Raw genomic sequence first — 57,671 nt, 5'->3', positions numbered from 1 at the left:
CACAGCCGGGACCTGCACCGTTTTTACACAACTCATCGTTAAGTACGATGTACCAAATCTTTTCAATGGAGAAAATAGCTGAGTTTTCCGATGAACAGGCAGAAATTATTAGAAAGTATTCAACTGCGCCGATTACGCATAACAGTTCTGTTTTCTTTAGTGTAGACAATGAAAGACTGTTCAAAAACCTAGACTTTGCTTCATTTGACACCTATGCAACCATTGATTACGTCGAAAATTATTTAATTAACAACGATTTGTGGAGAAACTTCAAAAAAGGCAGAAATTACTGGGTTATGGAGACGAGTCCATCTTATGCAGCATCTTTAGAAAGCTATGCAAGTCCACATCCAAATGGGTATTTGAAAGCAGAAGCAGCAGCTGCATACGCATTAGGTGCCGAAGCGTTTTGTTACTGGTTATGGCGACAGCAGCGTGCGGGCTGTGAACAGCCTCATGGCTCCGTTATAAGTGCATGGGGAAAACCTACAGTGGGATTCGCGAATGTGTTAGAAGTAGAAGAAATGAGAATAGAAATAGAAGAGATTATCACATCGACTAAACCTTCCCAAGCAGAATTGGCGATTACCTATTCAGATCGTGGAAAGGCATTTTTAAAAACGGAACCCCATCGAGAGTTAAATCATCGCACATTAATTACCGATTTTTATAAACAGATACTATCAATGGGAATTCATCGTGATGTCATACCAGAAGGAGCAAGTTTAGACGGGTATAAGCTATTGTTTACGCCGTTTATTCAATATCTCTCTTCTGATTATATCGCACGTGCAAAACAGTTTGTGGAAAATGGAGGCATCTGGATTGCCGGACCATTAACAGGCGGCCGGACCGAAAATCATACCGTGCATACGGACAGAGCGTTAGGTGAGTTGGAGGAACTGGCGGGTGTAGAAGTACTTTACACCTACCCGATGGATGCTACAGGAACCATTGGGCGTGCTTTTGATATTTCTGCTCCATTAGGAATGTGGAGCTCCGTCTTTGAAGCGGATTCCAATAGTGCAGTTGGAATTATTGAAGAGGGTCTTTCTAAAGGAAAAGCCTTTTTGACTGAGAATAAGCTAGGGGCAGGAAAAATTGTTATGCTAGGTTCATTGCCAGTGGGAGACGCGGGAGATTTATTGTTGCAAAAACTAGTCGACCACTATTCACAAGAAGCAAGTCTTACAATGAGAACGGATGTAACAAAAGGTACCATTGTTGCTCCTAGACAGGGTAATGGGTATACCGTCTGGTTCATTATCAACATGGATGGAAATGGCGGTTCAGTCACCATCCCGCAAACAGGTATAGATTTAAAGACCAATAGAGAAGTAGAGCCAGGTAAACTAGAACTTGGCAGATTTGAATATAAAATGATTAAATTTAAGGACGTGTTATGATGATCCGTAAAGCATCTATTATGAAATTGTTTCCTGGATATCAGGAAGAATATAAAAAACGTCATGACGAGCTTTGGCCGGAAATGGAAACAGAACTAAAGAATCACGGCGCCCATCATTATTCTATTTTCCTAGACGAAAAGACCAATAACCTTTTCGCCTATGTAGAAATCGAGAGTGAAGAAATGTGGAATAAGATGGCTGAAACGGAGATCTGCCAAAAATGGTGGGCTTATATGAAAGATATTATGGAATCAAATCCAGATAACAGCCCGGTAACCACTGAATTAAAGCAAGTGTTTTATCTAGATTAATAGGTGAATGAATGACCACCAAATTTTGGTGGTTTTTTTAAGAAAAGTACTTGTCTTTATTGCATAACTATTAGAGTTAAAAAATAAGATTGTTTTATGTTTCAAAGGAGGCGAGGGTTATGCAGAGTTTGCGTTGGGCATGGAGTTATATACGGAACCACAAAATAAGGCTATATAGTGGTTTGCTGTTGGCATTAGTAGTTTCCGCACTTAATATGGTAAATCCTTATCTGGCAGGAAAAATCGTCGATGATGTCATGTTTGGCGGGAATACCGGTTTGTTATGGCCATTGTTAGCGACCATGATTGGAATAACAGTGGTAAGGACTTCCGTCCGCTATGGATATCAGATTATGTTTGAAAAAATATCCCAAAGCGTCATTTTTAATATGAGGGAAAACCTCTATAATCGCCTTCTTCAATTGGATTTTTCTTTTTATAACCGCACCAAAACGGGTGATATTATGGCCCGTATGACAGGTGACATGGAAGCGATTCGGCATTTTACGGCTTGGACGATTTATATGATTTTTGAAAATGCAACGATCTTAATTTTCGCTATCATTTTTATGTTTACGATTCATCCGCCATTAACGTTAGCCATTCTAACCATCGCACCGATTATTGGATTTTTTGCCTTCCGATTATCCAGAGACGTTAAGCCGACGTTCACAGAAATCAGAAACCAGTTTGCCCGGCTTAACTCAGTGGTGCAGGAAAATATCAGCGGGAATCGGGTCGTAAAAGCATTTGCGAAGGAAAGCTATGAAATTGAAAAATTTTCAATCGAAAACGAGGCTTTCAAGGATCGAAATCTGCAATCGGCAAAAGTGTGGGAGAAAAATTTACCTGTTTTAGATTCGCTTGCAGGAGTCTTAACGGTAGTGATGATTTTGGTCGGGGGTACCATGGTGATTTCGGGGTCACTTACCATTGGGGAACTTGTCGTATTTAATTCCCTAATTTGGGCGCTGAATAACCCCATGCGGCTGGCCGGCTGGCTGATTAATGATGTTCAAAGATTTATTGCGTCTGCGGAAAAAGTGGAAGATCTGCTTGAAACCAAATCACAAATTATCAATGGAGATGAACAAAATACCCAAGCAAGTGTGGGAACGGTGGAGTTTAACAAAGTTTATTTTAGCTATGGAGATGGCATGGTGTTAGAAGACATTAGCTTTGGCGCAAGTCCTGGGCAGACAGTGGGAATCATTGGGCCAACAGGTTCAGGAAAATCGACATTGGTTAATTTACTCAGCCGATTTTACGATAGTACCAGCGGTGATATTACTGTAGGTGGAAGGAATGTCAAAGAGTGGGATATTCACAAACTAAGGTCCTCAATGGGAATGGTGATGCAGGATATTTTTCTTTTTTCCGATACGATTGAAGGGAACATTGCCTATGGACATCCAACTGCCACCTTGGAAGAGGTTTATGAAGCGGCCAGAAAAGCGGAGGCTCACGATTTTATTACTTCGATGCCTGAGGGCTATGACACGATTGTTGGTGAGAGGGGCGTAGGTCTGTCCGGAGGTCAGAAACAGCGGATTGCTCTTGCCAGGGCACTTCTTAAAAATCCAAACATACTTATTTTGGACGATACAACCTCAAGCGTGGACATGGAGACAGAAGAACGAATTCAAAAAACATTAAACTCCATCCAGCAAAACAAAACGTGTTTTATCATTGCACACCGCATTTCCTCTGTAAAGGATGCAGATTTAATTCTGGTCATGGATGATGGAAAAATCATTGAAAGAGGCACGCATGAAGAATTACTTTTGAAAAGGGGTTACTATTACAACGTCTTTCAGAATCAGTACGGGAACTTTGATATTCACCTAATAGCAAGGAAGTGATAAACGATGGCACGCAATAAATTTAATGTAGATGAAGAGCTGGAAACGCCATTTAGTATCGTTCATCTTAAAAGATTACTTACCTATTTAAATCCTTATAAAACAAAAATTTTTGTGACGGTTCTCATTATGCTGGCTGCGAGTGGGGCAAATTTAATTGGACCGTACCTCATCAAACAGGCCATTGACGAAGAAATTCCTAGTAAAGATATTCAGGGTCTGGTCATACTAGGGGTCATTTATTTAGGTGCCTTAATCATTACCGGAATCTGTATGAAATACAGAATCAGAATGATGTCAGAGATTGGGCACAGTGTAATCAAAAATATCCGTAAAGATTTATTTACCCACTTACAAAAGCTATCTTTTTCATTTTTCGACAGCCGTCCGCATGGGAAAATTTTAGTCAGGGTTGTGAATTATGTTAATTCATTGAGTGACCTGCTCTCTAACGGGTTAATTAATTTGATTACTGATTTATTCAGCTTATTTGTCATCATCGGATTTATGCTCGCGATTGATGTGAAGCTAACGATGTATGCGATGGCTGGTTTCCCGGTCCTTGCTGGGATTATTTTTATCATAAAAAATGCGCAGCGCAAGGCATGGCAAAATTTAAGCAATAAGCAGTCGAATATGAATGCGTATATTCATGAAAGTATCAATGGAATTAAAGTCACACAGGCATTCGTACGTGAGGAAGAAAATAAAAAAATCTTTTATGGGGTATCCAATGGGTACCGGGGTGCGTGGCTAAGAGCAGTCAAAATTCAGTTCCTGCTTTGGCCAGCCATTGAGAACATTTCTGTACTAACTGTTTCACTTGTTTACGTCATTGGGATCAGCATGATTGGAAGTGGTGGAATCACGGTCGGAGCATTAGTTGCTTTTATCGGATATATTTGGATGTTTTGGATGCCTCTGGCAAACATCGGGAATTTCTACAATGCGATTATCAATGCTTCCGCCTATCTGGAGCGTATTTTTGAAATGATGGATGAAAAGCCAACCATCTCAAGTAAACCTGGTGCAAATGAACTTCCGCTTATAAAAGGAAAAGTAGATTTCGAGAATGTGGTTTTTGGCTATGAAGAGAATGAAAGGAACCTAGATTCTATCAATTTTAAGGTCAACCCGGGTGAATCGATTGCCATTGTCGGGCCAACGGGATCTGGAAAAACCACGATTGTAAGCTTAATTAGTCGTTTTTACGATATTAATAGCGGACAAATAAAAATCGATGATGTTGATATCAAGACAGTAACCATCTCTTCCCTTCGAAAACAAATGGGAGTTATGCTCCAGGATCCGTTCATTTTTTCTGGAACGATCATGGATAATATCCGCTATGGCAGGCTGGATGCAACGGACGAAGAAGTGATCGAAGCAGCAAAAGCAGTGCAAGCACATCAATTTATTTGCCAGTTGAGGGATGGTTATAATACGGAGGTTAATGAGAGAGGCTCAGTGCTTTCTAACGGGCAAAGGCAGTTGATCTCATTTGCCCGGGCATTACTCGCCGATCCAAAAATACTTATTTTGGATGAGGCGACTTCTTCAATTGATACCGAGACAGAAATTGCCTTACAAAAGGGCCTAGAGGCGCTGCTTGCAGGAAGAACTTCTTTTATCATCGCCCACCGTCTTTCAACCATTCAAAATGCCACAAAGATCTTATTTATTGAGAAAGGTAAAATCATAGAAGAAGGAACACATGAAGAATTGATTCAACAGAGAGGTTATTATTGGAGGTTATACACCTCACACTATTCCTCCCTGGACGCTGGATAAACACAGAGAAGCCCTCAATATTAGAGGGCTTTTTTGCAATTAGATGAATCGTAACCTTGTATGACGTTAACAAATAGCACTATGAAAAAAACGAAGTAAATGTTAAAATCTAATTAATTTTACAGAAAATTTTTAGTAAAAAGAAAATACTTTTTACTGCTCACTAATGACTGCGCTTACACCTAGGATTACTATTAAAAATGGAGAAATAACCTAAATGAAGAAGATACTTGATAGATTAAAGATAGAGTACAATAATTTACAAATTAAATACAAACTTTTTCTACTAGTATCCTGGATTATGGTGATTTCGTTTTCTTTTACTTTTTTCGGATTACAGTACGCTTTTCATATTTACGATGAACAGATTTATAGTAAGTCTTCACAGGTTTTAAGTACATCCTCTAATAGTATTGAGAGTGAATTGAAAAATTTAGAGGAGCTTTCCTACAATATTTTGACCGATTCCCAAATCCAGCAATACCTATCATCGATCAGTGAAGATAGTACCGAATATGATAAATTCCGTATCCGTACGAACATGCTGGACAAGCTTTTAAGCTATGCAAACAAGGAAGAATATATCCAATCTATTAATTTAGTAGATGTAAATGGAGAAGAGTATGTAGTCGGACCTAGGACAGTAAAACTTACTCCATCGCAAAAAGCAGAGATTACCAGGATGGCCATCCATGCAAATGGCAGTAATGTTTGGTTGAATCCAGAGAAGAATGATTTGTTTTTTGCAACAGCACGAGAAATCAGACAGTTCCGCAACTTAAGCTTTGACAATCTTGGTACCATCGTCATCTATATCAATATGGACAAACTGGTTGCGAATATTTTAGAAGGTTCTAGAAAAATGGATGGTGAATTCTTAATTGTGAGAGATCATAATATTATCTTTCCTAAAGAAACGAATTCATTATTTAAAGAAGCAGCAGAATCTTTAGATTCTCAAAAATTAGCCTCAGGTTATCAAATAAAAAAAATCGATAATAAAAATTATTTCCTTGTTCACATTAAATCGAATTACTTTAATTGGGGTTACTTAAACGTGATTCCTTTTAATCAAATCTTTGAGAATATCAATATGGTAAAGACGTTTTTGGTCGTTATATTTATCCTGATGTTTGTTGTTGTAACGATATTTGGAATTCGATTTGCTAAGAACATAACGAGTCCTTTAGAGAATCTTGTAGCTGGCATGCAATATGTAAAAGTGGGAGATTTTAAGGAAGCAAGCAGGAAAGCACTTAAAACGCGGCTCATGCAGAATGATGAAGTTGGTAAACTACAGCAAAATTTCCAGACGATGATCCAGCAAATTGATGAACTCATTAATGAAAATTATTCTAAACAGCTTACAATTAAGGAGACAGAGTTTAAGGCGCTGCAGGCTCAGATTAATCCTCATTTTTTATACAACACGTTAGAATCAATCAATTGGCTGGCAAAAGGCAATGGGCAGACGCAAATTTCTAGAATGGTAGAAGCCCTTGGGTTTTTACTGCGTAATTCTATCAGCTTAAAACAACCATTGATTACGATTGAAGAAGAGCTTAATGTCGTGAGTAATTATGTGATAATTCAAAAATATAGATTTGAGGAAAGATTAGATTTCCACATGGAGGTAGATTCTGATATTAGCGGGTTCTATATTCCGAAGCTAACGTTGCAGCCCCTAGTGGAAAATGCCATTCATTATGCACTAGAGCCCAAGATTGATCCTTGTAAAATTAGTGTTTATTCAATAGTAGAAAAAGATAGTATTAAACTGATTGTTGAAGATGATGGACCCGGAATGGAGTCAGCCTTTATAGAAAAGTTAAAAAGAGGAGAAGTACAAACCAGAGGACAAGGGGTAGGTTTGTTGAATATTAATGACAGAATTCAATTGGCCTATGGGGAGAAATATGGAGTAAAGATTGAAAGCGAACCTAATAAAGGAACGAAAGTGATCATTGTTTTACCTTTCGATAAGGGGGAGAACCATGTATAAGGTATTGCTAGTTGATGATGAACGAATCATTACAGAAGGGATGTCAAAGGTAATCAATTGGGAATCAATTGGGACAAATTTAATTGGGACCGCCAGAAATGGGATTGAGGCGTTTGGTATCATTGAACAGCAACAGCCAGACATCGTGATTAGTGATATTAAAATGCCTGGAATGAATGGACTCGAGCTTGTTGCAAAGGTGCATAGCGAATATCCTGAAATACGATTTATTTTGTTATCAGGTTTCAGTGAATTTGATTTCGCCAAACAGGCGATGCAATACGGGGTCAAGCATTATCTATTAAAACCCTGTAATGAGAATTCAATCATGGAGGCTGTAACCGAAATTTGTGAAGATTTGAAACAAAAGCAAATACGAGAACAATTTATTCAAAATATGAAAGGAACACTAGACAGTGTTCTGCCCTATGCAAAAGAACAGCTGATGAAAGAATTTATTACCAATCATTATGAAAACAAAGATTTAGAGTATTATCAAAAGCTTTTTAATATAGATTTACATACGCCCGACGTGAGGCTGGTTTTATTTCAACTAGAAGGGAATTTTGAATTTGAGCATATGTTTGCCATCAAAAATATAGCTGAACATATCTTTGATTCCTATATTCTTAGTTGTATGGCAGGGGAAACGATCTTATTTCTCATCGAGGATTATTGCAGTTACCCAATACTTCTCACTCAAATCGAAAAAATTAAAAAAACATTCTATCAATATTACCAACTAGATTCTACGGTCGCCATTAGTGATACAGGGAAAATCAGTACAGCGAATAAGTTATATAGTGAAACACTCGACTGTCTAGCTTATCGTTTTTATTTAGGAGAAGGCGGTGTCATTACAAAAAAAGACATTGCCTATCAAAACCCAAAAGAGGAATTAGCGTTCTATTATGATGACCAGACCTTCTGCCGATTGGTGAAATCCGGTTCCTGGAGTGATGTTAATTCAGAAATAGAGACATTTTTTAATCAGTTAATAGAGTTAAGGCTTGATATCAATATCACCAAGTCCTATGTCATTCAATTATTTAATGCGATGATCCGTTTATGTGAACCTAAAGAGATGAATATGTATTTAACCAAATTAAATCTACTCTTAGCAATCGACACCATTCAAAATTTGAAAACCTTTTTTGAAAGCGTTGCCCAAGAAATCACCCTTTTCTTTTTTAATCAAAATAATAATAAACATTCAACGATTATTAAGAAGGTCATCGAGACAATTGATAAGTACATTGGGAATGAAAATCTATCATTGCATTGGGTTGCAAACGAGATGTTATATATGAATGCCGATTATCTTGGCAAACTTTTCAAGAAAGAAACAGGGGAAAAGTTTTCAAATTATATTACGAGATTAAGAATTGAATTAGCCATAAGCATGATAGAGAAGGAAAATGATGTAAAGGTATTCGAGATTGCTGAAAAAATTGGGTATGGCGAAAACCCTCAATATTTCAGCCAGGTATTCAAAAAACATACAGGTTTTACTCCATCAGAATACAAAAGAGAATCGTTACAAGGTTTGTGATAAATGTTAAAGGGGGAAAAAAATGAAAAAACTCTTGTTTTCTACTTTATCCCTGGTAATGGTATTTTTCGCTGGTGGGTGTGGAGATTTAGATATAGCAGATTCTGCTGAGAGTAAAGGAAAAGAGAAAATAACCATAAAAATTGCCTGGTGGGGAGAAAAACCCCGTCATGACTATACCTTGGAAGTAATCGAATTGTTTGAGGAGAAATATCCAACTATTAATGTAGAGCCATTATATTCTAATTGGGATGATTATTGGAAACGCTTAGCTCCAATGGCAGCGGGTAATCAACTTCCTGACATTATCCAAATGGATATGCTTTATCTTAAAACATACAGTGAAAATTACTTGCTTGAAGATTTAACACCATATGTTGATCAAGAAATAATTAAGACAGAATCAATCAGCGAGACAATCCTTTCAGGCGGGAAAATTGATAAACAGTTGTATGGCTTTCCTTTAGGATTAAATGCACCAGCCATCATCGTTGACCCCGATTTACTTTCTTCAGGGGCGGGTAATGAGCCAAATCCGAATTGGACATGGAGCGATTTTGAGAAAATAGCTTTACAAGTTCACAAAGACAAAGGTATTTATGGTACAAACGGTATGAAGTCACCGGATGTGTTCTTCTCGTATTACCTACGTACCAAAAGCATGAATTTATATAATAAAACAGGAACTGGATTAGGGTATGATGATGATCAATTGTTTATTGATTATTTCAACATGCAAGTAAGACTTCTCGAAAAAGGTGCATTTCCAAGAGTGGATGTTACAGAACAGATAAAAGGGATCGAAGATGAGTTATTAGTAAACGAGCAGTCCGCGATGCAATGGGTATATTCAAACCAATATATCGGCTTTTTGCAAGCAGCAAACCGAAAGCTTGAGCTTTTTCCTCCTCCAGGACCAGGGCAGGAATTGGGACTAAGTGTAAAGCCTAGTATGCTTTTTTCGATGTCAAAAAGTTCAAAGCATAAAGAGGCAGCTGCTCAATTTATTAATTTCTTTATTAATGATATTCAAGCAAATAAAGTCATCAAAGGTGAAAGAGGAGTTCCTATTTCAACGAAGGTAGTAGAGAAGATAGAAAAAGATTTATCTCCTACTCAGAAAAAGGTATTTGATTACGTAAATAAAGTAAAAAATACAAATAAAAGAGTTGATAAAGCTGATCCTCTTGGCAGTAATGAGGTTGTGAAATTATTACAAGATGTCTCTGAACAAATATTGTTTAAAAAAATTACACCAACTGAGGGAGCACAACTTTTTAGAACGCAAGCAAACAAAATTCTCTCAAACAATAACTAATCCATATACCAAAAGAAAGCTCTCTTGGAACAAGCACGCAGCTGCTTGTTTCAAGGGAGTTTTTTTTAATGTCTGATTTTTAAACAAACAAAGCGGAAAATTAGATTCAGACTATTTTGATTTCATTGCATAATTAAGGATGTAAACACTTACATAAAAGTGTGAAAAAAAGAAGGGGGAAATAAAGAATGAAGAAATTTTTAGTGCTATTGTTTTCTTTTGTTTTAGTTTTTACATTAGCAGCATGTAACAGCAGCAGTTCAACGAGCAGTGAAGAAACTAAACCTAAAGAAGACAAAAAAGATGAACCCGTAACTCTTCGTATTGCTTGGTGGGGATCTCAGCCACGACATGATTACACACTTAAAATTATCGAAATGTATGAAGAAAAAAATCCAAATGTAAAAATCGAAGCAGAATATGCAGCGTGGGATGACTATTGGAAAAAGCTAGCTCCACAAGCAGCAGCCAATGAGCTTCCTGATATTATCCAAATGGATTTATCTTACTTTTCACAGTATGCGCAAAATAACCAAATTGCTGATTTAACTCCATATTTAGATAAGCAAATTAACACAAAAGATATTGCTGAAAATATCATCAATGGCGGTAAACTTGGCGACAAGCTATATGGTATTAATGCAGGTGTAAACGTTGTTGGTTTCCATCATGATCCAGCAGTACTTGCAAAAGCTGGTGTAGATTCTATCCCTGAAAATTGGACTTGGGACGATTACAAAGAAATTGCAGCGAAAGCAAAAGCTGCTGGCGTATTTATGGATACAGGAATGAAAGCCGATGTTTTCTTCAACTATTTCTTAAGAACTCAAGGAAAGTCACTTTATAGCAAAGATGGTGCATCCCTAGGGTATAAAGATGACAAGCTGTTCGAAGAATTCTTCAACATGACAGCTGGTTTGGTAAAGGATAAAGCAGTTCCTACACCTGACTTCTTAGCACAGTTAAAAGGGATTGAAGATGATCCTGTCGTTACTCAAAACGCAATTGGTATCTGGCAATGGTCTAACCAGTTTGTAGGGCTTCAACAAGTGGCTAATAGAGAACTTGCTATCGCTCCAATGCCAGGTCCTGACAGCGGCAAAGGTTTATATTTAAAACCGAGTATGTTCTGGTCTGTCGGAAATAATTCAGAACATAAAGAAGAAGCTGCAAAGTTTATCGATTTCATGATCAATGATATCGAAGCGAACAAATTAAATCTTGGCGATCGTGGTGTCCCTGGTTCTTCGGTTGTAAAAGAAGCATTAAAGCCACTGCTTTCACCAGCACAAGTCCAAGTATTTGATTACGTTGATTGGGCAGAAGGAAATAGCTCAGAATTCGATGGTCCAGACCCAGTTGGTGCTGGGCAAGTGATTGAAACACTTGATAGTTTAGGTGAACAAATGGCTTATGGAAATATATCAGTGAAAGATGCTGCAAAACAGTTTAGACAACAAGCTGAAAGTGTCTTAGCACAAAACAAAAAATAATTTCCACTTCGATAGCTGATCACGTAATAGATCAGCTATCGTCCTTTCATCTTAGGGAAAGAGTCCAAAGAATAAGGAGATGAATAAATGAATACACGTGTGATGAAGGAAAATATACAAGCAGATGTCACGCTCCGCCCTATCAGCAAGCGTTCCCGTATCATTAAGGAAAACCTTACAGGCTATGCATTTATCAGTCCGTTTATAATCGGATTTCTAGCTTTTACATTCATTCCTATACTGGCATCTTTATATCTATCATTTACAAATTATAATCTATTTGCAAGCCCAACATGGATAGGCTTAGATAACTACATACAAATGTTTACAGCCGATCCCCGCTATTGGCAATCATTAAAAGTTACACTTATCTATGTGTTAGCTGGAGTTCCTTTAAGACTCGCATTCGCCTTATTAATTGCTTTAATGTTAAATACCGCATCAAGGGCTGTCGGACTGTACCGCTCATTGTTCTATTTACCTTCTCTTATAGGGGGCAGCGTTGCGGTTGCGATTATGTGGCGTAATGTCTTTGGTGATGTAGGAATTGTTAATATTCTTCTTGATTTACTAGGACTTTCAGCTGTTAGATGGTTTGGTAACCCGACTGCAGCATTGTGGATGCTGATTTTCTTATCCGTATGGCAATTTGGTTCTTCGATGCTGATCTTCTTAGCTGGATTAAAAGGTATTCCAAAAAGTTATTACGAAGCCGCTAGTGTCGACGGTGCAAACGGGTTTCAAAAATTCTTCAAAATTACGCTGCCAATGTTAAGCCCTGTTATTCTATTCAATACAGTTATGCAAACCATTGCAGCTTTTATGACATTCGTACCAGCCTTTATTATTTCAAAGGGTACAGGCGGTCCGTTGGATGGAACTCTACTTTATTCATTATATCTATTCATTCAAGGTTTTGAGTTCTTCAATATGGGTTATGCTTCTGCAATGGCATGGATTATGCTTATTATTGTAGGAATTTTAACAGCGATTATTTTTACAACTTCAAAATACTGGGTTCACTATGAATCGGAAGGAGGCAGATAACAATGGCATTAAAATTAAAATCACCAAGATGGTGGATCTATCATATACTTGTCGGCGGCTTTGCGATTTTAATGCTCTACCCTGTTATTTGGCTCCTAATGAGTTCATTTAAACCGAGTGATACGATTTTTGTCACGGCAAAATCGCTGATACCAGATCCATGGATTTGGACCAACTTTACAGATGGCTGGAAAGGGATTGGCGGTAATTCATTTGGTGTTTTCATTAAAAATACAGCCATTCTCGTTGTTATTACTTTAATTGGACAGGTAATCTCATCAGCCGTTATTGCTTTTGGGTTCGCGCGTCTAGAGTTTAAAGGAAAAGCCTTTTGGTTTGGGATTATGATGGTTACCTTAATGCTTCCGCATGATGTAGTAATGGTGCCGCAATATATCATTTTCTCAAAGCTTGATTGGTTGAACTCGATTAAACCACTGGCGATTCCAGCGTATTTCGGACATCCGTTCTTCATCTTCCTATTAGTCCAATTTATTCGGACCATTCCACGGGAACTCGATGAAGCGGCGATTATTGATGGCTGTGGAACCTTTAAGATTTTCACAAAGATTATTTTGCCATTAATAAGACCAGCATTAGCTACCGCTGCTATTTTCTCTTTCTATTGGACTTGGGAGTCATTACTAGGACCGGTTCTTTATTTAAATAGTCCAACAAAGTACACGGTTTCAATGGCTTTAAATATGTTCTTGAGTAATGAGACAGTATCGAACTGGGGCGCAATGTTTGCGATGTCAGTTGTTACACTGATTCCTGTATTCGTGATCTTCTTCCTCTTCCAACGCCATGTGGTTGAAGGAATCAGTACGAGCGGGTTAAAGGGGTAACATGGTAAGAAAAATCCTATACTTAAAACTTTGCCACTTCGTACTCTAATTGGAAGTGGCAAAGAAACAATAATTAATAACTTAGGGTATAACGGTTTAAGGAGGATTACAAATGGACACTTCAGGATTTTTGGGCAGTTTTAATAAATTCCTTGACTGGATATCAAGACTAGCGTACTTAAATTTATTATGGATTTCATTTTCGCTCCTAGGTCTTATCATCTTTGGATTTTTTCCTGCAACGGTGGCCATGTTCGCAGTTGCTCGTAAATGGATGCTAGGTAACGATGAAATGTCTATTTTTAAGACTTTTTGGACTGCATATAAACGAGAATTTTTAAAGAGTAATATCCTCGGAGTGATTATTGTTTCCATTGGCTTAATCTTATACATTGATTTTCAGTTCGTCCAACATGCTGCGAATAGCTTCTTTTCATTTCTTTATGTCCCATTTTTTATCATCACGCTCATTTTTATATCAATGCTGTTTTATATCATTCCGATTTTTGTCCATTATGATATGAAGCTAAGTCAGGTAATTAAAAACTCGTTTTTTGTGATGATTATGAACCCGCTATCTACCTTTTATATGCTGATTGGCAGCTTTGGCATACTTTTTGTATTATCCTATGCGCCGCCGATTTGTCTATTGTATAGCGGCAACCTATTAGCACTATTTATTATGAAACCGGCAACCAATGCCTTTGAAAAAATCAATCAAAAATCACAGCTGTTAATTCAAGAACAGTAAATAATCATCAAGTTGTTTTTGACTTCTGCAAGTATTTTTCTGCCGCTACGTTTACAACTTCATATTAATTTACCCATGTAAATATGAAAAAATCCGTTTGGTTTCATTACCATACGGTTTTTTTTATGTAAAAAAACACGATTATTTCCATCAATATTTATTGAAAAATAATCAACAATAAGAAGGCAAAAAAATAATTTTTGCAAGGGGGTAATTAGGTTGATAAAAAAGCCATTAGGCTTACTACTATCTGGGGTTTTAACATTCGGTCTTGCTGCGTGTAATAACAATAATGATGCAGCAGACGAAGTGCGTACAAGCAGGGCAGATCGAGACAATACGTTTTTAACGGTTGGGAACAACAGAGATGACGGTATTGACCATAATGGTCCACTTACTGAGGATTACACCAATCGTGATAATAATGATCCGGATTGGGATCGTAACACCAATTATCGGAACAACAATGACCGTTATATTACCAATGTAAATAACGATCGTACGAACAATCGAAACAACGGTACAAGAAATGTAAATAATAATCGCACCAACAATCGAAACAACAATACAACAACAAATGTGAATAACGATCGTACGACTGATCGAGGCATTAACACCAATAATGTCCATTACAATCCTTTAAGTCGTAATAACGACCGTGATTTCATTAATGTAAGGAACAATAAAAACAACAATAACAACAATAACAACAATAACAACAATATGAACGATGCTTTAAATATCTCTGCTGATCGAACAACTTTGGATAGTAAAAGTTACCCTCATACAAAAGCGATATTAATTCAACACGCTCAGTATAGGTATATTCCGTTCGGATCAGTCCAATGGTACCAATTTGGCGGCCAACAAGGAAGGACTCCTGGCCAGCAGCAAGGACCGACAGCACAAGCACCAAACCAACAACAAGGACCAGCTGCACCAACGCCAGCACCAGCAGCGCCAGCACCAGCTCCTGCAGCACCGGCACCGAAACCAGCTCCTGCAGCACCGGCACCGAAACCAGCTGCACCAGCACCGGCACCAGCTGCACCGGCACCGAAACCAGCTGCACCGGCACCGAAACCAGCTGCACCGGCACCGAAACCAGCTGCACCTGCTCCAGCAACTGGTGACGTCAGTGCATACGTTCAACAGGTAATAGATTTAACCAATGCTCAACGCAGTAAAAACGGTCTGCCGGCTTTAAAACACGATACAAAATTAAGTGGAGTGGCACAAAAGAAATCAGTAGACATGGCTCAAAACAATTATTTTTCACATACAAGCCCAACATATGGTTCACCATTTGACATGATGAGGGACTTTGGCGTGACGTATAGATCTGCTGGCGAAAATATCGCCCAGGGACAACGTACACCTCAAGAAGTCGTAAATGCCTGGATGAACAGCGAAGGGCATAGAAAGAACATCTTAAGTGCTAACTTTACCCATATTGGTGTAGGGTACGAAAAGTCTGGTAACCACTGGACACAAATGTTTATTGGCAAATAATAAAAACAATTGAAAGGAATCCGTCTCGGATTCCTTTCTTCTATGTAATCAGACAACTTAGCAGCTATACTCATCATTATTTGGAATTCGGCTTGGAGAATGAGAAGGGTGCAAAACGCGGATTATAATAGAGGGTTGAATTTCAATCCCATGTGTCACAAGACAGTCCTAAAACTGGGGGGAATTACGCATGTATACAAGCCAACATTCAATTACTCATATTCAACAATGCCGTCAGCTAGCACAACAGTTAATTCAACAAACTCAAATGGCAAATCAGCAATATCAACAAATGCTTCAAAATGAGAAGCAAAATGCTCAGGTGCTAGAGCAAATGATTCAAAAAGAGCGGATGGCAGTTCAAACCATTCAACAAAGCCTCCAAGGACATGAAATGGCTATTCAGAGATGTCAAGAAGTCATTGCTCAATGTAATCAGCTGGAACGGGAACTTTCAGGTCAGACAGGTTCAGTTGGATTTCAACATCAAACGTTTGTAAATCCGGCCTTCCAATCACAGCCGATGCAAAGCTTCCAGAATCAGATATTTCGTCAATAGCTTATAAAAGAAGCACGCTCAGGCGTGCTTCTTTTATAAGAGCCTCAATGAGGAATAAGCCTCACTCGATGCCCTTACTTGTTTCTACCTTTGCTTTCGCCCTTGTTCCCTTGGCCATAACGCATATGGCCAGAATCACCTTCACCTTTTTCATTAGACTTTTTTCCGCCTAAACTCGCATTGGGATAGCTTTTTGTATTCTCATCCATTATTTTTCACCTCCAAAACCTTATTCTCTTCAATTTTTTTAGAATTATGTTGTCAGGAGGATTGGAATGGAGCTATTTGAAAAAGCAAAGGAAAATGAAAAGGACCATTAGACATTTGTGCCGTTTGGTCCTTTGGATTTGATGATTGTAACGATATCACTTTGTGCTTTCGCGGAAGGAAGCAGTAGAATTTCTAATCACTAATTCTGGCTCATATACAATGGATGGGGGATGCCCTTTTTTCTCAACTGCAGAAATAATCCATTTAGCGGCTTCGATACCCATATCCATTTTTGGATGGGTTATAGATGTTAGTTTTACTTCTGTGGCCACTGCCAAAGATGAATCATCAAAGCCCACGATTGATATATCCTCAGGTACCCTTAAGCCAAGACGTCTTAGCATATTTAATACATTTATAGCGAGCTGGTCGTTATAACAAACTATTGCAGTAGGCCTAGAATCTGTTTTAAAGAATTTCTCTAATCGCTCCAATAAGTTGATATTCTGATCTTCTGTTGTAAAAGTAATGACCATCTCCGGGAACAAAGGCAGGCTATGTTCTCTAAAAGCGTGAATAAAGCCTTGCATACGGTTTACCCCTTGGAGGTCATCGTTTTTAAATAGACCTAAAATTTTTTCGTGACTCAGCTTTATTAAATGTTCAGCAGCGATAAAACCTCCATGTTCATCATTCATGATAATGTGCGGGGGCATAAGCTGTGAATAGTATTGGTTAATCATTAAATAAGGAATGTTGTTTTGCTCCAATTCCAGATAGTATTTTATATTTGGGTTGTAATGGCTGCTTTTTGTAGGTTCTACGATAAGTCCATCAATATTTCTTTTTAACATTGTCTGTAGACATTGTTTTTCCTTTTCCAGATCGTTATCCGTGCAAGCAAGGGTCAATGAATATCCCTGGGCAGTTAAATGGGATTCAATTCCTTTTATAATGGATGGGAATATATAATCAGATATATAAGTGGTTATAACTCCAATATTTTTCACGGTGTTGTTGGATTTATCATTTAGTGATGGAGTCTGCTCCCTTGTTTGATCTGGTTTGTAGGAGCAAAAGGTTCCCGCTCCTTGTTCTCTGTAAAGTAAACCTTCGTGAACCAAATCTCCAACAGCTTGACGAATAGTATGTCTGCTGACTCCGAACATTTTAACTAGCTCATTTTCAGAATAAATTTTTTCACCAGGTTTCACCTTTCCGCTTGTAATCCATTCTGTGATTTGTTCCTTTACGATATTGTATTTCGTTTTTGCTGACACTGTCTCACCACCTTCAATTTTTAAGCAAAGTTTATAACTCATACGTATGACATTATTAATAATCCTATCCTACCAAATAATTCTCAAGTTGACTATGAGATAAGAATTGTTCAAAAGTGTATGAGCCAATTTCAGAAAATGTTCAACGCTATAATGAAAATGTCAATTAATAAAGTGGTGTATCCTCATAAAGTTCCCGAAACAATAAACTTACTGCCAGCGGTTTTCCTTTAAGTATTTATCATAAATCTTAATTTGGGTTTTGCTATTTTGCAGAGGCTTTTATTTTTTATAATCTACCAATGTAAGGGATAGTATTTTTTCAATTTTACAAAAAAAAGTTGACTGCACAAGAATAAAACGCTATCATTAAAATATCCTCTAGGGAACAACTTGAAGATTATCAAATAATATTCTCCTTTCTTACATAACACACCTCAGTACAACATCAAATCCTAGTTTTGTAGAAACCTAGCTTCACAATAAATTCTTTAAATCCCATTATATTTATCGTATTTTTTTACCGCAACTTGTACGTACCATGATTTCATATTTTTCCTATGTACGTACAGAAAATTCTGATTTTTTTTGTAATCCGTGTACATACACAAAGAATATGAAAAAATGTGTGCGTACACGAGGTAGATGAGAATAATACTGTGTACGTACAAATGAAAATGTCGTTTTATTAAGAATTTCGTGTGCGTACACAAAGTGTAATCTTGTTTATTTATATTTTCGTGTGCGTACACAATTCATTAACTTTATTTAAAATTAGATCATGTACATACGAATTTTTGTTTTTTATGCGGGAATAAAATGTATGCGGTTACACCTGGGTAAATCCTTTACGCATGATTCCTCCGGGTTGAGGAAAAGAGGGTCTTAACAATGGAAGTAGTAGTTTTATGCAAAGCCATAGGTATTGCATATGAACTATTTCAATAAAAATCTATTCATAATGGGGGAAATCAGATGAAAAAGGTACTAAATGGTTTTCTTGCACTCTCTTTATCTGCTACAGTATTGGCAGCGTGTTCAAATGAAAAAGTAGACAAAGAAGAAGCTGCTACTACGAAAGATGGGAAGGCGCAAATAACAGCCCTAATTACAAAACATCCATTAACACAAGATCTTAAGAATATGGAATGGCTGAAAAAGGTAGAAGAAGAAGCAGGGGTTAAAATCAAGTGGGAAGAGGTAACAGCAGACTGGGATCAAAAGAAGGGTGCCATGCTAGCCAGCGGCGATGTTCCTGACTTAATTATTGGACCTAATGCTATTACAGACGCTGATTTTGTACAATACCAAGGCTTATTTGAAGATTTATCTGATGACATGGATAAGCTTCCAAATGTACAAGCGATGTTTGATGCAAAACCTGAAACAGAAGGAATTGCGACACAATTAGATGGAAACATTTATGGGCTGCCTAAATACCAAAGATTTTGGCCTGGAACTGCAACCAGACAATTCATCAATCATCAATGGTTGGAAAATCTTGGGTTAAAAGTTCCGACAAACTGGGACGAATTATACACAGTTTTGAAAGCGTTTAAGGATGAGGACGCTAACGGAAACGGCGACAAAAATGATGAAATTCCAATGGATTTTGCTCCAGTTGGAACAGGAGGATTTGGTTTCTTCCACCCGACTGTTCTTTTGGGAAGCATGGGTATTACTGTAGCAGAAGGCAGTGGACAGGGGTATTTTGTTGAAGACGGAGAAGTGAAAAATTTCCTTACGGATGACCGTTATAAAGAATTCATTGTCTTCTTGAATAAACTCTATAAAGAAGGATTAATCAGTAAAGAAGTATTTACTCAGGATTACACTAAATTCCAATCCGTATCTCGTGGTACTGGCGATGTTGCAAAAGTTGGTTATACGTATGGATGGGAATTAACAGACAGATTCGGAAACACGCTAGCTCCACAATATACACCAATGGCTCCATTAAAGAAATCAGCTGACTCAACTGAAAAGTTATCTTGGGCATATGATTATAACACGTTGAACTATGGTGCCAATATGATAACACTTTCATCCCAATCCAAAAATAAAGATGCAGCGTTAAAATTCATCAATGCAATCTATGATCCGGAAGTAAGTTTGCAAGTGTTATTTGGTTCATTAGACACCAATATTGCTAAAAATGGTGACGGCAGCTACAAAATATTACCGCCTGCAGATAAGCAAATGGACCCGGGTACATGGAAATGGACTTCTACATGGGCTGATAACGGACCAATGTATATTGCTGATGACTTAAAGATTGAGCTTGGTACGGATATGCAATCAGTAGGACAGCAAACTGAACCGCTAAATGCTGTTTTAGATGCTGTAGATGAGGAAAAAGATCTTTACCCTGGTATATTTATTAAATACAGCAAAGAGGACAATTCAAAATTATCCTTAAATAATACAAATCTTATGAGTTTGGCAATGCCGAAATTTTCGCAGTGGATAACAAAAGGCGGTATTGAGAAAGAATGGGATGCCTATGTGAAAAATGCAGAGAAAACCGGCTTACCTGAAAACATTAAGATTATGCAAAAGTATTATGATGAATACATGAGCAAGAATTAATAGAATACTAATTTGGAAGATGCTATACCGTCTTTAGGCGGTATAGCATCTTCGTAAAAAAGGAGGTATATATTTGTGGCAGTAAATAACCCTCTAGCTAAAAAAGTGAATACGAGTATTTCTAACGCGCCAATAGTGAAAAAACCAACAATAGTAAACACTTTTATTCGTGATTATCAATTGTGGATCATGATTTTGCCTGCGATTCTAGTTATCATTATCTTTAATTACATACCTATGTATGGGGTTCAATTAGCTTTCCGAGAGTATGATTTTACTAAGGGAATTACTGGTGGCGAATGGGTAGGATTACACTACTTTAAAGAATTCATCAACAATTATATGTTTGCAGATTTAATGAAAAATACGGTGGTTATTAGTTTAGCGACGATTATATTAGGATTTCCGGCACCGATTATTTTAGCGTTAATAATTAATCAGGTGGTATGGAAAAAATGGAAGAAAACGATCCAAACAACAGTATATCTGCCGCATTTTATCTCAATGGTTGTAATGGTAGGGTTGTTAAATGTCTTATTATCACCGGAAACAGGAATTGTTGGACATATTATGAAGAGCATAGGTTTAGGAGATATAAACCTATTAGCTTCAGAGAATACATTCGTACCTGTATATGTTCTTTCTGATATTTGGCAGCATGCCGGATGGAATAGCATCATTTATTTAGCAGCACTTGCGAGTGTAGACCCACAATTATATGATTCTGCCAAAATTGATGGGGCAAATAGATGGCAAATTATCAAAAATGTAGATTTACCAGCGATTGTACCAACGATGATTATTCTATTTATCTTAAGTATGGGGAATATCTTAAATACAGGCTTCGAAAAAATATTCTTAATGCAAAACCCATTGAATCTTCCAGTTTCTGAGGTGATTGCAACCTATGTATATAAAATAGGTATCATCTCGAACCAGTTTAGTTATTCAGCAGCCATTGGCTTATTTAACACAATGATTAATTTCGTATTCTTAATCGCTATGAATTTCATCGCAAAGAAAACTTCAAATATTAGTTTATGGTAATTAGACAACTCCAAACATCATCGTTGGTTTGGATGACACTCTGCCATGCTAGGAGGGAAGGTCATGGACCTTTTTAATAAAAAAGGTAAAACTACTTCTGATATGATTTTCGATATTTTGATCTTTGTATTTTCTGTCTTCGTCTTTTTAATTGTTGCCTATCCTTTGTACTTTGTCGTTATCGCATCTGTAAGTGACTCAACACTCGTTTCAACAGGTCAAGTGACTTTATATCCAAAAGGATTCAGTCTATTTGGATACACAGAGATTTTTAAAGATACAAGGATTTGGGTGGGGTACAAAAATACGATTATTTACACTGTTTTGGGTACTGCTCTTAACTTATTGTTAACATTACCAGCAGCCTATGTATTATCACGACATGAATTTAAAGCACGAAGGATCTTAATGTTTGTTTTCGTTGTTACCATGTTTTTCAATGGTGGATTAATTCCTACGTATCTATTAATGAAAGAATTAAACTTAACAAACAATATGTGGGTATTTATTATTCCATTCTCAGTAAATGTATTTAACTTAATTATTGTTCGAACGTTTTTTGAAAGTTCCATCCCGAAGGAATTGTTTGAAGCTGCCCAAATGGATGGCTGTTCACATTTTCAATTTTTTGGAAAAGTGGTATTGCCATTATCAAAGGCCGTTATTTCAGTCGTGGGTCTATACTACTTAGTCGGTCACTGGAATGATTTCTTCACAGGTTTAATTTATATTCGAGACTATAGCTTGCAGCCGCTGCAAATTGTATTAAGGGATATACTTCTTTCTAACCAAGTGTTTGCTGAGGGAGCAGGATCCGGTGGGGCTGCAGGCGGATATGCACAAAGATATGCAGACCAAATTAAATACGGTGTTATCATCGTTTCAACTTTGCCAATATTAATTGTTTATCCATTTATTCAAAAGTATTTTGAAAAAGGTGTAATGATTGGATCAGTAAAAGGTTGATTGTTATTCTGGCACGTGGTGCAGAATTAAATAAGGAATAGCTAATGAAGATTAAAGTTGATACTCAATTAAATAGCTATCGATCTAATTCGATAGCTATTTAAACTTATTTACTACTATTAATCCCTACTATACATATAGATTAATTTTTAATAGAAGGAGTGTTCCGAGAATGACAAACGTAAGACTGATAGATGGAATATTTAAAGAATCACAAGATAAGGGAAAGGAATTTTTAATCACACTGGATGTTGACAGGCTGATTGCACCATGCTTTGAAGCTGTATCACAATCACCCAAAAAGCCTCGTTACGGAGGCTGGGAATCTACAGGAATCGCTGGACATTCCATCGGACATTGGCTTTCAGCTGCAGCGACGATGTATGCTGTCGCAGAAGATACAGTACTGCTTCAGAAACTTGAATATGCAGTGGATGAACTTGCCCATGTCCAAAGCTTAGATTCTGATGGGTATGTCAGTGGTTTCCCAAGAACATGCTTTGATAAAGTATTTACAGGAGATTTTGAGGTAGAGAACTTTGGTCTTGCCGGCGGCTGGGTACCTTGGTATAGTATCCACAAAATTTATGCAGGGCTTATTGATGTTTATACGTTAACAGGCAATAAAAAAGCTCTTGAGGTTGTAACGAAACTTGCTGATTGGGCAAAAAAGGGAACAGACAACCTTACGGATGAGCAGTTCCAAAGGATGTTAATTTGTGAGCATGGAGGTATGAATGAAGCGCTTGCCGATTTATACACCATTACAGATAATCAGGATTACTTGGAGCTTGCGATTCGTTTTTGTCATAACTCAATCCTCGATCCTCTTGCAAAAGGAATGGATGAGCTCGAAGGAAAGCATGCCAATACTCAAATACCAAAGGTTATTGGGGCTGCTAAACTATTTGAAATCACGGGAAATGAAGATTATAAAAATATGGCCGTTTTCTTCTGGAATGAAGTGACAAAAAACCGTACCTATATAATTGGCGGTAATAGTATCGGAGAACATTTCGGACCAATTAATAAAGAAACACTAGGAATTACCACGAATGAAACGTGCAATACATACAACATGCTGAAGCTTACTGAGTTCTTATACAAATGGTCTCACCAAGCTCAATATTTTGATTATTATGAACGAGCTCTTTATAATCATATTCTTGCATCACAGGATCCGGATTCTGGAATGAAAACTTATTTTGTTTCAACACAGCCAGGACATTTTAAAGTATATTGTTCACATGACGATTCTTTCTGGTGCTGTACCGGAACAGGAATGGAAAATCCAGCAAGGTACACAAGGAATATTTATTATCGGGAAAATGACCAATTATATGTCAATCTATATATTGCTTCGGAATTAGTGATGGAAGATAAGAAAGTGAAAATCAAACAAATTACCGACTTCCCAAGATCCAGTAAGGTAAAAATTTTAGTCGAAGAGTCAGAAGCAGAATTTCTAAAGGTTCATATCCGTATACCAAATTGGGTATCAGGACAGGTAAAGGCAGTTATCAATGGGAAAGAAACATATGCAGCCTCTGAAGAAGGTTATCTAACCATAGCTAGAAACTGGAATTCAGGAGACACAATCGAATTTGAACTACCGATGTCCCTTCATTCCTATACAGCAAAAGATAATCCAACTAAAGTAGGGATTATGTATGGACCAGTTGTTTTAGCAGGTGCTTTAGGGCGACAAAACTTCCCGGAAAGCGATATTTTAGATGATCATCTAAAATTGAATAATCATCCCTTAATTGATGTTCCTACGCTAGTCGCCGATAAAAACAATCTGGAACAATGGATTAAACCTGTAGAAGGTTCGCCATTGACTTTCGAGACAATAGAAGTAGGACAGCCTGGAAATGTAAAGGTATCCCTGATTCCATTTTATGAGCTGCATCATCAGCGGTACACACTTTACTGGAATTTAATGGAACAAAAGGAATATGAGACATTCGTGGATCAAGAAAAAGAAGATTTCGAAAAAATGAGAGCGGTAACAGTAGATGTTGTTCAACCGGGAGAACAACAGCCAGAAATCGAGCATGGTATAAAATCCAAAAATTCAACTACTGGATACTTTAATGTGGTTCAGAAGCCGTGGCGTGATAGTCGTGGCGAAGGATATTTTAGTTACGATATGGCAGTGGAACCTGATAAACAAATGTATCTATTAGTTACATATTATGGTCGTGATAATACCCTTTACCTTGATGGAAATAAGTGGGAACGTGATTTTGAAATTCTCATTGATAGTAATGTCATCGCACATCAACAGCTGAATGGTAAATTATCAGATTCTCTAATTGATGTATGTTATGAAATTCCGACATCACTGACGAATAAAAAGGAAAAAGTGGAAGTTAAATTTTCTTCTACGGAAGGAAAGGCAGCCGGGGGAGTTTATGGAGTGAGAATCATCAATTCTCCCATTGTGTAAGGGGGGCTTGGAAAAGTTATGGGAGTTACCATAAAAGATATTGCTGATTATTGTGGGGTATCAGCCGGCACAGTAGACAGGGCATTAAATAATCGACCAGGAATTAAGGAAAAAACCAAGAAGGTAGTTTTAGAAGCAGCAACAAAGTTAAATTATCGTCCTGATTTTACGGCCAGGAGCTTGGCAAAAGGGAAGACGATGACACTAGGGATTGTATTATTTGATTTAAATAATCGATCTTTTGCACAATTATTAAATGCAGTTGAATTAAAGGCAAGAGAAAATGGCTACTTTATCTATGTTGCTCTAACTGATAAAAATCCAGAAAATGAAAAACAGTGTATTGAATATTTAGCAAGTCATAAGGTAGATGGGATTATTCTTTTTACTGTCAATCATGGGGAAGCTTTCGAAGAGTATTTACGGGGCTTCTCCATCCCGATTATTACGATTTTTAATTATATCTCTGATAACTGGGAATATGTTGGAATTCAAGAAAGAGCAGCAATGAGAGATGCAGTTTGTCACATAATAAATAAGGGGTATAAGAAATTTATTTATATTTGTCCTCCATTAAAGTATTTAGGAAAAGTAAATATTTATACACAAGAAGAAAGGTTACAAGGCTTCCTAGAAGGTTTGTCATTGGAAGGGATCGAAGACGAACCTTTAATCATTAAGGATAGTCAGTACTTAAATGAGTTAGATAAAATAACCTTTTCTCAAGAAACTAAATCAGCTATCGTCTGTTCTTGTGATTTGTATGCACTAGAAGTAATGAACTTTCTGAAGGAAAAGGGAATCAAAATCCCCGACGATGTTGGGCTCATGGGCTTTGATAATATTGATGTTCTAAAGTATGTGACACCAAAATTAACCACTGTGGAATATCCGGTAGAAACAATTGGGACAATGGCTGTTGAAAGTTTAATTATGAAAATAGAAAAAGGAAACTTTTCAACAAAATCATGCAGATCTCTTGATTATAAAATTATCGAAGGGGAATCAATTTAATTTTAGTAACGGGGTTATCTTTAGTTAATCACACAGCTATTTGCAGCAGCTTAGTTTTCAGACTTGAGTATCTGTAGATAATAATTACCATTATTCTGAAACTATGTGGAGCGTGTATAAAACTTTTCAGAAATGGGTGGTTTAGATGAATTTTTTAGATAGTAGATTTTATGCAATAGTTGATAGATTTTCTAATCTCTTAATACTAAATATTTTTTGGATTGTTTCATGCATACCTATTGTAACGATCGCCCCTGCTACATCTGCTATGTATAGCGTTGTAAGGCAGTGGGGATTGCATCAGGATACCAGTGTGATAAGAAACTATTTCAGATATTTTAAGGAAAATTTTAAAACTAGTTTTATAGTGGGTATCATCTGGACGGTGTTAGCGATACTACTATATTTTAATTACTTTTATCTAAACCAGGATGGAACTGCAATTAGATATATTATAATGATTCCTTTGTTTTTAACTAGTTTATTATTTTTAACCGTTTCTACCTTTCTATTTCCTGTGATTGCTCATTATAATATCGATTGGAAGGAAGTCCTTAAAAATTCCTTTATGGCAACCATAGCCAATTTTCAAACTGCGGTGTTAATACTTATGATCCTGGCGGTTTTCGGATTTGTTTTATATTACTTTCCTGCTGCTTTTTTAATTATTTTTAGTTGTGCCGCATATATTAACTTCTTGTTATGTAACCGGGGTTTTCAAAGAATGGAAGTAGTAAGTGGCCGAGTATCAGGAAAATGAATAATCAGTTTTAAAGAGGTGGATGTTTACACTACAACAAGACAATATTTGATGCATCTATTCTCACGGACGTAAGATTGGCAAAAAAGGATTGTATCTATATGGAGGGAGGGGAATAGTACCATGTTCAAAATCGACGGAAATCGCCTTATTAGGGAGTTTGATTCGGAGAAACTATGGATTGAACCTTGGGGAGAGGATGCCCTGCGCGTCCGTGCATCATACAGCACAATAGAAGATAATAATTGGGCATTATTGCCTGTGCGGGAAATAAAAGCAGAAATTACCGTAAACGAGAGAGCTGCGATTATTGTTAATGGAAAAATAAGAGCGGAAATTAAGCGAAATGGTCAAGTGACTATTTATAATCAGAAAGGTGAAGTTTTATTAAGAGAAACAGAGAACACCTATCAACTTAAGTACGGCGGTAGAGAGTTAATCCCTTATCCAGGAAGTAGTGACTATCGCCTGACACTGCGTCTAGAGTCTGATCCAAAGGAAAAACTTTTTGGGATGGGTCAGTACCAGCAGTCTTTCCTTAACCTGAAGGGATGTATGTTGGAACTAACTCACCGAAATAGCCAGTCAAGTGTTCCTTTCGTTATGTCTAGCTTAGGATATGGATTTCTCTGGCATAATCCTGCAGTTGGACGAGTGAACTTTAATCTTAATGTAACTGAATGGACAGCACCTTCCACCAAGCAACTAGATTACTGGATCACAGCAGGAGATACTCCTGCAGAGATTGAAGAATCTTATGCGTCTGTCACGGGTACTGTCCCGATGATGCCTGACTATGGTATGGGTTTTTGGCAGTGTAAATTAAGATATCAAACGCAAGAAGAGCTGTTAGAGGTTGCGAGGGAGTACAAAAGGAGAGAGCTTCCGATTTCTGTCATAGTCATAGATTTCTTCCATTGGACAAACCAAGGCGATTGGAGGTTTGATCCGGAGTATTGGCCTGATCCTGAAGGTATGGTTCAAGAATTAAAAGAAATGGGTATCGAACTTATGATATCAGTCTGGCCAACTGTTCAAACTGAGAGTGAAAATTATCAGGAAATGATTGAAAAAGGTTATCTCGTCAGATCGGATAGAGGGGTTCGTACCCAATTTCAGTTCTTGGGGCAAAATGCTATATTCGATGCTACTAACCCTGAAGCAAGGGAATACTTATGGAAAAAAATCAAGAAAAATTATTATGACAAAGGTATTAAAGTGTTCTGGCTAGATGAAGCTGAACCGGAATTTACTGTTTACGATCATGATATTTATCGCTATCACCTTGGCTCCAGTTTACAGGTAGGAAATATATATCCAAGCAAATATAGTCAGACATTCTACGAAGGGATGGCTGTGGAAGGCCAAACCAATATTATTAACCTAGTCCGGGCTGCATGGGCTGGTAGTCAGCGTTATGGTGCTCTAGCTTGGTCTGGTGATATTCATTCTAGTTTTGAGGTATTAGGCATTCAAGTACGTGCTGGTCTAAATATGGCCATCGCAGGAATTCCATGGTGGACAACCGATATAGGAGGCTTTCACGGTGGGGATCCGGATGATCCTTCGTTTCGAGAATGTATGATTCGATGGTTTCAGTATGGTGTATTTTGTCCAGTATTCCGACTCCATGGTGACAGATTGCCTGCTCAAAAGCCAATAGGAACCACTGGTGGAGGCCAATGTCATAGCGGAGCTGCGAATGAGGTATGGAGTTACGGAGAGGTGGCATATGAAATTTTTAAGGAGTTTCTACATTTGCGTGAAAGACTCCGTCCTTATATAACTGGAATTATGAAGGAAGCACATGAGAAAGGCACTCCTCCAATGAGGCCGCTATTTTATGACTTTTCAGAAGACGCCAATGCTTGGGATGTAGAGGATCAATACATGTTTGGTCCCGATATCCTAGTTGCTCCTGTTTTGAATGAAGGGGAGAGAAGCCGCAGTTTATATTTGCCGAAGGGGACAGTATGGAAGGATCCTTATTCTGGACTAATTTTTGAAGGGGGAAAACAGATAACCATAGAGGCCCCATTAGAACGAATTCCGTTGTTCCTAAAGAATGGCGTAGATCTTCCAATTGTTTCTTCGTGAATTATAGGCTGAAGTAGATACGAAAGTACAAAATGAGGAAAATCAGATGATTTAATGGAGTACCTATCAATGTTGTGTCTATGTCGAATCGGAAACGATTTATAATAAGTCCGAAAACTACCCAGGTGTTGTCACAACTGACAATCCTGGGTAGTTTTTCTTTTATTGATCCTTCAGTTGACGAAACCGTTATAAATACTAGATGGGTATTGTGAAAAATTTACAAATAACGTGTCAGAATTTTTAACATAAGTGTTTAAAAAATGTTTAAAAAAGGGTATATTCATTTTATCGATTTAACAATATTGTTTATTTTTAAAATATATAGACAGTTTTGTTAAAAGTGTTATAAAATTATGTAAAGATGTTAAATGATAAACAACAGTGTTTATATTGTAAAGGGGGATGGATGGTTTGGAATTACTGATGAGAAATATGTTTCAATCATTAGGGAAAAATACCTCAGCCAATAAACTTGCAAAGAAATACGGATTGCGTTTTGGTGCTGGACGATTTGTCGCAGGAGAAACGATTAAGACAGCTATTAATGCTGTAAGAAAGTTAAATAGTGAAGGCAAAGTTGTAACCTTGGATCATCTTGGGGAATTTGTTTATACCGAAGAAGAGGCGCTTGAGTCAACGGCAATGTGTATTCAAACTCTGGATGCTATTGCGGAAGCCGGGGTAAAGTCAAATCTTTCTCTAAAAATGACCTCACTAGGACTGGATATTAGCCGGGAATTATGTATGAGAAATATGCGTAAAATTCTTGATCGTGCCAAACTTCATCAAAATTTTGTCAGAATCGATATGGAAGATTACGAGCATTGCCAAATCACATTAGATATTTTCAGAGAGTTACGCCAGGAATATGACAATGTGGGTGTGGTCATTCAAGCATACCTTTATAGAACGGAGCAGGACATTGCTGACTTGAATCTTCAAAAAGCCAATCTGCGTCTCGTAAAAGGAGCTTACAAAGAGTCTCCATCTGTTGCATTTCCAGAGAAAAAAGACGTAGATGATAATTTCAAAAAAATCATTAAGCAGCATCTCCTAAACGGGAATTATACAGCCGTTGCAACCCATGATGAAACGATGATTGAATATACGAAATCAGTTGTTAGTGAGTACCAAATCCCAAAAGAACAATTTGAATTCCAGATGTTATACGGTATTTGTGAGGATATACAAGACAAGCTTGTAAAAGAAGGCTTTAAAGTACGTGTTTATGTTCCATACGGAGTCGACTGGTTTGGCTATTTTATGAGACGGTTAGCCGAAAGACCTGCTAATGTCTGGTTTGTGTTAAAAAATCTACTAAAATAACAATCTTACATATAAGGAGAGAAATCATTATGACAACAGCTACACAAATAGCATCTTTCAAAAATGAACCTTTTACTAATTTTTCGAATGAAGAAAATAAGCAATCCATGAATATGGCACTTGCAAAAGTCAAAAAAGAGTTAGGAAAGAAATACCCATTGGTGATTGGCAGTGAAAAACTATTTACTGAGGACCAAACGATTTCCATTAATCCAGGAAATGTAGATGAAGTAGTGGGTTGTGTTAGTAAGGGAAACAAAGAATTAGCTGAAAAAGCAATGCAGGAAGCTTTGAAAACTTTTGAAACTTGGAAAAAGGTTGCACCTGCTGAGCGTGCAGAGTATTTGTTCAAAGCGGCTGATTTAATGAGGCAGCGAAAGCATGAGTTTTCTTCTTACCTAGTGTATGAATCAGGAAAGAACTGGGCAGAAGCAGATGCAGATACAGCAGAGGCCATTGATTTTCTAGAATTTTATGCAAGAGAAATGATTCGCCTTAGTGAAACAAGTGTTCATCAGCCGCTTACAAAAATTGATGGAGAAGACAATCAAATTTCCTATATACCTCTTGGTGTTGGGATTGTGATTTCTCCGTTTAACTTCCCGTTAGCCATTATGGCAGGGACAACAGTAGCAGCGATTGTTTCAGGGAATACGGTTATTTTGAAGCCAGCCGATGCTACACCTGTCATTGCCGCTAAGTTTGTTGAATTAATGGAAGAGGTTGGCCTTCCTTCAGGAGTACTTAACTTTATCCCTGGAGATGGAATCGATGTTGGCGAATATTTAGTGGAACACCCTAAAACTCGTTTTATTTCTTTTACAGGATCACGTGCGGTGGGATGCCGAATTTATGAAAGAGCGTCAAAAGTACAGCCAGGACAATTGTGGTTAAAGCGTGTTATTGCTGAGATGGGCGGTAAAGACGGTGTAGTTGTCGATGAAACAGCTGACTTGGATGCAGCAGCAGCAGCAATTGTTGCTTCCGCTTTCGGCTTCCAAGGGCAAAAATGTTCTGCCGGCTCTAGAGCCATTATCGTCGAATCTGTTTATGACGAAGTGGTTGAAAAAGTGACAGAGTTAACCAAGAACCTAACGGTTGGCATTCCTGAGGAGAACCATGCCATTGGTCCGGTTATCGATCAAAAGTCAGTGGATAAAATCATGAACTATATTGAAATTGGCAAAACAGAAGGCAGATTGCTGACTGGTGGATCGAGAGCAAATGGGAACGGCTTCTATATTGAACCAACTGTATTTGCTGATGTTGAACCGAAAGCACGCATCATGCAGGAGGAAATCTTCGGCCCAGTTCTTGCCCTTGCTAAAGCAGCTGACTGGAAGGTAGCAATTGAGATTTATAATGATACTGATTATGGATTAACAGGTGCCTACCATTCAAAGGATGCGGAACGAATTGACTATGCGCTTGAAAATATGCATTGCGGAAACCTTTATATTAATAAAAAGTGCACAGGTGCTTTAGTTGGAGCTCATCCATTTGGCGGATTTAATATGTCTGGAACAGATTCAAAAGCTGGCGGGTACGACTATTTGCTGTTGTTTACTCAAGCTAAGCTGAAATCTAGAAAATTATAATAAAAAGCAAGCTAGGAGATCCCCTCAGGGGGATTTCCTAGAGTTAAAGTAAAAAAGTATAAATATTGAAAGCGCTTTAGCGGGTGATTACTATTTTTCCGCGCCAAAACAGAACGGGGGATGAGGTTTGAGTACACAAATACTTTTTTCTATTGGTATTTATATGGCTGGTATGTTACTAATTGGATACTTTGCTTACAAGCGTACATCTAATCTATCAGATTATATGATTGGGGGAAGAGGGCTTGGAGCTGCTGTAACAGCACTAAGTGCAGGGGCATCTGATATGAGTGGATGGCTGCTTATGGGTCTTCCAGGTGCAATGTTTTCTCAAGGTCTAAGTGCGTCATGGATTGCCATCGGATTAACCATTGGTGCCTATTTTAACTGGCTGTACGTAGCCCCGAGTTTAAGAACGTATACCGAAACTGCGAACAACTCAATGACCATACCTGCTTTCCTTGAAAATCGCTTCGGGGATCATTCAAATATGCTGCGTTTAACTTCTGGTCTAGTTATTATTGTTTTCTTTACGTTCTATGTCTCTTCCGGTATGGTATCAGGAGGTGTTCTTTTTGAAACTACCTTTAATCTTGATTACAAGGTCGGACTTTGGATTATTGCTTCTGTTGTCATTGCTTATACGCTTTTTGGTGGTTTTTTAGCAGTAAGTTGGACCGATTTTGTCCAAGGTTTGATTATGGTGATTGCACTTATTCTTGTTCCAGTTGTAACCATCATGAAAGTGGGTGGAATAGGACCGGCTTTTAGTGAAATTAAGGGAATTGATCCTAAATTATTTGATATTTTTAAAGGAACCACTTTCTTAGGGATTATTTCCTTAATGGCATGGGGATTAGGCTACTTTGGACAGCCGCATATTATTGTCCGTTTTATGGCTATTTCATCTGTTAAAGAAATAAAAAAAGCAAGGCGGATTGGAATGGGCTGGATGATTTTCTCCGTTGGTGGTGCGATGTTTACAGGATTCATCGGCTTGGCCTATTATTCCAAGCAGGGGCTTAAATTATCTGACCCAGAAACGATTTTTATAGAACTAAGTGAGATATTATTCCATCCTTTAATTACAGGATTTTTGCTCGCGGCCTTACTCGCGGCGGTTATGAGCACCATTTCTTCACAGCTTCTTGTTACGGCAAGCTCATTGACTGAAGATGTTTATAAGACATTTTTTCGCAGATCAGCAACAGATAAAGAACTAATGTTCATTAGCAGAATTTCGGTACTAGTTGTTTCCGTTATATCTGTTATCGTTGCATTTGATAAAAATGGAACTATTTTATCACTGGTTGGTTATGCCTGGGCGGGCTTTGGTGCTGCTTTTGGACCTGTCATTCTACTCAGTCTTTACTGGAAGCGAATGAATCGATGGGGTGCACTTGCCGGCATAATTGGCGGGGCTGTTACCGTCATCATATGGGCAAATGTACCAGTATTAGTAAACACTCTTTATGAGATTATTCCAGGTTTCATTGTCAGTTTAGCCTCTATCTGGATTGTTAGTTTACTGACTCCAGAACCAAATGAAAAATTACAAAGAGAATTTGATCAGTATAAGCAATCTGCGTAAGATTAATGATAAATTACTTTAGATAATGAGTTGAAAAAGCTGATACCTGTATTTTACGGGTTCAGCTTTTTAACTTCTATTGGTAGAAAGAACAGTTAATTTTATGTTAAAGTGAAAAAAAAGGCTTTGAAAGGATTTTAGTATGTTCAAAAGTGGGCAATTTCATCTTGATGACTCCTTCACAATAGTACATGACCATATACCATTAGCAGAAATAAAAAAGAAACTAGATAAGTATAAATTTGTCGTTGTGGCTGGTGAAGCATACTTTATCATTCATAACTATGAGTACCGGCTGATAGAATTGGGCAATGAATCAACTAAAATCATTGATTGGCTTGAATCTCTTAATTGGCTCCCTTCCACAGTAGTTTCAGCAGATACGTGGGACCATTCGCATGTAGATTGGCGCAGACCAGTTCTGGTAAAAAATGAAAGGGAATTCATTGGTGTCCTAACATCTGAACAGCGCATTGAAAAGCTGGAGGAACAGAACCGTCAACTTTTAGCCTATTTTCAAGCATTAGCTGAAACAATCAATGACTCTGTTACAGCGGTAAATGAAGCTGGAGAAGTGTTATACTGGAATTTAACAGCGGAAGAAACATATAAGATTAAGAAAGAGCACATAATAGGAAAGAAAATAGGGGAGCACTTTAGTGATGAATCCATTATCCTTCACAGGATTTTAAATGAAGGACTGCCTGTCAGAGGCCAATATCATCGACCGAATAAGGACACACATGTTTTGATTAATGCTTCACCAATAATGATCGATAATAAAATCATTGGTGGCGTTGCTGCCGAACATAACATTACGAATATTATCCGTCTTAACGAAGAACTTGATTCCAACTCAGCTTTACTTGTTCAAAAGTCAAATCCATTTGCAAAAATGGTAAGTGGAAGCCCTAAATTTCAAGAAGCCTTGAAAATTGCTCAAAAAGTTGCACATGCAGATATACCAGTGCATTTAACAGGAGAACCAGGCTCAGGAAAGGAAATGCTGGCTCAAGCAATCCATTATGGGGGCACAAAAGCGGCTGGACCTTTTATCACCTTAAATTGTTCCGTCATTCCCTCAGGATTACTAGAAATTGAACTTTTTGGTTTTCAAAAGGATATTTATTCAACTGATCAGCAAACATTACAGATCGGCAGAATAGAGCAGGCGTTAAATGGCACATTGTTTATTGAAGATATTGATAAAATGCCGCTTTCGATACAAGGAAAATTATTAGACTACTTAATAGACTATCGCTTCTACCGGGTTGGAGGAGTTGATGACATTATATCTCCTACGAGAATTATTACTTCCACTGCACAATCGATAGATGTTCTCCTGAGAGAAGGAAATTTTAACGAAAAACTATATTATCATTTATCTGTAATCAGTATAGATATCCCACCCCTTCGATTAAGAAAAGAAGATATTGTATCACTAGTGGAGAATTACATTCAGGAATTTAGCTCTAAGTATAAAAAGTCAGCGCCAGACATAGACTCTGAAGTAATTACCCAGTTAGTGAATTACGATTGGCCAGGAAATGTCCGGGAGCTTAGAAACACGATTGAACGGATGATCCTCCTAAATGATAAACCACTTATTATGAGCGAGCATCTGCCGGAGAATATTAGGAGCAAGATAATAGCAAACTCCACCTCCTTAAAAAAAGGCGAAATCAATAGACAAGAGCAAGAATTTAAAAATTCAGAAGCGTTAGAGATTGAGGAAGCATTAAAAAAAACGTACGGAAATAAAAGTGCAGCAGCCAGTTTACTGGGCATCTCAAGAGGCACATTATATAACAAAATAAAAGAATATGGATTAAGTTAAAATTATAATAAAATCTTTGACGGAGCATTAACCATACGCAATCTGTCGAATTATATGATAGTTCATAATATAAAGGGCTCCCAAGAAATGGGAGCCCTTATATTCGTTTTAACAATGTATTCTAGTATCAGGTAAAAATCGAATGACTAAGCCTGTAATTCCAAAGACACAGATTCAGGACGCTCACAGGTACTTTCCATTATATAATGTTTACCGCTGTCTGAGGAATCATGGAAGCCATGCATCGCTTCTAAAACGTGATACGCTAATTCGCTATTTGCGCGATATTTCCCGCCTTCGAGGATGGCTTTGGCCATATCAGCAACGCCAAGCCCTCGATTGTTTTGGGAATATCCATATGCAAGAGGAACCTCTTTAAACTCATTTTCGTCACGTTTTCTTATTTTTACAGGGCCGCCGAACGTATTGGGATCAGGAACGAGTAAAGTTCCTTCACTGCCATAAATTTCAATAGGAGGCAGTGATGTACCGCCAAAGGCATCAAAGCTTGTGGTAATACTTCCAATTACACCCGATGTAAAATCGATCACACCTGAGATATGTGTAGGGGTTACTACCTCAATTTTAGTACCTGCTTTCGGTGTGCTAAGCACCGTTCTTTCTTGATAGCTGATACGAGTTGAACCAGAAATTCGTGTAATCGGTCCTAACAGAGCCACTAAGGCTGTTAAGTAATAAGGTCCCATATCAAACATCGGCCCACCACCAATATCATAATAAAAGGCAGGGTCTGGATGCCAATGTTCGTGCCCGCGACAAATCATGAAGGCAGAGGCACCAATCGGTACACCAATTTCACCTTGTTCAATTAAATTGATAGCAGTTTGAATACCAGCACCTAAGAAGGTGTCAGGTGCGCTCCCAACAAGGAGATTATGTTTTTTGGCTGTTTCTAAAATTTGTTTTCCTTCCTCGCGTGTGACAGCCAGTGGTTTTTCTGTATAAACATGCTTGCCTGCTTCAAGTGCCTGGATGCAAACCGAGGCATGTGCTTTAGGAATGGTTAGATTAATGACGAGTTCAATCGCTGGGTCAGACAGTAACTCTTCTACGGAACAAGCCCTAGGGACACCAAACTTTTCAGCTTGTAATTGTGCTCGCGATACATCTAAGTCCGCACAGGCAATTAGCTCAAGGTGAGGGAACTTCTGACAGTTTTCCATATAAATAGAACTAATATTTCCACAACCAATAATACCGATTTTAAGTTTTCTCATAGGAACCTCCAGTTTATTTTTACGGATTAGCCCGCCTTCAACTTTTCTTACTGACTGTCTCCCATGCCAGTATAGGTTCGTACATTTCCATAAATAGAAGCAGCATCCATTTCTTCTGCTCGTTTCTTTCCTTCAGCAGCCCACAGAAAACCACGGCGCATGATCAGCGAAACTTCAGGCATAGCGACGATATTCGCTTGATGTCCTAACGAACTATAGAACACATTCCCAAGGCCCCAGCGTTTTGTCCAAACAACAGGCATATCCACTGCTTTATTAGCCGCATGCGGTCCGTAAAAAACCGGGAAGCGAGTGGTAGCTAATACTTCAACCGCCGGATCGTAATGGAGGTAGTATTGTTCACTCACCACTTTAAAATCAGAGATACCCTCTAATAATGGACTAGAGGAATGCTTGATATTGACCATGTATTCTATCCCATCATTTCCAGGGTGGGCGACCCAATTACCCCCGGTCATAAATTGCCAGTCCACATTATTACGGAAAGAGTCACACATTCCACCATGGCACCCGGCTAAACCAACACCTGCTGCGACTGCTTCTGAGATATTTAAGACATACTTCCTTTCAATTTCACCCATCGTCCAGTGAGGAACGATTAAGTCCAGGGATTTTAACTTTTCCTTGTCTGCATAAGAGTCTAGTGAATTTGAAACCTCTACTTGGAAGTTTTCTTCCTCAAGGATTCCTTTGAAAATTTCTGCTACCTGCTCAGGTTGATGACCATCCCATCCGCCCCAAACAATCAATGCACTTTTTTTCATCGTATAACACTCCTTAACATTTTTTTATACCTCAGAAATTCGGATCCATTGGCGTCTTTCAATCGATAAATCAACGGCTTCTAAGACTTCCTGGCACTTTACTCCATCACGGAAGTTTGGCACAGGCTGTCGATTTTCCCGGAAAGACTCCATAAGCTCAACCATTTCATGAATAAACGTATGTTCATAACCAATGGTATGTCCTGGCGGCCACCAGTTTTCCGCGTAAGCGTGCGCGGGGTCGGTTGCTAAGACGCGGCGGAAGCCTTGGACATCGTCCCGGTCATCAACGAAATAAACTTGCAGTTCATTCATCCGTTCAAAATCAAAAATAACACTGCCCTTACTGCCATTGATCTCAAATGAATTCGTACAGCGGTGTCCAGCCGCAAAGCGAGTAGCTTCAAAGCTTCCGAGAGCGCCGTTAGCGAAACGAGCCATGAATAGAGTAGCGTCATCCACAGTCACTTCGCCCTTTTCATTACTATCACTGCCTTTTGCGGATAAGCCTGTCATCTGAGAAGGAATGGGACGTTGTTTAATAAACGTTTCGTTCATACCAATGACTTCGGTAATATCGCCAATTAGGTAGTGTGATAGATCAATTAAATGAGCCCCGAGGTCTCCGTGAGAGCCTGAACCCGCAATTTCTTTCTGTAGTCTCCAAGCAAGCGGGAAGTTTGGATCCACGAGCCAATCCTGTAAAAACCAGGCACGGAAATGATAGATATCGCCAAGTCTTCCTTCGTCAATAAGATTTTTAGCCAGCATTACAGCTGGGGCAAAGCGATAGTTAAATCCAACCATATGTTTAACTCCAGCAGCCTCAACGACATCCAGCATTTCTCTAGAGTCCTTCAATGTAAGCGCTAACGGTTTTTCGCAAAAAACATGTTTACCAGCTTGAGCAGCAGCAATGGTTATTTCTTTATGTACATCACTAGGTGCATTAATATCGATTAAATCGATGTCTTCTCTTACTAAGAGGCTTTTCCAGTCCGTTGTATATTCCTCCCAGCCGAACTGCTTGGAAGCAGTAGCCACACCGTTTAGGTCACGGCCGCAAATAACCTTCATTTCAGGATGAACCGTGTTCGGGAAAAAGAGTGGAAGATCCCGGTAAGCATGACTGTGTGCTTTACCCATAAATTTATAACCGACCATTCCGATTCTAATTTTTTCCATAGCGTATCTCCTTTGTGTGTCATCAAGATAACTCTAATATCGATAAATCTATCATTTACAGGTTTGACACAACAAGTAAAAACTTATATAATCCTAGACAAAATTTACTCTTTGAGGATGTTCTTAGTATGTTAATATATGAAGCTCACCATTTTGATTACATATCAAACTATCATACATTGGATTTAAATTTTCCAAGCCATCTTCATCGTGGTTTTGAATTATTATTCCTCGTTGATGGGGAAATGGAAGTCATTATTAGTCAAAAAAGTTACCATTTGAAAACTGGACAATTCTTACTCATATTGCCGTATGAAATTCACTCGTTTATTACCAGGACACATTCTCGCGCTAATATTTGTATTTTTTCGCCAGACTATGTTCCGACATTTCAAAGGATGATAGAAAATAGTTCACTTGAAAATCCAGTTTTCAATCTATCTTTGGAAGCGAATACACTCATTTCTAGGACACTTTTCAAAGATAACCCAAATCTTCTAGAACAAAAGGCCAGTCTCTATTTATTATTATCAGAGCTAATGCGACAAACCAGCTTAATTAAAAGCGAAAAACAAAATCCAGAGCTGCTTCATAAATTGTTAACCTATATTCAGGACCATTTTACAGAATCGATTTCTTTGAAAAGTATTGCTGGTACTTTAGGTTACAGTTATAACTATTTATCGAAGTATTTTAATACTAATATTAGTATGTCTTTTGTCGATTTTTTAAATGAAACAAGAGTTAACTATGCTTGTTATCTATTAATCTATACAGAAAAAAATATTACAGAAATTGCTTTCCTTTGTGGTTATGAAAGCATACGGTCATTTAATCGCAATTTTATAAAGATAAAATTATGTACACCAAAGGAATACCGAGAAAAGCAGCCCCAGTCGTTTATGGATCTGTACCCTTTGGAGACTGGAATTTATCAGGAATTAAAATAATAAATATGAGTGTGTTAAAAAGCGAATCACAAAAAAACTAATCGGAGAAAATGCCGATTAGTTCTTTTGTGAGAACATCAAAAATTTAAAGAGTAATTAAGACTATTAATCAGACTAATATTAAATGTTTAAACCCGAACTATTTAACTATTTTTCAAATAGTTAAAAATATTAAACATTTATCTAAAAATTTTATATTCTCAAAAAAATACTAAGCTAGAGGTTTCTAGTTCTTTTTTATTTATAAAAAATATTTGAAAATTTAAATAATATTATATAACCATATTGTATAATAAAAATATTATTTGCTTGAGGGATAACCAGGAGGATCATCAATGCGAACAATCAAGCCTATTTTAAATTCACTTGTGTTTAAGCTTTTTCTATGTATTACATTGATCATCGGCCCGTTAATGGTAGTTCATATTATATATACCCATTATGCCGTTGAAGTCATTCGAAACCAGGTAGCTCAATCAAACCAAAATATGCTTAATATATATATGAACCAAATTGACCAGAGTCTTGAAGGTGTTTCAAACTATATATTTAATCTTTCTCAAAACAATACAGACTTATACTATATGCAATACAACGAAAACTTTGAATTGAATGATTATGAAGAAGCAAAAATACGTTTATTTCATTCTATCGCCAATCAATCTAATTTTTATACAGCAATCGATTCCATCTTTATTTATTCCTCTGCCTACAAAGATTTCATTAATACTCAGAAATTCGCAGATACATTTTTGGAACGCGATTCTGCACGGGAGGAAATTCGGCAGCTAATTGCGGATCCACCGGAGCAAGTAATGGAAGGAAGTTGGAATATCTGGAAAGGAGCTAAGAATTATTACTTGCTTCAATACTTTAACGTTAACGGTGTATATATCGGTGCATGGGTAAATATGGAAAGGCTTATAAAGCCCTTTAAATATATTGATTTTGGAGAAACGGGACAAGCATTATTGACTACTACAGAGTTAATTCCAATTACCAATCAAAAATTTATTGAAGAGAAACAAATAAATTTAACTCCAAAAACTAAAGAGAACCATGTGATTTCAGGAAATAATGACCGCTTTGTTTTGATGAGAGAAAAATCGGAATCGGGGGATTTTTATCTTGCTGCTTTAATACCAGAAAGTGAAATCCTTGAAAGGCTTCCGTATTTACAGCGAATATCGTCTATTATTACACTAGCGGCAATTTTGTTCTTTTTATTCTTTATTTTCATAATGAGAAAAATCTTTCTAGAACCGATTAATCGTATTGTATCGGCCATGAAAAAACTCAGGAAAGGTGATTTGGATGAACGTCTGCCCACTTATCGAAATTCTACTGAATTTGAGGTCATGAACACAAGCTTTAATCATATGATTTCCGAGATTAAAGATTTAAAAATCAATGTATATGAAGAAAAATTAAATCTTCAAAGAGCGGAACTAAAGCACCTTCAGCTGCAAATTAATCCGCATTTTTTCCTTAATTCCTTAAATATTATTTATAATTTAGCTACTGTTAAGGAGTTTAGTCTTATCCAAGAGATGTCTAAATGTTTAGCCAATTATTTTCGGTTTATGTTTCGCAGTAATTCGTATTTTGTTAGTTTAGAAGATGAAATCAAACATACAGAGAATTATTTAAGGATTCAACAACTTCGATTCCCAGAAACCTTTCTTTATTTCGTTGAGGTACCAGATGAGCTAAAGAAATGTAATATTCCGCCGCTTATTATTCAAACCATTGCAGAGAATTCCATTAAACATGCATTTAATTTTGATGAACAGCTAGAGATTTATATCAAAGTAAAGCAAGATGAGGATCCAGGCTTCATTCATATCAAGATAAAGGATACTGGTGATGGGTTCCCAGAGGATGTGTTGAATAGTTTAAAAAAGAATGAATCTCTTACGAATAGTGAAGGGGAGAGAATCGGAATTTGGAATGTAAAAAAAAGATTATCATTGTTATATGGAGAAAGTTCCAAAATACACTTTTCAAACGAGCAGGGAAAAGGTGCAACGGTACAAATTTGGATACCTAAAGACTTGATTTAACATACACAGGGAGGTATATGTAGATGAGGCATTTTCATGTTCTGATTGTTGATGATGAAATTCATTCCATCAGGGGAGTTCAGGCTGGAGTAAACTGGGAAAAGTACAATATCTCAACGGTGCATACAGCCCACAATTTAAAACAAGCACAGGAAGTGTTTTTAAAGAATCAGGTCGACATATTATTATGTGACATTGAAATGCCTAAGGGATCAGGACTTGATTTATTAAAATGGGTGAGGGAGCACTACCCCAGTACGGAAGCTGTTTTTCTAACCTGCCATTCCGATTTCTACTATGCAAAACAAGCATTGCAGCTGAGAAGCCTTAACTATTTACTTAAGCCAGTTGATTACCAAGAGCTTGAAGAGGTCATTCAAGAGGCGCTAGAAAAAATAAAAAAGGAACATGAAGCAAAAATGGTAGAGGAATCTTATCAGCAATTAAAAGAAACTCACTTTTCAGTGCTGAAAGAGCGGTTTTGGTTAGACTTGATTCAACAAGTAGTTCCATCAAATGCTGATAAGATAGAAGAACATATGAAACATCATCACGTATCCTATCCAGAATCGACAACCTTTTTACCCGTTTTATTCCATGTGCAGCGCTGGAGAAAGGGGTTATCGGTCCATGAAGAAAAGGTAAGGGAAAACACCCTTCAGAAAGCGGTTTTAGAAGTAATTACCGAACACGAAATGGATGCACATGTGGTAAATATTGAAACTGGCTATGTGCTTGTTATTTTACCTAAATCTAGTACGGTAAATATGGAGGAACTATCACACAATATTAATCTATTGATTTCTCAATTCTCGCAATATTTTTCCTGTGATATTTGCGGGTATATTGGAAAGCAAGTCCGTATACAAGAAGTAGTGAGTATGGTGCAAAACTTGCAAGAACTTGAACGAAATAATGTAACAGAAACGAACAAGCTGATACTCTTTAAAAATGAAAAAAAAGGTTTATGCTCTTCTCCTAACCTCCCTTTTTCGGAATGGACAAGTTTAATGAAGAGTGGTCCAAAAGAAAAGTTTTTGGAAGAAATCATCAAGTATTTTGATGAGTGGAAAAAAGTTGATTATATTTCTGCCCAATCACTGCATTTATTTTACCAGGACTTTTTACAGCTGGTTTTTTATGTCCTTCAGGTGAAAGGGATTCAGGCAAATCAGGTTTATTCTCAAAACCTGTTGACGGAAAAGCCGCAAAAAGTGTTAAAATCTTTGAATTCTCTTCATGAGTGGGTTATTTATATAGCAGATGTCGCTATGAACCAGCTTCATGTTCCGCAAGAAAAAGGATCGGTTGTAGACATTGTGAAAAAATTTATCCGGGACCATCTAGGTGAACAGCGATTAACCAGAGAAGAAATTGCTAAGTATGTGTACTTAAACCCCGATTATTTGACAAGAGTCTTTAAAAAACAAACAGGGTTATCGATATCGGACTACCTGCAGCAGCAGCGTATTGAATACGCTAAAAAACTATTAGTTGAAACAAATTTACCTGTAAGTGAGGTGGCATTAGCTGCTGGATATTCAAATTTTTCCTATTTTTCCACAATTTTCAAAAAGTCAACGGAACTCAATCCGATGGAGTACCGGAAAATGTCATTTTTTTCAGAAAAGTCGTAAAAACGAAAATAAAAGGTCGTATTTCTAGTAAGTGTCTTTTTACACATCCTCTATACTAAAGATAGATTCTATGGCAACGCTTTCAGAAAGCGGTGTCATAATCCAACAAAGAAAAAGGGGGAAATTAGATGAAGAGATTTAGGGTATTAACAAAGTTTTTACTGTTCATGCTGTCAGCTGTTTTGGTATTGGCAGGGTGCTCTAAGGAAAGCAGCTCAGGCAAACAGGAGGATTCCGGCAAGGGTGAACCTTATGAAGTTTCGATGGCATATATAACCTTTACCAAAATAGATGACCTTCCATTGGTTCAGGAAGAAATCAATAAAATTGTGAAAGAGAAAATTAATGCCACGATTAAATTAGTCCCAATTAATGGAGCAAACTATCAGCAACAAACCAACTTAATGCTGACAGGAAATGAAAAACTGGATCTGCTTGTTACTTCATCCTTTTTTGGCTACAATACACAAGCAGCAAAAGGTCAATTGGTTGCTTTAGACGATCTGCTAAAATCACACGGTAAAGGTGTTTTGGAAATACTACCGGAACATCTCTTAGAAGGAAATAAAGTAAACGGCGAAATTTTTGGTACTCCGAGTATGAGAGACTGGGGCTCCTATTATGGGTTTATTATGCGAAAGGATATAGTAGAGAAGCATAACATCGATCTTTCTCAAATCAAAACATTCACTGATTTAGAAGCTGTTTTTAAAATTGTGAAAGAAAACGAACCTTCATTAACTCCAATTGTGAACACGGGACAAGGGAGCACGGTTACTTCTGTTCTTGCAGGCGGGAAATTTGATGTGTTAGGGGATAGCCTTGGTGCAGTGTCCTTTAAAACTGAAAAAATGGTAAATATGTTTGAAGAACCTGAATATGTTAATGCGGTTGAACTGGCTAGAAAATGGTTTCAGGCTGGATATGTCTTAAAGGATTCGGCTACTTCTCAGGAAGCATCTGCCAATATTGTAAAAGCCGGTAAAGGATTTGGATATTTTTCTCACATGAAGCCTGGATTTGAAGTACAAGAAAAGGGTATTACTGGCCATGAAATGGTTTCAGTTAAATTGTCTGACGTATATTCTTATACAGATGCGGCAACAGGGTTTAATTTGTCAATTGCTAGAAACAGTCAAAATCCTGAAAAAGCAATGGAAGTGATTAATTTACTTTATACGGATAAAGACGTTATGAATTTATTGGCAAATGGAATTGAAGGAAAGCATTACGAGGTAAAACCAGAAGGTGTTATTTCTTTACCAGAGGGTGTTGCAGAATCCAATTATGTATTTGGTCAGTGGCAAATTGGAAATAACTTCTTGACATACCCTTGGGAAGGCAATGATCCGGATTATTGGGAACAAATGAAGCAGCATAACGATTCTGCTATTTTCTCTCCTGCATTTGGCTTTACATTTAATCCAGATCCAGTCAAAACAGAAATTGCCGCTGCTATGAATGTGCTAAATCAGTACAGAGTAGGGATTGAGACAGGTACATTAGATCCTGGTAAGAGTCTGCCGGAATTTAATAAGAAGCTGAAAGATGCAGGTCTTGAAAAAATTATTGCAGAAAAACAAAAGCAATATGACGAATGGAAAAAGAAGTAATAATCGAACAAGAGAAGAGAGCTAGTAATTTCCTAGTTCTCTTTTTTTATCACTACTTTTAAAAGATCTCGACTTTATGCTGCTGTATTTTCAGAAAAGTCGGATAAACAAAAATAAGAAGTCGTATTTAAGATAGAAGCTAATCATGTAGTCTATTAAAATAAATATATAAGATAAATTAAATATAAATGTAAGCGAAATCATTTTAATGGAGAAGGGGGAAATAGGATGTCACAAGTTTCAGTGAAGAATTTGGAAGCAGGCGTCCATTCGGTACTAGCAAAGAAGGTGAACACCAAGATGATCAAATTTAAAAGGTTTTTACCTCTTATTATCATGATGGTACCTGGACTCGTTTATTTATTGGTCAATAATTACTTACCGATGTTTGGACTAATAATTGCTTTTAAGGATATTAACTATGCAAAAGGAATCTTCGCAAGTGATTGGATTGGTTTTAAAAACTTTGAATATTTGTTTACTACAAGAGATGCCTTTGTCATTACGCGAAATACGATTCTTTATAACGGTGGATTTATTATTTTAAATACCGTTTTGGCAATCGCTGTTGCAATTATGTTAAACGAAATTAAAAATAAACTGGCAAAGAGCTTTTATCAGAGTGTGATTTTACTGCCTTTCTTGATCTCGATGGTTATTGTCAGTTATTTGGGATTTGCCTTTTTGAGCGAAGATGTAGGATATCTAAATAATACTATTTTACCGTTACTTGGTCTAGAAGGTATTTCTTGGTATAACGAAGCAAAATACTGGCCTTATATTTTAACCTTCATCAATATGTGGAAGGGTGTTGGTTTCTTATGTGTCATTTACTTGGCAGCAATTATCGGAATCGACCAAGAGTATTATGAAGCAGCTACTTTAGATGGTGCAAATAAATGGCAGCAAATTATCAATATTACCCTTCCATCCATTATGCCTGTCATTATTATGATGACTCTACTGGCTATTGGCCGGATTTTCTACTCCGATTTCGGGTTGTTCTACCAAGTCCCGATGAATTCTGGGGCGTTATATGATACAACGAATGTTATCGATACGTATGTATATCGCGGTTTAATGCAGTTAGGTGATATTGGGATGTCTGCCGCGGCTGGTTTATATCAATCCATCGTAGGTTTTGTCCTCGTGTTACTATCGAATTATCTCGTTCGCAGAAAAAGCAAAGACAATGCATTATTTTAAGCTGGAGGTGGCAGTAAATGTACAGAGCAGATAAAATCACACAAGGAGTTTCACATATATTCTTACTTATACTCTCTATAGGAAGCATTATTCCATTTATCATCCTTTTATCTTCTTCGCTTTCGGATGAGACATCAATCTTAAGAGATGGATATTCCTTCTTTCCAAAGGAGTTTAGCTTTGCGGCATACGAGTATTTATTGAATAACTCATCAAGTATTTTTAGGGCTTACGGGATTACCATTTTTGTTACGGTGTCTGGTACTTTGGCCAGCTTAGCGATGACTTCATTTTTGGCCTATGCACTTTCTCGCCGGGATTTGCCTTATAGAAACGTTTTTGCTTTCTTTGTTTTCTTTACCTTGTTATTCAATGGAGGACTTGTTCCAACCTATCTAGTGTATACACAAATCTTTGATGTGAAAAACACCATTTGGGCTTTAATTGTACCAGGCCTGCTAATGAATGGCTTTAATGTATTATTGATGAGAACATTTTTTATTACGTCCATTCCAGAACCTATTATTGAATCAGCAAGAATGGACGGCGCAGGTGAATTCAGAACTTTCTTCTCCATCATCCTGCCGCTTTCACTGCCGATTTTAGCGACAATTGGACTGCTTCAAACGATTATTTACTGGAATGATTGGTTTAACGGCCTCATTTATATTACAGAACCATCGTTATTTAGTATTCAGAATATGTTAAATAGGATGCTATCCGACATTCAGTTTTTAGCTACGACTAACTTTGGCTCTAATACAAGTACAGCAGCTGCCGAAATTCCTACAACGGGAGTACGAATGGCGATTGCGGTTATCGGGGTACTGCCAATTCTTATTGCCTACCCATTCTTCCAAAAATATCTCGTAAAAGGGATCGCACTAGGATCAGTTAAAGGTTGATTAGATAGCGTAGCATAGAGGACCAAGTGCTTGGCAATGGTCCTTTAAGCTAATTATTGGTTCTACTTGTGAGTGTATTTTTACAGGAAGGAGGCAGTCTGATGGAAGGTTTTATGAAAGGTATATTCAGTGTTTCAGAGTGGCTTATGAGATTGATGTATGTAAACATTCTTTGGATTGTCTTTACCCTGCTTGGTTTGGTTGTTCTTGGTTTTTTTCCTGCCACAACGGCGATGTTTGCGATTGTCCGAAAATGGGTTATGAAGGAGGAGCTTCCTGTATTTAAAACCTTTTGGACAACGTATAAAAGTGAGTTTTTAAGAAGTAATCTCCTAGGACTCATCATCATCGTTTTTGGGTTTTTTATGTACTCGAACATAAAAATTGTGGAAGCAACAACTGTACCATTACTGAAATTAGTCTATATTCCCAATGTTATATTGATCCTTATTTATTCCCTTACATTGTTATACATTTTTCCTGTTCTTGTCCATTTTGATATCGGGTTAAAAGGTGTAGTGAAAAATGCAATTGTCTTAATGACTGTTAATCCAATTGCAACCTTTACAATGGCTGTACTTACCAGTTTTTTTTACTTTATTTTATATCAATTTCCAGGCCTGATTCCTTTTTTTAGCGGCAGTGTTCCTGCTTTCCTGCTTATGTTTTTTTGCAGCCATGTGTTCACAAAAATCCTCCATGAACAGCAAGGAAAAGGGTTAAGAGGATCGGAAACACCCATTTAATCGTAAGGGAAGTTAGATAAAGAATCATGAAAGCGCTAACCACTAGTCGGGCTTAAATTATTCGAAAGGGGGGAGCTTTTATTTCCAATCAAAAGAATACTAAAGTAAATGTCCCGTTACTTATATTAATGGTAAATATGTTTATTGCCATGCTTGGGGTTGGTTTAGTCATCCCGATTCTTCCAAAGTTTCTATTAGAATTTGGAGCAAGCGGCAAGGACATGGGGTATCTAGTTGCAGCGATGGGCTTAACTCAGTTTCTCTTTTCGCCTATTGGCGGGGGATTGTCTGATAAATATGGTCGAAAAATTATTACCGTAATAGGATTAACTATTTTAATGTTGTCACAGCTTATTTTTACTTTTGGCACCGAGCTATGGTTGCTTTATGTATCCCGTTTTATAGGAGGAATCGGAATTGGGTTTTTAATTCCATCTAACATGGCATATGTCGCAGATGTGACCAGTGTGGATAAACGAGGCAGAGGAATGGGACTAATGGGAGCAGCCTTTACACTAGGGTTTGTTGTATCCCCTGGTATTGGCGGATATTTAGCTGAATTCGGACTGCGCGTCCCGTTTTATGTTTCATCGGTTGTAGCCGCCATAGCCATGATTGTTTCCTTGATATTTTTACCCGAGACGTTGTCAAAGGACCAGCAGCTAGCAACGAGAAATACAACGAAAAAGAACCTGGGAATGATTCAGTCGTTTAAAAAATCCTTTAAGTCCTCTTATCTCGTTCTATTAATTCTAGTTTTTACTATGACCTTTGGTCTAGCAAATTTTGAATCTATTTTTGGTTTATATGTGGACCAAAAATATGGCTATACGCCTAAAGACATCGCAACCTTAATGACTATTGGGGCATTGGTTGGGGTCATCATACAAGCTCTTGTTATTGAAAAACTGATTCGTATTTTTGGTGAGGTAAAGCTAATTAATATTTGTTTCTTATTTGCCGCTCTATCGATGGTACTGATTTTGTTATCAGGTGATTTTTGGTACATATTAGCGATGAACATCTTATTTATCGTGTTCACATCGATCCTTCGTCCTGCTATCAGCACGTTATTATCGAAAATGGCAGGAAATGAACAAGGATACGCGGCTGGAATGAACAATGCCTATTCCAGCATTGGAAATATTCTTGGTCCATCCATGGCAGGAATTCTCTTTGATTACCATTTTCATTTACCTTATTTTTTTGGAGCTTCTATTTTGCTGTTCAGCTTAGCCTTGTGTCTAGTATGGAATCAAAAAATGCAACGCAAATCAACAGTTCAATTAGAACTTGGACAAAACAAGTACTAGTTTTTTAAAGAATGGAGGAAGGCAATGAAAATTACTCATTTAAGAACCAATCACATGACAAACCCTCTAGGATTCGAGCTGGATCGTTTAACGCTTTCGTGGATAACAGAGTCAGGCAACAGCCAATCCGTCTCACAAGCAGCTGCACAAGTAGTCATTGCAATAGATGAGGAATTTAACGATATACTCTTTGACAGCGGAAAGCTTCAAGAGATTGATAGTTTAGGATATAACCCTGAAATAGAAATGAATGCAAGAACTCGTTATTATTGGCGGGTAACGGTTTGGGGAGATGCCGGTGATGAGGCAACGAGCGAAACAGCATGGTTTGAAACAGCTAAAATGGATGAGCCGTGGGAAGGGAAATGGATTACACCTGACCTTGATAAAGAAACTCATCCATTGATTAGAAAAACGTTCACTCTTCCAGAAAATATCGTTACAGCTCGAGCGTATATTTGCGGAGTAGGGTTATATGATGTGGAGATTAACGGGAAACGAGTAGGAGACGAATATTTTGCTCCTGGGTACAATGCCTATGATTTCTGGCTGCAGTATCAAACCTATGATATAACCAGCATTTTGACAGCAGGGGATAACGCGTTAGGGTTCATGCTAGGCAACGGCTGGTACAAAGGTCGTTTCGGTTTTGACGGCGGGTATCATGAATTGTATGGCAATGAATTTGCAGTTATTGCTGAAATCATTGTCACACTCAAGGATGGTTCAGAAGTTACCATCTCAACTGATCAAGATTGGAAGTGTGCTCTTTCGCCCATTACATTTAGCGGAATTTATGATGGCGAAGTTTATGATGCCAATCAAGAGAGCAAGGGCTGGACAATGCCGAATTTCGACGACATCGCTTGGGGAAGTGTCAGCCTGACAAAGGTTAAAACGGAATCTTTCCAAGCGAGAAGAAGTCTGCCTGTGAAAATAATGGAAGAAAGAAAACCGATTGAAATCATCTATACTCCTGCCGGAGAAACGGTTTTGGATATGGGTCAAGTTATGACAGGCTGGGTACGTTTCAAAACGAATGCAGTAAAAGGAACAAAACTTCAGCTGCAGTATGGTGAAATCCTGCAGAACGATTGCTTTTATCGAGATAATTTGCGTACAGCAAAAGCGGAATATACTTACGTATCTGATGGAAGTGAGAGAGAAGTACAGCCGCACTTCACCTTTTATGGCTTCCGCTATGTAAAACTGACTGGATTTGAAGGAGAAATCAATATCCATGATTTTACCGGCTGTGTCATGTATAGCGATATTGATGAAACAGGGACAATTGAAACATCCGACCCGTTAGTCAACCAATTATTCCGCAATGCACTTTGGGGGCAAAAAGGTAACTTCCTGGATGTTCCAACGGATTGTCCGCAGCGTGATGAACGGATGGGCTGGACAGGGGATGCTCAAGTGTTTGCAGCTACCGCCTGCTATAACATGTATTCGCCCGCTTTTTATCAAAAATATATGTTTGATTTGCGAGAAGAACAAAAAAGAATTGGCGGGTCCGTTCCTTTTACCGTACCGACAGTTAAACCAAAAGATGATAACGGATTTATAGGAGGGCACGGATCAGCTGCATGGGGTGACGCTGCTACGGTGATACCTTGGACAGTATATCTTCATTACGGTGACAAAGAATTGCTGCGTCAGCAGTTCGATACAATGAAAGATTGGGTGGATTACATTAGAAGAGTCGATGAAGAGTCAGGTGGAAAGAGATTATGGCAAGAAGGGTTCCACTTTGGTGACTGGCTTGCACAAGATGGACCAGACCCGCAAAGTCCAATGGGTGGTACAGACTCCTATTACATTGCTTCTGCTTATTATTGTTATTCAGCTCAGCTTGTTGCAAAGGCAGCAGCTGTTTTAGGTAAAAATGAAATAGCTGAAGAATACTCAAAACTCGCTGATGAAATTAAACAAGCTATTAAGAATGAATATTTTACACCAAATGGTAGAAGTGCGATTCACACTCAAACGGCGATGATTGTTGCTCTTTATATGGATCTGATTCCGGAAAGCTTCAGACCGCGAGTGGTGGAAGATCTTAAAGAAAAGCTTCGTACCGATAACATGCATCTGAAAACAGGTTTTGTCGGTACACCTTATTTCTGTAAAGTGCTCTCTGAAAACGGTGCCAATGAGGCTGCCTATACCTTATTATTAAATGACGATTTTCCGAGCTGGTTATACGCAGTGAAATTAGGAGCAACAACCATTTGGGAGAGATGGAATTCTGTACTTCCTGATGGAACGATTAGCGGAACGGGAATGAATTCTCTTAATCACTATGCTTATGGATCAATCGCTGAATGGATGTACCAGCATATGTGCGGTATTAACCCAGCAGAAGATGTACCTGGTTTTAGAAAAATTAACTTAAGTCCGAAGCCTTATGGAAAACTTCAATTTGCAAAGGCGACACTACAATCAGCTTCAGGATCTATTGAAAGCGGCTGGGAGATAAAAGAGGATGGAGCTTTAACCTTTACCTTTGTGGTTCCATTTCATACAACAGCAGAGGTGATTCTTCCAGACGCATTATTAGAAACGATTAAAGTAAATGGCCGTGAACTTGTTAATAGTAGATTTGCAGCCAAGCAGGAAGGGCGTTATGTAAAGTGCGGCCTAATGGCAGGCAAATATGTGTTTGATTACATGCCGACCGCGAGTTATATCCTTACCTACAGTACAAATAATAGTCTAAGTGAACTATTAAACAACGAGGAAACAAAAAAGATTTTTGAAGAAGAGCTTCCAGAAGTTGCCGGCAATCCTATTGTACAAGGTCCATTTGCCGAAAAAACACTGAGAGAAATTGTAAAGATACCATTATTCTCGAGATTTGCTCCTTCTGAAAAATTAGACGAGTTAGATAAAAGACTGGAACTTGTCCGACAATAGTCAACCATCTCTGTACGAAGGTTTATTTAGAAGTAATAAGAATAAATCTTCAGACAGAAATTTAATAAAAAAGGGGAAGTAAACATGACAATGTCCATTGGATTAAATTTGTTCTCAGTATTCCGGGAATTAAACGAGGATTATTTTGGTACTCTCGAAAAGGTCGCTGAAATGGGTTATCAAAATATTGAGTTGATTTCCAGTAATTTTTCAACAGGAGAACGTTTTACAGACACATTCTCTCTTCCAGTTATCAAGAGGAATTTAGACGAGCTAGGTTTGAAGGCGTTTGCTGCACATGAAGGGGTTGCACCAGGTAAAGCGATTATTGATGGCAGCTGGGATCACATTATTGAAGAAAATGCAGCACTTGGGTGTCAATCTATTGTTTTTCCAATGGCTTTTATCTCAGGCCGTGAGGATACCTTACAAACAGCGGAACAACTTAATGTAATCGGTAAAAAGTGTAAACAAGCGGGTCTTGATTTTTATTACCATAACCATGCACATGAGTTTAAGAGAGTGAGAGAAACTTCATTATTTGATTTGTTAGTAGAACATACAGATCCGGAGCTTGTGAAATTTGAGCTGGACCTTGTATGGGTGATGAGAGGCGGATATAATCCCATTTCCTTGCTTGAAAAACTTGGGAATCGCTGTGACATGATCCATCAAAAGGATTTAGGGACACATGTTGACCCAATTAATATCTTCACAGCATTAAGTGAAGAGAATAAGGAAGACACGATGAAACTATATAGAGAAATTGTGAAACCTACTGATTTTGTCAACCTTGGTACAGGGATTATGAACTTTGAAGAAACCTATCAAAAGTTGAACGAGATGGGAATCGTCCGTTATGCAATTGTAGAAAACGAAGGGCAGCAGGGAAATAAGTTTACTAGTATTGCCAGTGACCTGAAAGTAATGGAGAAATATGTACAAGGACTTATAAAAAATTAGGAGGGGTGTTTCGTATGGCAGCAAAGTTAAAAGTTGGAATTATTGGTTGTGGAGGAATTGCCAATCAAAAGCATATACCATCATTGGCAAAGCTTAGTCATTTGGCAGAAATGGTTGCATTTTGTGATGTAGTGGAGGAAAGAGCTATTATGGCTGCGGACCAATTTGGCACAAATGAGGCAAAAGTGTATACCGATTATAAGGAATTATTACAGGATGAGTCCATTGACGTTGTTCATGTTCTAACTCCTAATCTGCAGCATTCCTTTATTACAGTGGATGCATTAGAAGCAGGCAAACACGTAATGTGTGAAAAGCCAATGGCGATTAATTCCAAGGAAGCACAGGAAATGATTGATGCAGCAAAACGTACAGGCAAGAAGCTGACAATAGGCTATCAAAACCGTTTTCGTGATGATTCTGAAGTATTGTATAAAGCGTCAAGAGCGGGGGAATTCGGTGATGTTTATCTTGCAAAGGCGCATGCTATTCGAAGACGTGCTGTTCCAACATGGGGGGTATTCCTTGATGTTGAACAACAGGGTGGCGGTCCATTAATTGACATTGGCACACATGCATTAGATTTAACGCTATGGTGTATGGACAATTACAAACCACAATCGGTAACCGGTTCTGTCTTTTATAAGCTTGCAGATAAATATGAAGGGAACATGTTCGGTCCATGGGACCCAGAAACGTTCGAAGTAGAAGATTCTGCTTTTGGATTTATTAAAATGCAAAATGGGGCTACGATTATTCTCGAATGTTCTTGGGCTTTAAATACAACGGATGTCCGTGAAGCAATGACAACGTTGTGTGGTACAGAAGGCGGTGCAGAAATGAAGGCAATGCCTGGTTCACCTACAAGTGAGTTAGTTTTCAACAGTACAAAATACGGAAAGTTGGTTGAAACGAAACCTGCAACTGGGGGTGGAATTGCTTACTTTGATGCTGGTGCAGAAGAACCTGGGGTAAAAGAAGCAAGACAATGGCTGGAATGCATTATCAATGATACAGAACCACTTGTAAAACCAGAGCAAGCGTTAGTCGTTACACAAATACTAGAAGCCATATATGAATCAGCAAAAACAGGGAAAACAATTGAGTTTTAAACCATGTATCAATTGATAAATGACATAAGAAAACGATCATTGTATCAATTTGATTTGAAACCTGAATCGTTTAATACAATCGTGTTAAAAAACTAAAACATTGTTAAAGTTGGAGGGTTCATAATGAAACGAGATATCAAACAAATCATTTCCCAAATGACATTAGAGGAAAAAGCAAGCCTATGTTCTGGATTGGATTTCTGGCATTTAAAAGGGATTGAACGATTGGGGATTCCATCAATTATGGTCACAGACGGACCACATGGTCTTCGTAAACAGGCACAGGGGGCAGACCATTTGGGGATTTATAATAGTGTGCCGTCCACTTGCTTTCCATCTGCTGCTGGAATGGCCAGCTCCTGGAATCGCGATCTGATTCAAAAAGTGGGGGTTGCACTTGGGGAAGAATGCCAGACAGAAGATGTAGCGGTATTGCTAGGACCTGGGGTGAATATTAAACGATCGCCGCTTTGTGGAAGAAACTTTGAGTATTTTTCCGAAGATCCTTATTTGGCATCTGAAATGGCAGCCAACCATGTCAAAGGTGTTCAAAGTCAGGGAGTCGGTACGTCCCTAAAACACTTTGCTGCCAATAATCAGGAGCACCGAAGAATGTCAACAGATGCTGTGGTGGATGAAAGAACATTGCGCGAAATTTATTTGGCGAGCTTTGAAGGCGTAGTCAAACAATCCCAGCCATGGACGGTCATGTGCGCCTACAACAAAGTGAATGGAGAATACGCTTCTGAAAATGAATATTTGTTAAATGATATTTTAAAAGATGAGTGGGGCTTTGAAGGATTTGTTGTTTCCGACTGGGGTGCAGTGAATGAACGTGCAGACGGACTCTCAGCCGGATTGGAACTTGAAATGCCATCAAGTAACGGCAGCGGCGATCAAAAAATTGTCAACGCTGTAAGAAACGGTAAACTGTCTGAAGAAAAATTGGATAAAGCTGTAGAAAGATTGTTACGAGTTATTTTTATGAGCGTTGATCATAAAACAGAAAATGCTGTTTATAACAAAGATGAACATCACCAGCTGGCCAGAGAGATGGCTAGAGAAAGTATGGTGTTATTAAAAAATGAAGACAATGTTCTTCCGTTGAAAAAGCAAGGTACAATCGCAGTAATTGGTGAATTTGCAAAGAAACCAAGATATCAAGGCGGCGGAAGTTCACATGTCAAACCGACAAAGTTGGAAAACATTGTCGAAGAAATTGAAAAATCAGCAGGCAAGCAATCGAATGTTTTATATGCTCAAGGTTACAGACTTGATTCAGACGAGATTGATGGTACGCTGATTGCAGAAGCAAAAGAAGTGGCGGCGCAAGCTGACACGGTTGTTCTTTTTGTCGGACTGCCAGACCGTTACGAATCCGAAGGCTACGACCGTGAACATTTGCGTATGCCGGCAAACCACCGTCAATTAGTGGAGGCAGCAGCGGAAGTGAACCGCAACATCGTTGTCGTGTTAAGCAACGGCTCTCCAATTGAAATGCCATGGCTAGGTAATGTAAAAGGGGTGCTTGAAGCTTATTTAGGCGGGCAGGCACTTGGCGGTGCTATCGCTGATTTATTATTTGGTGATGCAAATCCAAGTGGAAAATTGGCGGAAACATTCCCTAGACAATTAAGCGATAACCCTTCTTTCCTAAACTTCCCTGGAGAAGGAGACAAAGTGGAATACAAGGAAGGTATTTTTGTCGGTTATCGTTACTACGATACAAAAAAAGTTGAACCGATGTTCCCATTCGGGTATGGGCTAAGCTATACAACCTTTGAATATAGCAATCTTTCCATCAGCCAAAAAGAGATTCAAGATACTGATACGGTGAAAGTCAGTGTAAATGTTAAAAACACAGGCGATCGAGCTGGAAAAGAAATCGTTCAGCTTTACGTAAAAGATGTGGAGAGCACAGTGAACAGACCTGAAAAAGAGCTGAAAGGCTTTGAAAAAGTGGACTTGCAGCCAGGTGAGGAAAAAACAGTTACATTTACTTTAAATAAGCGTGCATTCGCTTATTACAATGTTGATTTGAAAGACTGGCATGTGGAAACAGGTGAGTTTGAAATTCTGGTAGGAAAATCATCTCAAGAGATTGCCCTTACAGACAGCATCAAGGTGCAATCAACGGTTTACATTAAAAAGCCTGTTCACCGAAATACACTTTTGGGTGATTTGCTTGCTGACCCCGTTTTAGCTCCTTTGGCGAAGGAACTCTTGGCTAAACACAATCCATTCCCTGATTTAGGTGCTAACGAAGGGGAGGCAACTGAAATGATGGAGGCGATGATGCGATATATGCCGCTTCGGGCTATGGTGAATTTCAGCATGGGTGCCTTTACAGAAGAAATGCTGACAGACATGATTCAAAAATTAAATGAATATAATTGTCAAGCAGTATAGCAGGACCAAGGTGCTGACTCAAAAGGGTGAATAACGACTCTTTGAGTCAGATTTTTTATTTGGTTAACACTTTTGCATTTTTAAAAAGACGGAATAGTTAAAATAAAAAGTCGTTTTTTTAGTAAGTCCCTTTTTTATCTGCCTATTATACTTAAAAATAGAAGTCTAAATAAAAAGAAACTGACAGCGCTTTCAAACACTGAAGAGCTTAAAGGAGGTATTTGCTATGCGAAAGTACGATACTGGTACAATTGAAAAGTTGCAAAAGGAAACATCGATTATTGAAAACAACGGAGTCAAAATTATTCTAAAGCCAAGTCCAGGTGAAGAGAGACCAGGATATTTAGACCCGATGGAATTGAGTCTGATGGAAGAAAATCATTGGGCTGGGAATTTGGGCGGCGAGGAGCCGGCTGCTCAGCCGCCAATGGAAGTATTACTACCAATCATAAGGGATGCTATGGGGTTCCCAAATTATAATCTGAATACAGTAGAAATTCATACAAAATATGAAGAGATTACTAGCAGTGGAAATACGGTTGGGCTGTGGCGCTACTATCCGAGAAAGTCTCAACAAAATACGAAACGGCCGGCTCTAGTATTCTTTCATGGGGGCGGCTGGATTGGCGGCAGCGTCTATACAGTAGAAAATTTCTGTAAATTAATCGCTGAGCTTGCGGACGCAGTAGTTTTCAATGTCGACTATTCGTTGGCACCAGAAAAGCCTTATCCCAATGGCTTAAATGATAACTTTTATGCCGTAAAGCATGTTTACGATCATGCAGAAGCGTATGGTATTGATCCTGAAAAAATATGTGTTGGAGGAGACAGTGCCGGCGGAAACTATGCCGCAGCAGTCAGTCTAAAAGCGAGAGATGAAGGAACACCCAAAATTGCAATGCAGGTGTTGATTTATCCTTGTGTCATCATGTCTGATACACACTTGGATGGATATGAGTGGAATGAGAATTTCTTTGAAATTTCAGAGGAGCAAAATGATATCATTAAAAATTTCCTTACACTTGGAAGACCAGCTAAAGATGAAGAAGAAAATCCGTTTGCCGGCGCCTATGTGTCAAAAAAGGAGGATAAATTCCATCCGTATGTTAGTCCTGCTCTGGCAGAATCCCATGATGGGCTTCCTAAGACTGTTTTAGCAGGGGCTGAGTATGATGGGTTACGTGTTCAGACAGAATTTTATGCAAAGCAGCTAATGGAAGCTGGAGTAGAAACAACTTGTTTTCGTTATAAGGGTATGACCCATGCATTTATCGATAAATTAGGACATGTTGCCCAAGCTGAAGATTTATGTATCGAAATCGCCAATGCAATGAAGACGTTATAGATGAGAAACTGTGTACCCTTTATATATGTCATCAGGATGCAAGGGTTAATCGAAAAC

General features: G+C 38.0%; 41 protein-coding genes and 1 pseudogene (1 of these 42 cut by a window edge). 37 read left to right on the top strand and 5 right to left on the bottom strand.

All coding sequences use genetic code 11. The features are described from left to right. The 13 genes and pseudogenes from ACIQAA_RS17790 to ACIQAA_RS17730 form a co-directional block, all read left to right on the top strand. On the top strand, positions 1-1,406 hold the 3' portion of the coding sequence (locus ACIQAA_RS17790) for a beta-galactosidase (RefSeq protein ID WP_402621922.1). The gene continues 589 nt to the left of window position 1, outside the view; only the last 1,406 of its 1,995 coding nucleotides appear in the window; the start codon falls outside the window, past its left edge; the stop codon is at positions 1,404-1,406. Continuing rightward, positions 1,406-1,720 carry an L-rhamnose mutarotase gene (rhaM, locus tag ACIQAA_RS17785; protein WP_402621920.1) on the top strand — a complete coding sequence of 105 codons (315 nt, stop codon included), beginning with the start codon at positions 1,406-1,408 and terminating at the stop codon, positions 1,718-1,720. Before ACIQAA_RS17790 ends, rhaM begins: the two co-directional genes overlap by 1 nt. Positions 1,721-1,839: 119 nt before the next feature. Continuing rightward, positions 1,840-3,582 carry an ABC transporter ATP-binding protein gene (locus ACIQAA_RS17780; RefSeq protein WP_402621918.1) on the top strand — a complete coding sequence of 581 codons (1,743 nt, stop codon included), beginning with the start codon at positions 1,840-1,842 and terminating at the stop codon, positions 3,580-3,582. Positions 3,583-3,588: 6 nt separating this feature from the next. Then, the gene (locus tag ACIQAA_RS17775; protein ID WP_402621916.1) at positions 3,589-5,373 is read left to right on the top strand and encodes an ABC transporter ATP-binding protein; all 1,785 of its coding nucleotides are present in this window, start codon (positions 3,589-3,591) and stop codon (positions 5,371-5,373) included. 217 nt (positions 5,374-5,590) lie between these two features. Further along, on the top strand, positions 5,591-7,375 hold the full coding sequence (locus ACIQAA_RS17770; RefSeq protein WP_402621914.1) for a cache domain-containing sensor histidine kinase: 1,785 nt from the start codon (positions 5,591-5,593) through the stop codon (positions 7,373-7,375). Next, complete coding sequence (locus ACIQAA_RS17765; protein ID WP_402621912.1) at positions 7,368-8,927, top strand: response regulator; 1,560 nt, start codon at positions 7,368-7,370, stop codon at positions 8,925-8,927. Before ACIQAA_RS17770 ends, ACIQAA_RS17765 begins: the two co-directional genes overlap by 8 nt. A gap of 22 nt (positions 8,928-8,949) precedes the next feature. Then, positions 8,950-10,245 (top strand): ABC transporter substrate-binding protein, encoded by a 1,296-nt coding sequence (locus tag ACIQAA_RS17760; RefSeq protein ID WP_402621910.1) that lies wholly within the window; start codon positions 8,950-8,952, stop codon positions 10,243-10,245. 188 nt (positions 10,246-10,433) lie between these two features. Continuing rightward, the gene (locus ACIQAA_RS17755) at positions 10,434-11,738 is read left to right on the top strand and encodes an ABC transporter substrate-binding protein (RefSeq protein WP_402621908.1); all 1,305 of its coding nucleotides are present in this window, start codon (positions 10,434-10,436) and stop codon (positions 11,736-11,738) included. Between the two features lie 102 nt (positions 11,739-11,840). Next, the gene (locus ACIQAA_RS17750) at positions 11,841-12,785 is read left to right on the top strand and encodes a carbohydrate ABC transporter permease (RefSeq protein ID WP_402622001.1); all 945 of its coding nucleotides are present in this window, start codon (positions 11,841-11,843) and stop codon (positions 12,783-12,785) included. 2 nt (positions 12,786-12,787) lie between these two features. Continuing rightward, a complete protein-coding gene (locus ACIQAA_RS17745; RefSeq protein ID WP_402621907.1) occupies positions 12,788-13,633 on the top strand; it encodes a carbohydrate ABC transporter permease in 846 nt (281 codons plus the stop codon). A gap of 112 nt (positions 13,634-13,745) precedes the next feature. Beyond that, positions 13,746-14,384 (top strand): YesL family protein, encoded by a 639-nt coding sequence (locus ACIQAA_RS17740; RefSeq protein WP_402621905.1) that lies wholly within the window; start codon positions 13,746-13,748, stop codon positions 14,382-14,384. 1,137 nt (positions 14,385-15,521) lie between these two features. Then, positions 15,522-15,896 (top strand): annotated as a pseudogene (locus ACIQAA_RS17735) (CAP domain-containing protein); the annotation flags it as partial. 190 nt (positions 15,897-16,086) lie between these two features. After that, positions 16,087-16,455, top strand: coding sequence for a hypothetical protein (locus ACIQAA_RS17730; protein WP_402621903.1), 369 nt, complete (start codon positions 16,087-16,089; stop codon positions 16,453-16,455). Between the two features lie 74 nt (positions 16,456-16,529). Here ACIQAA_RS17730 and ACIQAA_RS17725 read toward each other — a convergent pair whose 3' ends face one another. Together ACIQAA_RS17725 and ACIQAA_RS17720 are read right to left on the bottom strand one after the other, a co-directional pair. Further along, positions 16,530-16,664 (bottom strand): hypothetical protein, encoded by a 135-nt coding sequence (locus ACIQAA_RS17725; protein WP_257029356.1) that lies wholly within the window; start codon positions 16,662-16,664, stop codon positions 16,530-16,532. A gap of 156 nt (positions 16,665-16,820) precedes the next feature. Then, positions 16,821-17,945 (bottom strand): GntR family transcriptional regulator, encoded by a 1,125-nt coding sequence (locus ACIQAA_RS17720; RefSeq protein ID WP_402621901.1) that lies wholly within the window; start codon positions 17,943-17,945, stop codon positions 16,821-16,823. Positions 17,946-18,920: 975 nt separating this feature from the next. Between ACIQAA_RS17720 and ACIQAA_RS17715 the strand changes: the two genes are divergently transcribed. The 11 genes from ACIQAA_RS17715 (at position 18,921) to ACIQAA_RS17665 (ending at position 35,225) form a co-directional block, all read left to right on the top strand. Beyond that, the gene (locus ACIQAA_RS17715) at positions 18,921-20,534 is read left to right on the top strand and encodes a type 2 periplasmic-binding domain-containing protein (RefSeq protein WP_402621899.1); all 1,614 of its coding nucleotides are present in this window, start codon (positions 18,921-18,923) and stop codon (positions 20,532-20,534) included. A gap of 189 nt (positions 20,535-20,723) precedes the next feature. Further along, a complete protein-coding gene (locus tag ACIQAA_RS17710) occupies positions 20,724-21,581 on the top strand; it encodes an ABC transporter permease (protein WP_402621999.1) in 858 nt (285 codons plus the stop codon). Positions 21,582-21,683: 102 nt separating this feature from the next. Further along, positions 21,684-22,547, top strand: coding sequence for a carbohydrate ABC transporter permease (locus ACIQAA_RS17705; RefSeq protein ID WP_402621997.1), 864 nt, complete (start codon positions 21,684-21,686; stop codon positions 22,545-22,547). Positions 22,548-22,719: 172 nt separating this feature from the next. Then, a complete protein-coding gene (locus tag ACIQAA_RS17700) occupies positions 22,720-24,999 on the top strand; it encodes a beta-L-arabinofuranosidase domain-containing protein (protein WP_402621897.1) in 2,280 nt (759 codons plus the stop codon). An 18-nt stretch (positions 25,000-25,017) separates the two neighbouring features. Further along, a complete protein-coding gene (locus ACIQAA_RS17695; protein ID WP_402621895.1) occupies positions 25,018-26,013 on the top strand; it encodes a LacI family DNA-binding transcriptional regulator in 996 nt (331 codons plus the stop codon). Positions 26,014-26,158: 145 nt separating this feature from the next. Then, the gene (locus ACIQAA_RS17690; protein WP_402621893.1) at positions 26,159-26,773 is read left to right on the top strand and encodes a YesL family protein; all 615 of its coding nucleotides are present in this window, start codon (positions 26,159-26,161) and stop codon (positions 26,771-26,773) included. Positions 26,774-26,896: 123 nt separating this feature from the next. After that, the gene (locus ACIQAA_RS17685; protein ID WP_402621891.1) at positions 26,897-28,870 is read left to right on the top strand and encodes a glycoside hydrolase family 31 protein; all 1,974 of its coding nucleotides are present in this window, start codon (positions 26,897-26,899) and stop codon (positions 28,868-28,870) included. Positions 28,871-29,284: 414 nt separating this feature from the next. Next, positions 29,285-30,199, top strand: coding sequence for a proline dehydrogenase family protein (locus ACIQAA_RS17680; protein WP_402621889.1), 915 nt, complete (start codon positions 29,285-29,287; stop codon positions 30,197-30,199). A 29-nt stretch (positions 30,200-30,228) separates the two neighbouring features. Continuing rightward, positions 30,229-31,797, top strand: coding sequence for an L-glutamate gamma-semialdehyde dehydrogenase (gene pruA, locus ACIQAA_RS17675; RefSeq protein WP_402621887.1), 1,569 nt, complete (start codon positions 30,229-30,231; stop codon positions 31,795-31,797). A 127-nt stretch (positions 31,798-31,924) separates the two neighbouring features. Next, positions 31,925-33,388: a sodium/proline symporter PutP gene (gene putP, locus ACIQAA_RS17670; RefSeq protein ID WP_402621885.1), complete on the top strand. Its 1,464-nt coding sequence runs from the start codon at positions 31,925-31,927 to the stop codon at positions 33,386-33,388. Positions 33,389-33,530: 142 nt separating this feature from the next. Then, positions 33,531-35,225, top strand: a complete 1,695-nt coding sequence (locus ACIQAA_RS17665; protein WP_402621884.1) for a sigma-54 interaction domain-containing protein — start codon at positions 33,531-33,533, stop codon at positions 35,223-35,225. Between the two features lie 146 nt (positions 35,226-35,371). Here ACIQAA_RS17665 and ACIQAA_RS17660 read toward each other — a convergent pair whose 3' ends face one another. The 3 genes from ACIQAA_RS17660 to ACIQAA_RS17650 are packed head-to-tail and all read right to left on the bottom strand — an operon-like array spanning position 35,372 to position 38,433. After that, positions 35,372-36,463: a Gfo/Idh/MocA family protein gene (locus ACIQAA_RS17660; protein ID WP_402621882.1), complete on the bottom strand. Its 1,092-nt coding sequence runs from the start codon at positions 36,461-36,463 to the stop codon at positions 35,372-35,374. Positions 36,464-36,510: 47 nt separating this feature from the next. Further along, positions 36,511-37,248, bottom strand: a complete 738-nt coding sequence (locus ACIQAA_RS17655) for a ThuA domain-containing protein (RefSeq protein WP_402621880.1) — start codon at positions 37,246-37,248, stop codon at positions 36,511-36,513. A gap of 24 nt (positions 37,249-37,272) precedes the next feature. Continuing rightward, positions 37,273-38,433 carry a Gfo/Idh/MocA family protein gene (locus tag ACIQAA_RS17650; RefSeq protein ID WP_402621878.1) on the bottom strand — a complete coding sequence of 387 codons (1,161 nt, stop codon included), beginning with the start codon at positions 38,431-38,433 and terminating at the stop codon, positions 37,273-37,275. Positions 38,434-38,561: 128 nt separating this feature from the next. Between ACIQAA_RS17650 and ACIQAA_RS17645 the strand changes: the two genes are divergently transcribed. The 13 genes from ACIQAA_RS17645 (at position 38,562) to ACIQAA_RS17585 (ending at position 57,614) form a co-directional block, all read left to right on the top strand. Then, positions 38,562-39,383 carry a helix-turn-helix domain-containing protein gene (locus ACIQAA_RS17645; protein ID WP_402621876.1) on the top strand — a complete coding sequence of 274 codons (822 nt, stop codon included), beginning with the start codon at positions 38,562-38,564 and terminating at the stop codon, positions 39,381-39,383. A 335-nt stretch (positions 39,384-39,718) separates the two neighbouring features. Then, positions 39,719-41,446, top strand: coding sequence for a sensor histidine kinase (locus ACIQAA_RS17640; protein WP_402621874.1), 1,728 nt, complete (start codon positions 39,719-39,721; stop codon positions 41,444-41,446). Between the two features lie 23 nt (positions 41,447-41,469). Then, positions 41,470-43,083, top strand: a complete 1,614-nt coding sequence (locus tag ACIQAA_RS17635; protein ID WP_402621873.1) for a response regulator transcription factor — start codon at positions 41,470-41,472, stop codon at positions 43,081-43,083. Positions 43,084-43,211: 128 nt separating this feature from the next. Further along, positions 43,212-44,696 carry an ABC transporter substrate-binding protein gene (locus tag ACIQAA_RS17630; RefSeq protein ID WP_402621871.1) on the top strand — a complete coding sequence of 495 codons (1,485 nt, stop codon included), beginning with the start codon at positions 43,212-43,214 and terminating at the stop codon, positions 44,694-44,696. Between the two features lie 300 nt (positions 44,697-44,996). Beyond that, on the top strand, positions 44,997-45,902 hold the full coding sequence (locus ACIQAA_RS17625) for an ABC transporter permease (RefSeq protein WP_402621995.1): 906 nt from the start codon (positions 44,997-44,999) through the stop codon (positions 45,900-45,902). 17 nt (positions 45,903-45,919) lie between these two features. Then, positions 45,920-46,807: a carbohydrate ABC transporter permease gene (locus ACIQAA_RS17620; protein ID WP_402621869.1), complete on the top strand. Its 888-nt coding sequence runs from the start codon at positions 45,920-45,922 to the stop codon at positions 46,805-46,807. Between the two features lie 101 nt (positions 46,808-46,908). Continuing rightward, complete coding sequence (locus ACIQAA_RS17615) at positions 46,909-47,553, top strand: YesL family protein (RefSeq protein WP_402621867.1); 645 nt, start codon at positions 46,909-46,911, stop codon at positions 47,551-47,553. A 137-nt stretch (positions 47,554-47,690) separates the two neighbouring features. Beyond that, on the top strand, positions 47,691-48,866 hold the full coding sequence (locus ACIQAA_RS17610) for an MFS transporter (RefSeq protein ID WP_483874186.1): 1,176 nt from the start codon (positions 47,691-47,693) through the stop codon (positions 48,864-48,866). Between the two features lie 24 nt (positions 48,867-48,890). Beyond that, positions 48,891-51,785: an alpha-L-rhamnosidase gene (locus ACIQAA_RS17605; RefSeq protein WP_402621865.1), complete on the top strand. Its 2,895-nt coding sequence runs from the start codon at positions 48,891-48,893 to the stop codon at positions 51,783-51,785. 84 nt (positions 51,786-51,869) lie between these two features. Beyond that, positions 51,870-52,748, top strand: a complete 879-nt coding sequence (locus ACIQAA_RS17600) for a sugar phosphate isomerase/epimerase family protein (RefSeq protein ID WP_402621863.1) — start codon at positions 51,870-51,872, stop codon at positions 52,746-52,748. A 14-nt stretch (positions 52,749-52,762) separates the two neighbouring features. Next, the gene (locus ACIQAA_RS17595) at positions 52,763-53,860 is read left to right on the top strand and encodes a Gfo/Idh/MocA family protein (protein ID WP_402621862.1); all 1,098 of its coding nucleotides are present in this window, start codon (positions 52,763-52,765) and stop codon (positions 53,858-53,860) included. A 123-nt stretch (positions 53,861-53,983) separates the two neighbouring features. After that, positions 53,984-56,269: a glycoside hydrolase family 3 C-terminal domain-containing protein gene (locus tag ACIQAA_RS17590; protein WP_402621860.1), complete on the top strand. Its 2,286-nt coding sequence runs from the start codon at positions 53,984-53,986 to the stop codon at positions 56,267-56,269. Positions 56,270-56,495: 226 nt separating this feature from the next. Continuing rightward, complete coding sequence (locus tag ACIQAA_RS17585) at positions 56,496-57,614, top strand: alpha/beta hydrolase (RefSeq protein ID WP_402621858.1); 1,119 nt, start codon at positions 56,496-56,498, stop codon at positions 57,612-57,614. Positions 57,615-57,671 lie beyond the last annotated feature (57 nt).

Source organism: Neobacillus sp. NPDC093182 (assembly GCF_044754045.1).
Note: the sequence above shows the minus strand (reverse complement) of the source record. Positions and strands in the feature narration are given on the sequence as shown.

Excerpts from the sequence above, each read along its gene's own strand:
- ACIQAA_RS17610 (WP_483874186.1), top strand. The coding sequence starts at position 47,691 with ATGTTTATTGCCATGCTTGGGGTTGGTTTAGTCATCCCGATTCTTCCA.
- ACIQAA_RS17710 (WP_402621999.1), top strand. The coding sequence starts at position 20,724 with ATGATTTTGCCTGCGATTCTAGTTATCATTATCTTTAATTACATACCT.
- ACIQAA_RS17645 (WP_402621876.1), top strand. The coding sequence starts at position 38,562 with ATGTTAATATATGAAGCTCACCATTTTGATTACATATCAAACTATCAT.
- ACIQAA_RS17650 (WP_402621878.1), bottom strand. The coding sequence starts at position 38,433 with ATGGAAAAAATTAGAATCGGAATGGTCGGTTATAAATTTATGGGTAAA.
- pruA (WP_402621887.1), top strand. The coding sequence starts at position 30,229 with ATGACAACAGCTACACAAATAGCATCTTTCAAAAATGAACCTTTTACT.
- ACIQAA_RS17745 (WP_402621907.1), top strand. The coding sequence starts at position 12,788 with ATGGCATTAAAATTAAAATCACCAAGATGGTGGATCTATCATATACTT.
- ACIQAA_RS17590 (WP_402621860.1), top strand. The coding sequence starts at position 53,984 with ATGAAACGAGATATCAAACAAATCATTTCCCAAATGACATTAGAGGAA.
- ACIQAA_RS17765 (WP_402621912.1), top strand. The coding sequence starts at position 7,368 with ATGTATAAGGTATTGCTAGTTGATGATGAACGAATCATTACAGAAGGG.
- rhaM (WP_402621920.1), top strand. The coding sequence starts at position 1,406 with ATGATCCGTAAAGCATCTATTATGAAATTGTTTCCTGGATATCAGGAA.
- ACIQAA_RS17615 (WP_402621867.1), top strand. The coding sequence starts at position 46,909 with ATGGAAGGTTTTATGAAAGGTATATTCAGTGTTTCAGAGTGGCTTATG.
- ACIQAA_RS17625 (WP_402621995.1), top strand. The coding sequence starts at position 44,997 with ATGATCAAATTTAAAAGGTTTTTACCTCTTATTATCATGATGGTACCT.
- ACIQAA_RS17750 (WP_402622001.1), top strand. The coding sequence starts at position 11,841 with ATGAAGGAAAATATACAAGCAGATGTCACGCTCCGCCCTATCAGCAAG.
- ACIQAA_RS17660 (WP_402621882.1), bottom strand. The coding sequence starts at position 36,463 with ATGAGAAAACTTAAAATCGGTATTATTGGTTGTGGAAATATTAGTTCT.
- ACIQAA_RS17715 (WP_402621899.1), top strand. The coding sequence starts at position 18,921 with ATGAAAAAGGTACTAAATGGTTTTCTTGCACTCTCTTTATCTGCTACA.
- ACIQAA_RS17630 (WP_402621871.1), top strand. The coding sequence starts at position 43,212 with ATGAAGAGATTTAGGGTATTAACAAAGTTTTTACTGTTCATGCTGTCA.
- ACIQAA_RS17780 (WP_402621918.1), top strand. The coding sequence starts at position 1,840 with ATGCAGAGTTTGCGTTGGGCATGGAGTTATATACGGAACCACAAAATA.
- ACIQAA_RS17760 (WP_402621910.1), top strand. The coding sequence starts at position 8,950 with ATGAAAAAACTCTTGTTTTCTACTTTATCCCTGGTAATGGTATTTTTC.
- ACIQAA_RS17585 (WP_402621858.1), top strand. The coding sequence starts at position 56,496 with ATGCGAAAGTACGATACTGGTACAATTGAAAAGTTGCAAAAGGAAACA.
- ACIQAA_RS17595 (WP_402621862.1), top strand. The coding sequence starts at position 52,763 with ATGGCAGCAAAGTTAAAAGTTGGAATTATTGGTTGTGGAGGAATTGCC.
- ACIQAA_RS17640 (WP_402621874.1), top strand. The coding sequence starts at position 39,719 with ATGCGAACAATCAAGCCTATTTTAAATTCACTTGTGTTTAAGCTTTTT.
- ACIQAA_RS17655 (WP_402621880.1), bottom strand. The coding sequence starts at position 37,248 with ATGAAAAAAAGTGCATTGATTGTTTGGGGCGGATGGGATGGTCATCAA.
- ACIQAA_RS17770 (WP_402621914.1), top strand. The coding sequence starts at position 5,591 with ATGAAGAAGATACTTGATAGATTAAAGATAGAGTACAATAATTTACAA.
- ACIQAA_RS17775 (WP_402621916.1), top strand. The coding sequence starts at position 3,589 with ATGGCACGCAATAAATTTAATGTAGATGAAGAGCTGGAAACGCCATTT.
- ACIQAA_RS17685 (WP_402621891.1), top strand. The coding sequence starts at position 26,897 with ATGTTCAAAATCGACGGAAATCGCCTTATTAGGGAGTTTGATTCGGAG.
- ACIQAA_RS17600 (WP_402621863.1), top strand. The coding sequence starts at position 51,870 with ATGACAATGTCCATTGGATTAAATTTGTTCTCAGTATTCCGGGAATTA.
- ACIQAA_RS17730 (WP_402621903.1), top strand. The coding sequence starts at position 16,087 with ATGTATACAAGCCAACATTCAATTACTCATATTCAACAATGCCGTCAG.
- ACIQAA_RS17740 (WP_402621905.1), top strand. The coding sequence starts at position 13,746 with ATGGACACTTCAGGATTTTTGGGCAGTTTTAATAAATTCCTTGACTGG.
- ACIQAA_RS17725 (WP_257029356.1), bottom strand. The coding sequence starts at position 16,664 with ATGGATGAGAATACAAAAAGCTATCCCAATGCGAGTTTAGGCGGAAAA.
- ACIQAA_RS17635 (WP_402621873.1), top strand. The coding sequence starts at position 41,470 with ATGAGGCATTTTCATGTTCTGATTGTTGATGATGAAATTCATTCCATC.
- ACIQAA_RS17605 (WP_402621865.1), top strand. The coding sequence starts at position 48,891 with ATGAAAATTACTCATTTAAGAACCAATCACATGACAAACCCTCTAGGA.
- ACIQAA_RS17665 (WP_402621884.1), top strand. The coding sequence starts at position 33,531 with ATGTTCAAAAGTGGGCAATTTCATCTTGATGACTCCTTCACAATAGTA.
- ACIQAA_RS17620 (WP_402621869.1), top strand. The coding sequence starts at position 45,920 with ATGTACAGAGCAGATAAAATCACACAAGGAGTTTCACATATATTCTTA.
- ACIQAA_RS17705 (WP_402621997.1), top strand. The coding sequence starts at position 21,684 with ATGATTTTCGATATTTTGATCTTTGTATTTTCTGTCTTCGTCTTTTTA.
- ACIQAA_RS17695 (WP_402621895.1), top strand. The coding sequence starts at position 25,018 with ATGGGAGTTACCATAAAAGATATTGCTGATTATTGTGGGGTATCAGCC.
- ACIQAA_RS17755 (WP_402621908.1), top strand. The coding sequence starts at position 10,434 with ATGAAGAAATTTTTAGTGCTATTGTTTTCTTTTGTTTTAGTTTTTACA.
- ACIQAA_RS17690 (WP_402621893.1), top strand. The coding sequence starts at position 26,159 with ATGAATTTTTTAGATAGTAGATTTTATGCAATAGTTGATAGATTTTCT.
- ACIQAA_RS17700 (WP_402621897.1), top strand. The coding sequence starts at position 22,720 with ATGACAAACGTAAGACTGATAGATGGAATATTTAAAGAATCACAAGAT.